The sequence below is a fragment of the Bradyrhizobium sp. Mp27 genome (genome assembly GCF_029953005.1).
Taxonomy (GTDB): Bacteria; Pseudomonadota; Alphaproteobacteria; order Rhizobiales; family Xanthobacteraceae; genus Bradyrhizobium; species Bradyrhizobium barranii.
In genome coordinates this window covers 1-43,998 of record NZ_JASAUS010000072.1, presented here as the reverse complement: position 1 = coordinate 43,998, position 43,998 = coordinate 1, and the positions used below count along the sequence as shown (strand labels likewise).

Genomic DNA, 43,998 nt, shown 5'->3' with positions numbered 1-43,998 from the left:
ACGCCTCAAGCACCTTGCGATCTTTCCTCGAAAGGTGGACTTCTCTTGCTTCGGGTATCATCCCGACCTTGAATCACGACTCACGTTCCAAGAAAAGTGGGTACTAGTTGCTGCCGCCGTCAGCTCCGCCATGGGCTGCGCTCGCCATCTGCATCAGGGTTTCCCACATCAGGCCGGTATATCGCGCGCCGATCGTGAATGGCGGCCCGACGATGTTTGCTCGCGTCGGAGTCATGCGAGCATTGAACCGCCACTACGTCCCGGAGTTTTAACCCCAAAGGAAAAGAACCGCATTGGGGCCCCAGCCGCTATTCAGAGCGCGGTGCCCCACGGGTGGCCAGTCATCGCCCGGCTTGGCCGTGGCGACCCACTCCAGTGGCTTGAGCATCAGGTCGCGGTCGAGAGCGCCGGTGCGGTGCAGCTCCTCGATCACCTCGGCGCGGGTGTGGTCTTGGCTACCGGCGCAATTGCCGATGCCGCCGCCTATCGTGTGGCCCATGTTGTCGTCTACTGTTGCGGTTGGTATCCGTCACGGGTGCGTTGCGGATTCCGTGGCGGATGCGTGATGGATCACATCTCGCCGCGCTCCCACGGATCGTGGTGTCTCATAACGGTAGTGTTGTCAGCAAGGGCGCGAGCGCCCATCCCGGAGCCAGCCCACCCGGGTCACGAGCGACCTTCCGCCCGCGGCGGTGAGCTCGCCTCGATCGCAGCGTGCCCTGTCCATGAGTGGGAGCATCCTCCTCAAGCGTCCGGTTCAGCACGGGAACACGTATGCTCCGATCACTGCGGAGCAACGGTAAATTTGGTAAGCGTCAAATGATTATGCGGTGTTCAGCTCTTCTCAGTGATCCCGAAGGAGGAATATCTTACGTTCAAAGATGAGGTGCATATGCAGGATCTTGAAGAAAAAATCGCTCGTTTGACCCGTTCCGTAGAACAACCTTTCCGTCCCTTGAGCGTCGACCTACCGGCGCTCGCGAAGGCAGTGTCGTACTGTTTAGATTGGTTTGCTGACGCAAGAAAATATAGCAGCGGAGGTCACGAAGCAGCGCGGCGCCGTTTGTACCAAGACGCTCTACCCATCGCGCGCAAACTAACGGTCATGCTAGACAACGAAATACTATGGGATGACCGCCACAAGCCGCTGCCTGCCAAAACATCGAGAGACGTGGCACGGGAGCTCCTCTTGTGCTTACAAAAGGAGCGGGACGCCGCGGCTGGGAGCTATGAAGACCTCTACATAGAGTCATTCAAGGATTGGACGCCATTCGAACGGCTTTTCGGAGGCTACCTACCTGCAGTTTTTGTTGCTGCTGGTTTTTCTGGAGGCGATACGCCTCAGAAGCGCGCCGCAGAACATGGTCCTTATATCAGCTTTGCAATGTCGTTTGCCCGACTTTTTGGCATCGACCAAACTGATAGCAGCACTTACTCCGTAAACTCATTCGTCAAAGCGGCCAAGCGGCCTTTGCTTGATAGGCGCAAACGCCGAAAGCTCTCGCCCCATCGATCGCTCATGCCCGGCTTCTTCGAGTCCTGGCACCAGAGTCGTTGCGATGACCTGCGTCGGCTGTTTGAAACTCCCCCCGAATAGCGGGCAAACGCTATCCCAAAAACTTTTTTTTGCCCACTCGGCGTCTGTTACGGCGAGCGCGTTCCGTGAACAGGAGCGAACGTGAGCGATATGGTTTTCAAGAGCACGACAAAAGCACTGGCTGTTTCGCCGCGCGAGGCAGCTGAAATCCTCGGCTGCGGCAGAACTCGCATTTACCAATTGCTTCAACTGGGTGAGCTGATTTCTTACAGAGAAGGTGCAGCGCGCCGGATACTTACGTCCTCTATTCATCACTACGTGGAGCGTCAGGTCGAGGCTCAAGCCGAGACGCCACGCTGGTCCTGTACGATTAAGGCCACCCAGGCAAGTCTTAGCAAACGCGGGACGAAAGATTCTGACGCATAGGCAATCGGCGGCGCTCAGAACTGCTGGCCATCAACTTTTGCAGTAATCACCAGGTGAGATATGTCGCAACTTCGAAACTCGCGGAGTGTTCGCGCGAAACGGCGAAGTCTGGCCGTTTACGAGTTGAGCGAGAACAGAGGCACAGAAACTCTAAACCAAGCGTTACGCGGGCTCACCAGCGACGCAAAAAGCGAACGCCAGTTCGTGTACTCCTGGAAAGACGCCCTTCTCCAATCGTTCCATCTGACGCCGGCCGAAAAACACGTCGCCTCCGCGATCGCATCATTCATCAACATGGACCCGGATCACCCTGGATACGGAACAGGCTGGGCGTCGCAAAAAACCATCGCCGATCGGCTGAAGCTGACGATTAAGACTGTGAACTCGGCGTTTGGAAGGCTCAGGAGCATTGGCCTCGTTGTAGTTGAAGAAGGCGCCGGCTGGAAATACCCCAACGCGCGGACATCAACCCATCGTTTCGCTCTAAGCTCGCGGGGCCTATTGAACTTTCAAAGGATCGAACGTTTCGAGAGCCAGCTACTCGCAGCTTATGCCCATTGCACCGGCGGGCACAGCTTGGGTCGTAGTGGCACAGTATGGAAAAGATCGACAGCAAGAGGAGTAATCGACGCCGAAGAGATAGGAAATCCACGCCGTGTAGACAGGAAATCTGTTCCCATAAGTAGCTTAAATACACTCAAGGACGGTAAGACCTCACTCACGACCGGGCTCGGCGTGGAGTATCGAGTTTTGTGCATCCTGGTTGGAGCTGATGCTGGCGAGGAGTATGGCAATAACAAGTTGGCGAGACTTCCGTCTGCTCAGCTCGCAAAGTGTCTCGAATGCCTCGCTGAAGGCAACTTCACGCCTCGGTTGTTTTACGAATTAGTTGCTTCCATTGGTCAGCTCGACGGTCAGAGGAGTGGATGACCTCAGAAATCTTATTCGGAGGGAGTTCCGCCGCGTCCCACGTACCAGCGGATACTCCCTCCTCCGGATCGCCTTGATCCAGCTCATCCTTTTGTCGCCGAGCTTGATAGCTACGGTTGAAATCTACGATCGATTAAGCGCATTCGACATCGGCGATCCCTGATGCTCAGGAACGCCGCCCGCAGCAAGGTGATTACGCCACCACTTGCGCACCCTTCGCACGCTCTTCAAGAGCATAGATAGTCGACACAAGGTTGTCGCGTCGCTCCCGAAGATTTAGCGCGAGAAGCGGATAGGTCGGCTGACGCATATCGAACACGCCGGCCTTGGCTTCCTCTTCCAGAATATCGGAATTCATAAGATCGACGCGCCACCATAGATCTGCGATGAGCGCGTTGAGCGGCAGTTCGCCGGTGATACCGGAACGGGACACTTCTTGCATCGCTTGCCTCAACCTGAAACAGCCCCCTATCGGGAGCGACCTTTGGTCTTGACTGAGCAAACGGGGTGCCAGGATAGCCTTAGGGGTAAGGTTCCGGAATTAACTTCCAGCGGTGGGATCAAGCTTGCCTCTCTGGTTCGATTGCCGGGGGCATCGAACACGGTAGCTTAGCATTCATGGGACATCGCCCTTGTCCGGTTTTACCAGAGCGACGTCGGCGCGCTATCATACTCGGCGCGTCGGCTCGTTTTTTACCGCGGATAGCGCGAGCTTCGTTGTGAAGAATGAACCGACCGATGACCCGCTCGATCTGATCGAGATACGACAACAGATCAGGGCATTGCGTTCGAAACACTCGGACAATCTTGCTCTCACGGTGCTATTGAACCGTTTCCTCGTGAAAATTGCATTTCTCTCAGAGCCAAAAGATGCCGGGCATGCGCGACATCTGCGGTCTGAATTCGCTCGGACGCTGCGAACTGTTGAAGAAATCCTCTCGCGGGGGCCATCCGCGAAGCGGTCAGGCGTCGTTAAGCGACCCAAGTCACATTAGCGCAAGAAGGTTCTTACGCTCGCCGCAGCGATGCCGGCTCTGGAAGCAGTTGAAGTCGTTCTGTGCCTTCCCCTCGGTCGGGCGGTTGAACAACGAGTCCACAGTCGCTATTGGGGAAGTCCGGCCAGCGCCGGATGTGAAATAAATATCGCGAAAGTCAGTAAATCGTTCGAGCAAGAGTCACCGATTGGGCGTACCGCGATTGGTGTTGATGTTCTCCTGCCGGACATCTTGTTGGATAACTTGAACCTGAGTGGGCAACTCGGTCTTGTCTCGCGAAACCAAATCGCACTTGATGGGCGAGCATCGGTATTTGTCAACGCCAACAGTCATCTCTGTCTGACCTCCTCCAGCAGTTCTATTGCCCCCAATACGCTTATGGATCTCCACCAGATGCGTATTCGATTGCTGGAAGTTACCGACGACCACCTCAAAGTTTGCAACTACCTTGTTATCAGGATCGCGTACAACGACATTCGTCGCCCTTTCGGCATCAGCCGGTGCACGGCTCTTCTCTTCAGGCGGTAAACCGGTTATCGCAAACCGCCGGTCGCTGACCGTTGTAGCCTCAACCACTGTCGGATTGCCGACGTGAATACTGCCAATTGTTGCGCCACCCGACAGCGTTATCTCCTGTTGGAATCCCGGTCTCAACTGGACGGTTTGCTGCGGTTCTTCGCCTAGAGAAATCGCACCGTTTTGAGCTGGGGCTTTCTGTTGAGCTAGAGCTGTGCTCGCACCAACGGTGGCGACAATAGCGAAAGCCCATTGACGAAGAAATCGAGTGGACATTTTACGCACCCCACGATCCGATCTTTAAACAAACACTGAAAATGCATGACAGCTTGTCACGAGGTGTGAGCGGAGTCAAAAGGGGACGGCTTTCGGCGGGTGGTGCGGCGCCTTAACAACTGGCATTCGGCCGCCAATGTCTGCCGGTGCCGCTTGACTTCGGCAATAAGGGCCGAAACCCTTTCTCGTCGTTTGAAGTCTGGGTCGTGGCAGATCAATCGTGTCGGCATATTCGGTCCCCGCTCGGACATTAAGTAGTCATCGGCGCACGGAGAAGCATACACGAGCCGCTCAGAAAACTCGCAACAGCTTGTGGTCTTGTTGCGATCGGCTTCGCATTACGCGCGAGCTTCGCATTTTGGCTCTGACGCGGACTGCATATCATGGTTGGAGCGAAGCTGAGCCGCAGCCACGCCCGAGGTCATCAGGGAAATCAGTCCAATCGCCAATCAGCGCATCACCAAATTCCCCTCGCCTGGTCTCTCAGTCGCGGAAAATCGCGCCTGCGGAGAGGGCTGCATCATGCCAATCGTCGCGAACAAAGGTTAGATCGGACGCGCCAACCATTGAGAGGTACTCCGACCAGAGGCACTTCTTATCCAGCTATCCGAGATGACGTCAGACTAAACTTAGGCACCTCGCGAGAAGCCAAGGCCGAAAACCAACAGGATAGCAAAAATGACCGTGAGCCCGTTTCGGCGCCGCCGCACCTTTCCGAGCTGGCTCACAATTTTGGGGGCAGTAGCCGTGGCCGCTTTTGCGTTTGCTGCCCTCTCTGCGTTTTTGGTGTGGCAAAGAGCACCCCACGCGGAATCGCATTATGCGCGCGCATCTCAAGCAATTGAAGTGATCGATGGCGACACCGTCACGTTTGACGGCAACACCTACCGCCTCGTCGGCTTCAACACTCCAGAAAAAGGCGATTTAGCTCGCTGCCAGGATGAGCGAAAACGAGCAGATGCAGCAACTATTCGCTTGAAGGCTCTCATTGCAATAGGCGACGCGCGCCTAAACCGCGTCGCTTGCGCTTGCAAGCCCGGCCTAGAGGGCACCAAGCTCTGCAACTATGGGCGCCTATGCGGAGCGCTATCGGTTGGCGGTCGAGACGTGGCGCAGATCATGATCAGCGAGGGGCTTGCTGAACCGTATGTGTGCAGCGCGACGCGCTGTCCGCAGCGCAGATCGTGGTGTGGTTGACCGGCATTATGGCTCCTGTTTGTCAGCTAGCTCTCGCGCAGCCAGGCTAAGCTCCAGTTCTCTGAGCTGTTCGATCAGCAGTTCGACGATCTGATCGTAGTCCGATGGCGTCAGTGAATGCACGCCGCGCAGCGTCAATTGGTTCTGGAGGATCGTCGCCATCATGGCTTTAACGCTCATGGGGCCTCGACTGAAAATCAGATCGTCATCAAATTCAATCTGCAGTAGATGCTAAAGATAGCGACGCACAATGTCCGTAAGATTACGGACAACAGCAGAGTGGCAGATCCGTTCGCGCCGCAAAAATGGGGGGTGTCGCGCTCGCGCTTGTAGCGGTCGGGCTGATCCGCTGGCAGGGAGACCCGGCCTACTTCTTCAACAGTATTGACCCTTAGCAGACTTTCCGACGCTCTCGTGATGGCTTTTGGCTCGAAGCCGACCTTGACGCTCGGTCCGGCGATGAGCGAGCGCAAGTGACCTATCTCGGACATGGCACCAATCTACGGTCTTAAGGTGCGCTTGCACGCCGTAGTGTAGACCGTAGAAGGCGTGAGGTGCGCACGGAAAAGCCGTTAGATATCAATACAGTTGACAAGACACTCTCTCCGCCATTTCTACGCCACAGCTCTCCCCAGTATCCGATTGTTCGAATCTACCGCAAGGCGACCGAAGAATTCCGCGATTTTGCGCTAATTCCTCGCGCAAGCTGTAGTTTTCGCCGTGGGTTCGGAGGAGGGTTCTTCCGCCACTGCACTGTTCTCCTCTGTATCCCATTGTTCGGAGCGACAGCAAAAACAACGAGTAGGGCGATAAGGCGGTCGCGATCAGTTCCGCGATGTTGCCCCTAGGCACCGTGCAAACCGTAGCTTCTGGCCGTGGCTTCGGAGGACGCATTTCGCGAGGGAGAACACATGACCGGCAAACTCAAGCCGCTCGACGTCGAACGCAAAATTCGGTCCGGAAAATTCTGTGCTTCATGGTACCGCTCAGGCACGAATCCATGTCCCTGATCGGACTGGGCTTCGCGGAATGGGCGTTATGGAACGACGGTTCCTGGCGCAGAGCAGCCGTTTGGCAAATCAATTTCTGGTGCAATTTTGTCGTGCGGCTCGGTAAACCGGTAGTGGCGATTCGCCTTTTACTTGCCAACCCGGGGCGGTTCGAGCGTGACCTCCTTCAAGCGATCGCCACTGGCGATGACGACCACGAAGTTTAGTTTGCCATCCTGGTTCATAAGACCTCCGGCAAGAGCGCTTCCCGCTGCAGCTTTCTCGGCGATGCGTACGGCGTCAGACAGCTCTTGCTCAACTGAGCTCAGGGCAATGATGTTGCCCAGATCCTCTCGGTCGAGCTCCGTCAGCGATGACGAAATTTCCTTTTCCGTAACGCCTCCGGTGTTCGCGTCTATGACATTCTCCCAGATCCGCTCATTTGTTACCGTCCGCACTCGATAAACCGGCGGACCGGATATCTCCAAGCTAATGTCGGCAGCCCTTGAACCGTCATGTAGATGCTCGGCGATCGCTACCGCCTCACTGAGTGGTATTTTTACGGTGCGAAGTTGCTCGAGCAAGCGACGGTTCATTGCCTCCTCGCCCTCGCGCTGAGCGGCTACGACCGAATTTGCGGCGTTCAAGATTGTATGGGTGACATCGGCTATCGCGCCCGCAGGAGCAAGCGTGGCGAACCAGATGACAATCGCTAATAATCGCTTCTTAGACATGAGGTAGATCCTGTGACACTTGGTCAAGATTGATCGGTGGCTTTACTGATCGGTGTGATGCGGATCAGATCGTCGCCGCTTCTCGGACCGGGTCTGAGCGAAACTCGGCTGTGATTCCGACGCGAGGCCGAACTGCCTCCTGCGTGAGCCGGCTTGATCGGAAGCTCCCGGAACTAACAGCGCCAACGTGTCACGGACACGGGGCGAGATTGCGGGATTCCCGTCACTCGCATCGGCTTGCTTGGACAATGACGTGGCCGGCTGTCGTACAGCATCGTCCACGTTAGAACTGCGCGGCGGCGAGGGGGCCACGGCAAACTCCTTTTCCTGGGGCATAGACAGGAAGTCGGACTGATTGGTGTTGATGACAACTGCTTCGGGTCGCTTCAGATCGGAGGTGATCCGGATCGGTGGTCTCGTAGAATGCGATTCGATGAGCTTGCTTGGCGGGGGCGCGGGGAGCAGGGAATCGGCCGCAAACAGCAGCACGAGCAACGCCCCGCCAACCCACAGAAAATAATCCCGCAGCGGAATTTGAGAATCGACTGAGCCGCGCGCACGCGTAAACAGAACGGATCTCCTGCTCACAGCGCCTGGCTCCCGCGCTGAAGTCCCTTCGGTGCGGTCCGGGACCGCTTGTTGGCTGTTCGGCCTGATGTGTGTGGCATGTTGCTTCCGTTTCGATTTCAGATCAGCGTCGAGATGGCGGCGCTTTTCCTGCCAATCGCATGGATTGTGGCTCATGGATTTCGGGTCAATCACAAATGCGCCATCAGGCGGGGCGCTATTCGGTCGGGTAAAGCTGCACGCCTCTGCGCACGAGCTCCGACTCAATTGAGTTGAACGCGCATTCAACGGGGACGAGCCAGACATTGACCGAATAGATAATGCAATCGCGAACGAGGATGAGGGCTGGCGTCATGAAGCGGCCCTCTGCCACTGGACTTGCGGCTTGAACGGCAGCGCCTCTCGATCGACGAACGCGTGCAGCCCGGCCAGCAAGGATATCGCAACGCCCAGCAGCAAGCTCAGGCCTACGAGAGCCAGAGCCACGACCAGGTTCAGGGATGCGACCGCAAGCCCTGGCAACGGATTTTCTCTTGCGAGCGATAATAAAAGTGTTGACATTCTTGACCTCATAAATACACTAAACCGTATATTTCATATCTTCCCCGATCGGAGGGGTCAAGAGCGAAGACTCACAAGTGTGTGTTCAGGCTGTTTGAGGGCGGGGGAATCGGAGCGTGACGCTGCGTTTCTCGTTCGAGCCTCAGTAGAAGAAGGAATTCTGTATGTTGAAGTACACGTTAGTCGTCATCCTGGCGGCTTTGTTAGGCAATGGGACCGCCATTGCACAGGAGAACCGCGGCACCGCCGAGCAGAGGGCCGCATGCGCGCCTGACGCCTTCCGGCTGTGCCTTAGCTACATCCCCGACGCCACGAATGTGGAGGCCTGTCTCAGGCAAAGAAAATCAGACCTGAGCGATGCTTGCAGGGCGGTCTTCGATCACGCGGCGAAAGCTGCTTCGGTCAGGACAGTAGGATCGTCACCCTATCGCGGCGCGAGAGATGAGGAATGATCGCATGAACACGATATATGCTCCTGCTTTTGCCGCCTTCGGAGGCTCGGCCTTCGGCGCGATCTCTACGATCGTAACTGGATGGGTGACCCGGCGCCGCAGGCTTCGCGAGCGTCACTATTCCCGGTCGATTTCCAAGCGCGAGCGGCTCTATCGAAGCTTCATCGAGGAAGCCTCCCGAGTCTACGCCGACGCGCTCGTCAGTGACCGATCCGAGATTCCGCAACTGGTTAATCTGTATGCGCTCATCGGGCGGATGCGGATTCTGTCCAGCGATCAAGTGGTACAGGCCGCGGAGCGAGCAGGTCGCCTGATCATCGAAACCTACCTGTCACCTAACCGGGAATTTGGCGATCTTCCTGAATTTCTGGAGGAAATGGATCCTTTGCGTGGCTTCGGAGAAGCCTGCCGACGCGAACTGCATTCGATCCCATCTCACTGAGGTCCCAAGCAATGAAGGAACGCATACCTCAGCCCGGATCGCCGTGCATTCGTCAGAGAATCCTCCAAGCAGCGATCCGATTGTACCGCCAAATCGGGTTCAAAAAGACCACCGTCGCCGATATCGCTCGCGGAGCGTCGATGTCGCCCGCCAACGTTTACCGCTTCTTCGCTTCAAAGCAGGCGATTGAGGAGGCGGTCGTGGCGGATTTGTTCAAACAGGTCTCCGCGGCCGCAACGCTTGCGGCTCTCTTGAGCGGCTCGGCTCTGGAGCGTCTAACGGCCGCATTGAGCGCAATCTCGCAGCTGCACGAACATCGGCTGGAGACCGACCGCAAGCTACACGAATTGGTCGCCGCGGCGGTACGCGGGAATTGGGCAGTCGAGCTGTCTTACACCGACCGGATCCGAGGGCTGGTGCGCACGATCATTGCTGGCGGACAGGCGAGCGGCGAACTGCGACCGGGTAGCCCGATGGCGATGACATGTTGCCTGCTTGAATCAATGGACGGATATCTCAATCCGTCGCGTATCATCGCGACTACCGTTAGTCCCACGTTCGACGAGATGATGGATTTCTGCGCAAGCGCCCTGCATCACGTACCATGGGTTCAGTCGATCGACTTGGGCGCCGACTTAAGTCCCCAAGCCGCGGCCCAAGGATAGCGAGCGGGGTTTTTGATTCACGGCCTCCAGTCTGCCTCGCAAGCCGCAAGAAAGAAATTGACCCGTTCGTGCAGAAATATCGGCAGCTCTTTTCTGAGATCCTTCAGGTCCTCACCCATCAGAGATCTCATCAGCATCGGAAGCAGGATGAGATCCATGAACATCTGCGCGGTCGCTACGCTCCGCTTTGCGCTGAAAGGTCCTTTAGGTGAGCGCGCGACCTTCTGCGTTGCCTCGTTCAAGAGCTGCGATACTGCCCCAGCCGCGCGGTCGCGCGCCGCGTCATGAACATTTCGGCTCAATTCGGGAAATCGCCGCGCCTCGGCGATCGTCGCGCGAGTCAGGTCCAACGTGTCCTCGACGAATCTCTCCACGATCTCGATGCCAAGATTGGTGAGCTTTTCCTGGATGGTACGGCCTGACGGCGTGAATCCCTCAAAATCCGTCAATCCACTGATGGTCCGGGCCACCACAGCTACGAACAGCGCCTCCTTGTCGGAGAAATGGGCATAGATGGTCGGTTTGCTCGCAGGGGCCAACGCGGAGATGTCGTCGATGCTGGCACTCCGAAAGCCCTTCTCGAGAAAGAGCTGCTGGGCTGCATCGAGAATCCTCGCCTGGACATCGCCCGCAAGGTCCTTGGACGGTCTGCCGCGTTTCGGGCTTTTGTTCTTCGCCATCACGATCTCCTAATTGCGAGTTTGCAGATCCCGCTTGACATGCACGGAACGAAAATGCAAGAAAAAGAAAATATACGGTGTAGTGTAATTTGAATAACGCAGACGGCTTTGATCGCTTGGGTCTGCGGCACCTCATCCAGATGACCAGCGGCCGCCACATGCGAGTTCGGCTGCTGCTTATCCGGACAACCAGAGGAGATCACAGTGAGTGTGTACAGCCCGGACTCGCCGATCGTGGAGCAGGGCATTCTGCTGCGTGAATTGAATCACCGGATCAATAATGGGCTCGCCTCGGCGATCAGCCTGGTCTCGGCCGCGGCCGTCCGGGTTGAGGGGGCGGAGGCCAAGCGCGCCTTAAGCGACGTGGTCGAACTGTTGCATGGTCATGCCGATGTGCAGCAGGCGCTCGCCATACCCAAGGGCAAGGCGCTGATCGACGCCGCGACATACGTCCGCATGATGGGCAGCGCCATGCGCCGTTCGCTGCTGGATCGAATGAACATCGGGTTGGTACTCGCCACCGAATCTCTTCCGCTTCAACCAGAGCGATGCCGGCGGCTGGGATTGATCGTTCACGGGCTCGTAACCGACGCCGCGAAGCATGCGTGCTTCGAGACGCGGACCGGAGAAATCAGGATCAAACTGTCACGAATCGGCACGCTGGTGAATTGCGTCATTCTGGACAACGGGTCGCGGTCGGCGCGGGGCGCCGAGGGGCGCGAACACCAGATCAATAATGATCTTGCCAAGGGTCTCGGCGGCCGGGTCGAACACGGCTTTGGCGACGAATTCACGTCAGTCGTTGCGTCGTTTCCACTGACAGAGCGTGAGTGGCAGGCGAACTGGACGATGGTGAAGCGTCGCATCAGACAGTCGCCTCGCCGGTCAAAAGTCATCCCGTCCGATGCCTCGGCGTTTTGCAAGGGAGCAAGCTCCCCCGATCGGAACAGCCGGCCCGTTGCAACCCGACCGGATCCGAGTCCGGCTCGCGGAGCCCAACTGGTCTCTGCCCATCAAGCGGCGGATGTGCTGGGCGAGTTGTCGTCACTTGGTCACCGCATGGACGTGTCATGAAACAGAATACGAACCAAACTGAAGTCGTTGGAACTGCCCCCAAAGGCAAGTTGAGGGGGCCTGGTGGCCTTGCGGTCGTGCTTGTCGCAATCGCGCTGAGTGGCTGCAACGATCACGCCGCGGCTCCGGTCACACGCGCGGCAATCGTGCACACGGAGATCGTGCAGCCGCGCGACCGACAAGCCTCCGTCACCTTGACCGGGGAAATCCAGGCCCGTTTTCGCGCGGATCTCTCGTTCCGCGTCAGCGGACGTGTGCTCGCACGCTATGTCGATGTCGGCGCCCGCGTCCAGGCTGGCGAAGTCCTTGCTCTGCTCGATCCGGCGGAGCAGCAGGCCGACGTCGACGCCGCCACCGCTGCGGTGCTGGCCGCAGAATCCCAGCTGCGCGTGGCCAAGGTAACCTTCGAACGGCAGAAGGCGCTGATCGCCAGCGGTTTCACCACGCGGACGGTCTACGATCAGGCGCAGGAAGGACTGCGAACCGCAGAAGGTGCGCTTGAGGCAGCAAAAGCGGAGCTCGGAACGGCGACAGACGCCCTCGGCCATACCGCGCTGCGCGCCGAAGCGGCAGGCGTGGTCACCGCGCGCAATTTGGAAGTCGGCCAGGTCGTACAGGCCGCGCAGCCGGTTTTCGGCCTGGCGCAGGAAGGGGAACGGGATGCCGTGTTCGACATCTACGAATCCCTCTTGTTTGGCGATCTCGATGACAGCCGCGTATCGCTGGCACTTGTCTCCGACGCAAGCGTGACGGCGAGCGGGCATGTCAGGGAAGTCTCGCCCGTGATTGACGCCAAGAGCGCGACCATCCGCGTCAAGGTTGCCATCCATGATCCATCGGCCGCGATGACGCTTGGAAGCGCCGTTGCAGGAACCGTCAAAGCTAGGGCCCAGCAGCAAATCGCATTGCCCTGGAGTGCATTGGCGGCGGCGGGATCGAAGCCCGCGGTTTGGACCGTTGATCCCGCGACCAAAACGGCCGCGCTCAAGCCGGTGACGATCGGCGGTTATGAAGCCCGTGAAGTGCTGATCAAGGCGGGCCTAGAGCCAGGTGAGCGCGTCGTGATCGATGGCGGCAAGCTGCTGAGCGTTGGCCAGGCCGTGACATTTGAAGGAGACCCATCATGAAGAAGCGAGCCATGATTGCAGCCGGCACATTTGCTTCCGCCCTAGTGCTGGCTGGATGTCAGCAGGAAGCGAAAGCGCCCGACCCTGTACGACCCGTGCTGTCGACGGTCCTGGAGCCGAGCCGCACGGACGGCATGGTCGCCGTGGGCATTGTTGAGCCGCAGTACAAGACCAATCTCGCGTTCCGCGTCTTGGGACGTTTGACCGGGCGTCCCGTCTCGGTTGGCGACCTCGTCAGCGAAGGACAAACTGTAGGTGTCATCGATCCCACGGCTCTCGAGCTTGCGGTACGCTCCGCCAAGGCTGAGCTGACGAAGGCCGAGGCGCAGCTTTCGACCACAACAGCAACGGAAGAGCGGCAGCGAACCCTCATCACAACAGACGCCACCACGAAGCAGACGCTGGACAATGCCGAGCAGGCGCGGGCCGGCGCCGCCGCGTCGGTGGCGCACGCACAGGCCAACCTGGTCAAGGCGATCGAGCAACGGGGCTATGCACAGATCAAGGTCGATTTCGCCGGCGTCGTCACCGCGGTGGGCGCGGAAGTCGGGCAGGTGGTCTCTCCCGGCCAAAATGTCGTGACAGTTGCGAGGCCGGACATCGGGGAGGCGGTAGTCGATATCGGGGAGGATTTCCCGGTGCCGCTTGAAATTGGCTTGCCATTCACAGTTGGCTTGCAGTTGCTCCCCGCGGTTCAGGTCGACGGCAAGGTTCGCGAGATCGCCCCGCAGGCAGATCCCGCGACGCGCCTGCGGCGAGTCCGCATCGCCCTGAACAATCCCCCTGAAAGCTTCCGCCTGGGCACGACCGTTACGGCGAAGCTCGGCAAAGTCCAAAGTCCGACGTTGCGCGTTCCCGCCTCAGCGGTGCTCGCCAAGGATGGTGCGAATTTCGTCTGGGTCGTCGATCAGCCAGCGAGCACTGTGTCGCTGCACAAGGTCGATCTCGCGGGAGACCCCGCAGGTGCCCGCGTCGCCGGCGGGCTTGCCCCCGGTGTGCGCATCGTGACCGCCGGAATCCATAGCCTCAAGCCAGGACAACAAGTCCGTATCGAACAGGATCAGAAGCCATGAAGTCGTTCAACCTCTCCGACTGGGCGCTCCGCCATCGTTCGCTCGTCTGGTATTTTATGATCGCCTTCATGGCGGCAGGCCTGTTTGCCTACCTTCAGCTTGGTCGTCAGGAAGATCCCGACTTCACCATCAAGACCATGGTGATTCAGGCGCAGTGGCCGGGCGCAGCGCCCGAAGAGATGATGCGCCAAGTCACCGACAGGATCGAAAAGAAGCTCGAGGAACTGGAATCGCTCGACTACACCAAAAGCGTGACGGTCGCGGGCCAGACCACCGTATTCGTCTATCTGCGAGACACGACAAAGGCGGCTGACGTCAAGCCGACCTGGGTCCGCGTCCGCAACATGATCGCGGATATCAAGGGCGAATTCCCGCAAGGGGTCATCGGGCCGGGCTTCAACGATCGCTTCGGCGACGTGTTCGGTAACATCTATGCCTTCACCAGCGACGGTTTGACCCAGCGTCAGCTGCACGACGAGGTCGAGGGTATCCGCGCCAAGGTCTTGACCGTGCCTGACGTGGGTAAGGTCGACATTCTGGGAACGCAGGACGAGGTGATCTACCTCGAATTCTCCACCCGGAAAGTCGCTGCCCTTGGCCTCGACGTCCGCTCGATCATGGCCTCCCTGCAGGCACAAAATGCGGTTGCGCCGTCCGGAGTGTTCCAGGAGGGAGCCGAGCGCATCAGCGTGCGGGTGAACGGCCGTTTCACGTCGGAGGCGAGCCTGAACGCGGTCAATCTTCGGATCAACGATCGCTTCTTTCCGCTGACTGACGTCGCGACCATCACGCGCGGTTACGCCGATCCGGCCAAGACCTTGTTCAGGTACAACGGCCAGCCCGCCATCGGGCTTGCCATCGGCATGAAGTCCGGCGCCAACCTGCTTCACTTCGGCGAGGCGCTGAAGGAGCAAATGACGAACGTCATTGCCGACCTGCCGATCGGCGTCGGCGTTCACCTGGTCGCCGATCAGCCTGTTGTCGTCGAGCATGCCGTGTCGGGCTTCACCGAAGCGCTGTTTGAGGCTGTGGTCATCGTTCTCGCCATCAGCTTTCTCAGCTTGGGCATGCGCGCCGGGCTTGTCGTCGCAATTGCGATCCCGCTGGTTCTCGCCATTACCTTCGTGGTGATGAACTATGCCGGCATTTCATTGCAGAGAATTTCGCTGGGTGCACTGATCATCGCGCTCGGCCTTCTGGTCGATGACGCCATGATTGCTGTCGAAATGATGGTGGCCCGGCTGGAAGGCGGCGATCCCCTCGAAAAGGCGGCGACCCACGTCTATACGTCGACCGCCTTTCCCATGTTGACGGGCACGCTGGTCACCGTTGCAGGCTTCATCCCGATTGGGCTGAACAGCAGCAATGCCGGTGAATTTACCTTCACCCTGTTCGTGGTGATCGCGGTCTCCCTGATCGTGTCGTGGATCGTCGCTGTGCTGTTCACCCCGCTGCTCGGCGTCACCATCCTGCCGGCAAGGATGAAGGGGCATCATGGTGAGAAGGGTCGCGTGGCGCAGATGTTCGCCCGCCTGCTGCTCGTCTGCATGCATCACCGCTGGATCACGGTCGGGGTGACGGTTGCAGCCTTCTTCGTCGCGTTGTTCGGCATGACATTCGTGCAGCAGCAGTTCTTTCCCTCGTCGGACCGTGACGAGCTGGTGATCGACTGGAACTTGCCGCAAAATGCCTCGATAGCAGATACCAATGCGCAAATGGCCCGCTTCGAGCGCGAACAGCTGCAGGGCAATGGCTCCGTGGAGCATTGGTCGACGTATGTCGGCACCGGCGCGCCACGGTTCGTGCTGTCGTTCGACGTGCAGACGGCCAATGCATGGTTCGGCCAGCAAGTGGTCGTGACCAAGGGCGGCATAAAGGCGCGCGACCTCGTCAAGGCAAAGTTCGAGGAATATCTGAGGAAGACATTTCCGGGCACCGACACCTACGTCAAGTTGCTCGAGGTCGGCCCGCCTGTGGGACGTCCCGTGCAATACCGCGTAAGCGGGCCCGACATCTCGAAGGTCCGGGATCTCTCGCAGCAACTCGCGGGCATCGTCCGGAGCAATCCTGATCTCGGCAACGTCGTGTTCGACTGGATGGAGCCTGCGCGCGTCGTCAAGGTCGACGTTCTCCAGGACAAGGCCCGCCAGCTCGGCGTGACGTCGGAAGACATCGCCACGGCTGTGAACTCGGTGCTCGAGGGTACCCCGATCACACAGGTTCGCGACAGCATCTATCTCGTCAACGTCACGGGACGGGCGACCGCGGTCGATCGCGGCACGATCGATACGCTCCGGGATCTGCAGTTGAGCGGGCAGGGCGGGCAGTCGGTGCCGCTCGGGGCGGTGGCCAATCTGCGCTATGAGATCGAGCAGCCGACGATCTGGCGTCGCGCCCGGATTCCCACGATCACGCTAAAGGCCGGCATCGTCACCAGCGTCCAGCCGAAGACGATCATGGACCAGTTGGCGCCGAAGGTGGCGGAGTTTAGCAAAGCATTGCCGGCGGGTTATTCGGTGGCGATCGGCGGCGCCGTGGAGGAAAGTGCCAAGAGCCAGTCGCCAATCGTGGCGGTCGTTCCGCTGATGCTGTTCGTCATGGCCACGGTCCTGATGATTCAGCTGCAGAGCTTCCATCGCCTGTTCCTGGTGTTCGCGGTCGCGCCGCTTGCCGTGATCGGCGTCGTCATGGCCATGCTCCCGAGCGGCGCGCCGCTTGGGTTCGTCGCCATCCTCGGCGTGTTGGCACTGATCGGCATCCTGGTCCGAAACTCGGTGATCCTGATCGTGCAGATCGAGGATCTGAGGAAGGAGGGGCGCCCGGTCTGGGATGCCGTGGTCGAAGCGACCGAGCATCGCATGCGCCCGATCCTGCTGACGGCGGCCGCCGCAAGTCTCGCGCTGATTCCGATCGCGCGCGAGATTTTCTGGGGCCCGATGGCCTACGCGATGATGGGCGGCATCATCGTCGGCACGCTGCTGACGTTGCTGTTCCTGCCAGCGCTCTATGTGGCGTGGTTCCGGATCCACCCTGTTCACGACGATAGCCGGCCAACGCAAGAAGCCGTTGACCCGGCGCACGACACCCATTCGTCGAACCCGACGCTCGCGCCAGCCGCGCCGGTGCCGGTCCTTGAAACGCAAATCTAAAATGGAGACTATGATGTCCAGGAAGACACTCTTGACGCTGTCCGTCAGCGTAACGCTCGCAACGATTTCACTGGTGCCAACTGCGGTGTTTGCGCAATTCCCTCCGCCTCCTCCGATGGGGCCCGGGGGTCCTCCGCCGATCGCAGCCGGAGGTCCTCCCGCAATCGCAGGTCCTCCTCCTATGGAGCCTGGCGGTGGGCCTGGTGCCGGCTTTGGTGGTCCGGCTCCCCGGCTGGGCGCCGGCGGTCCTCGCGGCGATCTAAGGGGGCCTGGCGGAGTCCGTGCCGGCGGTCGTGGCGGACCTGCGGTTGCACGCTCGGTCGAGGCTCGCTCCGCATCGGTCGGCTACGGCCATTCCGGTCGCTTCAGCCGTGGCTATGGCGGGCGGCGATACGGATATGGTGCAGCCTATGCCGCAGGAGCCTATGCCGGTTATGCCTATGGCGGCGCGAACGATGGCAACTATTCCGATAGCGACTGCTACTACGCCTATAGTCGCCACCGTCGCGTTTTGGTTTGCAACTAGCCAACACGAATTCGGGCAGGGCGGACCTCACCCGACGAACACGGTGGATATCGTAAGCCCGTTGGCTTAGCTGCTGCTCGTGACAGAGACCGGTTCGCTCACCACAGCTGCGTGACGTCGAAGCGGACTTCGGCGTTGTGTCAGCGTGTCGAACTGGTCGGGTAGTCGACAACAACGTCGGACAAACGTCACTCAATCAGATGCAGCACAAAGTTGTGAACGCGCTTGCTTGACAATTCAAATATCAAACTATACGGTATAGTTTATTAAATTGGATCACGAAGCCCGCTACGACACGTTCTGAACAGAACCAAGGCTTGGGCAATCGTAAACAAGAGCACAGAACCCCATGAACTTTCAGCCTGGACCACACCTCACGACTGCCGACCGGCGTCTGCCATTCGATTGCGTCGCGTTGCTCTTACAAGGCGGCGGCGCTCTAGGGGCTTACCAGGGAGGCGTCTACGAGGCCCTGGCCGAAGCCAACATTCATCCGGATTGGATTGCCGGCATTTCGATTGGAGCGATCAACGCTGCAATTATCGCCGGCAATCCTCCCAGTTCCCGCGTTGACCGGCTTCGCGAGTTCTGGACGCAAGTGACGTTGGACGCGCCGTTCACCGATGTAATGAATACTGATCACACCCGCAATTTTCTCAATCAGGTGAATGCGAGCTTTGCGGCGGTGTTCGGCGCGAACGGATTCTTTTCTACGCGGCCGCTGGCGCCGTGGCTGCAAGCGGGTGGAACGCTTGCCGCCACCAGCATCTACGACACGAGCGCGTTGAAGACGACGCTGGAGCGCCTCGTCGATTTCGACCGCATCAACGCCGGTATGACGCGGTTCAGCGCAGGTGCCGTCAAAGTGCGGACCGGCAATCTGGTCTATTTCGACACAGCCACGCATACGATTCGGCCCGAGCACATCCTGGCGAGTGGGGCGCTGCCGCCGGGCTTTCCGGCCGTCGAGATCGATGGCGAACACTATTGGGACGGCGGCCTCGTATCCAACACGCCGTTGCAGTGGGTGATCGAATGTGGCGCGCGTCAGGACACGCTCGTGTTTCAGGTCGATCTCTGGAGCGCGCGCGGCCAGATTCCGCGCAATATGGCCGACGTCATTACGCGTCAAAAGGAGATTCAATACTCGAGCCGCACGCGCGCGAGCACAGACCAGTTCAAGAGCCTGCACCGGTTGCAGCGGGAGCTGGCAGCTCTCTTGAGCAGGCTGCCCGAAGACCTGCGCGAGCAAGACGACGTCAGGCTGCTCAGGACGGCTGCCTCTCACAATGTGCACAGCCTCGTCCACCTGATCTATCGCGCCCGGGACTACGAAGGCCACTCCAAGGACTACGAGTTTTCCCGCCTCTCGATGCAGGATCATTGGCGCGCCGGTTATCACGATGCGCTGCGCACCCTTCGTCATCCCGAGGTGCTGGCGCGCCCGACCAGTGCGGACGGCGTCTCCACTTTCGATCTTGAGCAGGATGGTCGCGAATAGCCCGCCAGCCGGTTGTTCTCAGTCACAGGAGAATTGAATGCGCGAGAATGAAGTAGTGAAGCGGGCGTTCGCGATGCCGCTCACCAATCCAGCCTATCCGCCGGGGCCGTATCGGTTCGTGAACCGCGAATACCTGATCATCACCTATCGCACCGATCCGGCGAAGCTGCGATCGGTCGTTCCGGCGCCGCTCGAAATTGATGAACGCGAAGCGCTGGTGAAGTACGAATTCATCCGGATGCCGGATTCCAGTGGTTTTGGCGACTACACCGAGAGCGGCCAGGTCATCCCGGTATCGCTCCGCGGTCGCAGGGGCGGCTACACCCACTGCATGTTCCTGAACGATGAAGGTCCGATCGCCGGCGGCCGGGAGCTTTGGGGCTTTCCGAAAAAGCTAGGCCAGCCAGCGTTGCGGACCGAGATCGATACGCTCATCGGCACTCTGGATTACGGTCCGTTGCGGGTAGCGACCGGCACTATGGGATACAAGCATCGCGAAGCCGACCTGGCGCAAGTCAAGGCCGCTCTCGAGGAGCCGAACTTCCTTCTCAAGATCATTCCGCACGTCGACGGCACTCCGCGCATCTGTGAGCTCGTCGAGTATCACCTTGAGCAGATTGTCTTGAAAGGAGCGTGGACCGGACCCGCGGCTCTCGCCTTGACGCCTCACGCTCTGGCCGCCGTGGCCGATTTGCCGGTTCTGGAGATCGTGTCCGCAATTCACATCCGTGCAGACCTTACCCTGGGGCTGGGCAAGGTCGTTCACGACTATCTGCAACAGCCGGTTCGACGCCCGGTCCGGAGCTACGAGAGAAGTTTGGTCACCTGATGGATGACCGCGATCGGCTGCGCGAGCCCGGAAGCATCCCGGCGTCGAGCTGCAAGACCGTCAGATCAACAAGGGAAAGGCGAAATGGATATTCTGAAAGGTAAGGTCGCAGTTGTGACCGGCTCGACCAGCGGCATCGGTCTTGCGTATGCGCGAGCATTCGCGGGTGCTGGCGCCAACATTGTGCTCAACGGGATCGGGGCGCCGGCCGATGTCGAAAAAACGCGGACTGCAATCGAGAACGAGTTCGGGGTGAAGGCTATCTATTCGCCCGCGAATATGGCCGAGCCAGTGGAAATCGCCAACATGATCTCGTTTGCCGAGAGGACGTTTGGCAGCGTGGACGTGCTCGTCAACAATGCAGGCATCCAGCATGTCTCGCCAATCGAGGATTTCCCGGTCGAAAAGTGGGACGCAGTAATCGCGATAAACCTCTCCTCCGCTTTCCATGCGATCCGTGCCGTTACTCCTGGTATGAAGCAACGAGGCTGGGGCCGTATCCTCACCACGGCTTCGGCGCATTCGCAGGTCGCGTCCCCCTTCAAGTCGGCCTACGTCGCGGCCAAGCATGGCATCGTGGGACTAACCAAGACGGTGGCGCTGGAGCTCGCTCGGTCGAAGATCACCTGCAACTGTATCAGCCCCGGCTACGTCTGGACGCCGCTGGTGGAGAAGCAGATTCCGAACACGATGAAGGCCCGCAACATGGATAGGAACCAGGTGATCAACGACGTCCTGCTCGCGGCCCAGCCGACAAAAGAATTCGTCACGGTCGAGCAGGTCGCTTCGCTCGCGCTGTTCCTGTGTGGCGAAGGCGCCGCGCAAATCACCGGCGCCAACCTCTCAATCGACGGCGGCTGGACGGCCGCGTAGGGCCCGCCGCGAGATACCAAGAGATAATAATACCCAACGCCTACGACTGCCGCCTACTGAACATCAACCTATTCCCCTGGAGAGAAGATCATGAACAAGCGTCTGATCGCGAATGTCATTGGCTGCGCCTGCCTTACTCTGGCGACGGCTGCCGAAGCCCGAACCTCTTACGACGGTCCCTGGAATCTCACCTTCGTTACGCAACGCGGAAGCTGCGATCCGACCTACAATTTCTCAGTGAACATAAACGACGGCGTTGTGACGCATCCCAATCTGGTGAAGTTCAGTGGGTATGTCGGAAGGTCAGGAGCGGTTCGCGCGTCGGTGACGGTCCACGACAAATACGCATCCGGGTCGGGAAAGCTAATGCAAGACACCGGCGGCGGGACCTGGAGCGGCCACGCAGCAGGCGGGCGCTGCTCGGGATATTGGACCGCGCAGCGAAACAACTAGGACGCGATCACCCGGAAGCCCCAAGGGCAGGCCCGCCGAACGTGCTGTTCGAGGCTGGGCTGGCGATGGGCCGGCATCCCGCCAAGACGGTGCTGGTCAGGTCTGTGGGCCATATCTCTCGGTCACCGCCGCCGCGACGAATTTTCTGCGTCCGGCGCTGCCGGGGCTTGTGCCATGGGCGGCGCACCAGTCTGGGAATGTGGCGGGGTCGATGTAAACACGCAGCACGACGTGTCCATAGGCCTTGAGTCCCTGCTCCATTTCCTCGGCCATCTTCAGCCATTCTTTCCAGCTCGGTGGCATCTTGTCGCCATCGTCGAAGAGTTGCAGCAACCCGGATAATGTTCCTCCTTGATCCAATAGGCCCCCACTGCGGGAGGCGGATTATCCTCGGAATTCGTCATACGTGTTTTCCCTGCATATGCTGCCTGTCACTGACACGTTCGAGGCGGGTCGCTCGCCTCGAACTGCCGTGAATCAGTGATTCTATCATCGATGAAATTATCTCCGAATCGAAGCGCTTCCCCTTGCAAAGTTGGGACCGCCGAACTTCCGCGGCATTCCCGGGATGCCGATCGCGGCGTAGGCATGACAGTTCCTCCGCCATCCCGCCCTCGGCATCGCTCTATAACGAGCCGAAGACATTACTTCAAAACCGTCTTGACCGTTGATCTCTCCCAAGCGGCCGTTTCTGACCGGCCCCTTATGGCGCGCAGAGCGGGCGTAGAGGCCGCCGTCGGTCGCGAACTTCTGCAGATCAGCCGCGCGATACAGACAGCCCCGCGAGAAGCGGAGCGTACGCGGCAAGCCTGCGGGATACGAACTCCGTGAAGAGCCGCACGCGCTTCGTCTTGCGTGTCTCTCCCTGTGTGAGGAGCCAAACCGTTCCGTACATGTGCAGGTCGGTACCTGGCACTCTCACCAAGAGGGGGTCGGCATCGCCGACGAAGCACGGCAGTGTCGTAATCCCGAGCCCTTGCCGTACCGCAACGATCTGCGACTCGGCGTCGGTGGTCCTGAATGGAACCCCCGTGGTGCGAACCTCACCCTCGCTGGCCCAGTCCGGGATTCCGTGGATGCTTATAACGATCCACCGGATGGGACCAGGCGCGCCCGCACGCCACGCGGCTAGCCGATCGCGGGACATGTAGACGCCGCCGAACAGCTCCGGTCCCTTCATGCCGTGAAGATTGAGCGGCAGGGTTTTGCGGTCGTAGACGACGCGGATCGCGACGTCGGCCTCCCGGTTGGTCAGATTTGCCAGTTCGCCGTACGACAGGATTTCCATCTCGATGTCCGGATGCAGACGCGCGAAATCGGCGAAGTCCGGCATGAGCAGGTGAGTCGCGAGGGGCGGCGCCAGCGTCACCCGCAGAAGCCCGCGGACGCTCTGGTCGCGCCCGAAGACGCGCGTCTCCAGCAGGTGCGACGACGCTTCCATCTGGTCCGCGAACTCGAGGACCTCCTCACCCGCCCCCGTCAGGCGGTAGCCCGAAGGAAGCTTTTCGAACATTTGTACCCCGAGGCGTTCCTCGAGTTGGGCGATGCGTCGCAGCACGGTCGCGTGGTTCACACCGAGGCGCTCGGCGGCGGCCCGCACCGAGCCTCCGCGCGCGACGGCAAGAAAGTAACGAACGTCATCCCAGTCAATCATGGTGCAATCCCGCACCGCGCGGCGCGCCTTCCAACGCTCGTATCTAACGGATCGTATAGCAGTATTGGCGGAAATAATAGCTTGCGGCGACGAGCCCGGCCCCGATTCCGGCCGGAAACCACCGATCATCGCGGCCGGCGTCAATCATCGGCCCGGATCGTTTTCGCACCACCGATGTGCGCTTTTCCGCACTCAACGCCTGACCCCGGCGGACCTATGTCGAGGTTCTCGGGGGTGTCCCCAAACGATCAGAGGCGGAAGCCTGGAAGGAAGCAGTCATGGGAAAGCTTGAAGGTAAGGTTGCAGTCATCACGGGTGGATCGAGCGGCATGGCGCTGGCGAGCGCCCAGCGGTTCGTTGAAGAAGGCGCCTATGTTCTCATCACGGGCCGGAAACAGGAGGGGCTGGACCAGGCCGTCAAGCTGATCGGTCGGAACGTGACCGGCGTGCGCGGCGACGCGGCCAATCTCGACGACCTCGACCGTCTGTTCGACACGGTCAAGCGGGAAAAGGGCAGGATCGACATCCTGTACGCGAGCGCCGGCACGGGTGAAGCCGTCCCACTGGGCGAGATTACCGAGCAGCATTTCGACGCGACCTTCGGCCTGAATACGCGCGGCACGCTGTTTACGGTCCAGAAGGCGTTGCCGCTGTTCAACGACGGCGGATCGATCTTCATGACCGGGTCAGTTGCTTCGATCAAAGGTTTTCCTGGTTACAGCGTGTATGCGGCGAGCAAGGCGGCGCTGCACGCATTCGCACGAGGGTGGCTCAACGAACTCAAGGGCAGGAATATCCGGGTGAACGTGCTGCACCCAGGGCCAATCGCCACACCGATGCAGGACCAGGTTCTCACCGAGGAAGCGAAGCAGATGTTCGAATCCCTGATCCCGCGGGGAAAGATGGGTCGTCCCGAGGAAATTGCGGCAGCCGCGCTGTTTCTTGCTTCAGACGATTCGAGCTTTGTGAACGGGTTGGAATTGTCCGTCGACGGCGGCTTCTCGGCCATCTGAATTCGCGCCGACCGAAAACGGAGAGATACGATGAGTACCGAAGAGAATGTCCAGCTCGTGAAGAATTTCTTTGCGGCCAGCCGCTGCACGCCGGGCTCGACGTCGCGCGTGTAGATCTCGGTCCGCAGGAACGCGATCTCGTCGTCCAAGGCGGTCTCGTCGACGTCTATGAACCAGGACTTTGGTCTCCCGTCGCTGCCGTCGTTCCAGCGATAGCCGCGCCGCTTCAATGAGTCCTTGAGCTCGAAAGCGGTCTGCTCCGCCCAAACCCGCAGGGTCGCCTTGCGGGCGGTCTCCAGCAGGAGCGCCAGCGCCGGCGATCCGGTCGTCGGCAATTCGAAAGCGAGTACCTCCAGCAGAGCGTGGCAGTCGTCGACCGCCCGTTGGGCCTGGTGGAAGAAGCCGGCACCGTTCAGCAGATAGCCGAGTTGCGCCCCCGCGAAGCCGTGTTTGCGCCAGTCGATCTCGCTCATGCTGCAGCCCCAGGCCTCGTGCTCGAAGAGGGGCCAGTAGCGCTCGGCGAACTTTCTGTCGAAGCCGCTGTTGTGAGCTATGACAATGACTGCGTCGCCTACGAAGGCCGTGACGGCCGCATCGTCGAATCTGTGACCGGCCACCATCTCGTCGGTAATGCCCGTGAGGGCCGTAACCTCCGCTGAGATGGGACCGCTAGGCTCGTTGAAGGCGGAGAACGTGTCTCTGACGCCGACGATCCGCCCGTCCGGCGTGTAGTCGAACTTGACCATCCCGAGCTCGATGATTTCGTCTTTGGCGTGGTCGAGGCCGGTCGTCTCGGTGTCGAGCAGGACGCCGGTCCTGACCTCCTGCCCTATGGTCGGGCTGTACGTCGGTCGTGCAACCAGGCGCCGCAAGATCCGGTAGTCTCCCGACCGGCCCAGCGCCTCCGCCATCGCGGCCAGGTCAGTTGCGGCCTGAAACATCACTTCTCGAAAAGGTTGCGGCGGTCCGGACAATCCGGCGTGTCGCACAATACCGGGGACACAGGCCACGAGGTATCGCAAAATGGCGTGATTCGCGGTCTTTTCGGGGGATGTCGGTGTGATTGGGTCGGATTGCGGAGGCCCGATCGGCGTCGTCAGCTTGTCAATAAATGTTGCCGCAGCGGCTGCGAAACCTTCGGCTGCTACACGCGGCTCCGGATCGATACCAGCGGAGCTTTCCCATGCCATCCATCCGACGTACCGAATTCGCAGACTTCGTCGCCGACCTGCTGGACTTCATCGAGGAGAAGATCCGGGACGCGGTCGAAAACGAGACCTCGCGGCCTGCTGCGATCGCGGAAGCCCGCCGGCGCCGTCGCGCCGCTGCGGGACCGCCTGCGCGAGAACGAGGACGTCCAGGCGAGCTTCATACTGCTGCTTGACGCGCAGATGTACGATGCGCATGCCGCGCAATGGTGGGCGGATCTCGCCCGAATGGATCACCCGGAGTTCGAGAAGCTCGCCGCCCAGTCTGTCGACCCGGACGGGGCCTTGCCGGCGCTGCGGATCGTCGCCGCCGAGGCCAACGCGCCGTCGTAGCCTCGCGAACGGCCTAAACGAGCGCCGCTCATGTAGGAACCCCGGGCGGCCGGTGCCGGTTGAACGGCATGACCGGAAGAGTTCTCTGCGAAAGCGCCAACGGTGACATCTGGCGGCTGGTCCGCGATCCGCACTCCGGACGCCCGGCGGTCGAGCATCGGCCGAACGCCAGCTCACGCGGGCGGGCGTCCGTGACCGAGATCGGACAATTCCTTCGGCGGGCGGTCGCGGCCCCGAACACCAGGCTCTGCTCGCGTTGATCGGTACGCTGGTCGACGACTGACGCCTCTCCCGGAGCCCGGCATCATGTTCTTTTTCTTCTCCAACCGCGTGGGCTGCCTGGGCTCGCTGCTGATCTCCGCCATCGTCACGGTGGTCTTGCTATTCGTGTTCGGAATGCTGCGGTTCTGAACCGGCAGTTCAAATCGCCATCGGAACGCGGGTGTCCCGGACGAATTGGTCTAGCGGGCCGTGCGAGATGCCGGCCTGCGTGGCCTCGCCCCCAGCCCCCAAAGTCCCCAAAGGCGGGGCCGCGCTCAGGAGCTGGAGGGGGTAGGAATTCATGGGACGGCTGTGGCGGATCCTGAGGGCGGCAGTATCGGGTTTCTTGGCCAACGATGCCCTGAGCCGCGGCGCGGCCATCGCGTTCTACGCCGCGACCTCATTGGCACCCGTGCTTCTGATCGTGGTGGCAATTGCGGGCTTGGTCTTTGGGCAGGACGCCGCCCGCGGCGCGATCAGCGAGGAGCTCGGCCAGTTCCTGGGTCCGGCCGGCGGCGACTTCATCAAATCCATTCTCGAACGATCGAGCGATCCAGGCTCAGGGACCATCGCGACGATTCTTGGCGTCGTCACCGTTCTGATCACCGCCTCCGGCGTGTTCGGCGAGATGCACACGGCGCTGAATGCGACTTTCAAGTCCAAGCCGATCGATGAGCCTATTTCGGCCTTACTCCGGACCCGGGCGGCCAGCCTGGGCCTGGTCGCAGCGCTCGGCTTCATGCTGGTGGTGTCGCTGGCCGCCAGCACCGCCCTGTCGGCGCTCGGTAACGTCTTCGAGGGGCTGTTCGCCGGCAAGATCCTGCTGGCCGTCCTGAACACCGTAGTGTCGCTGGCGATCTTCACGCTGCTGTTCACCGCGATCTACAAGGTTCTACCCGACACGGCGATACCCTGGCGCGATTTGGTGCGGGGCGCCTTTGTCACGGCCGTGCTGTTCGCCGTCGGAAAGTCGCTGATCGGAATCTATCTCGGCCGTGCGGCGCCCAGTTCGCCCTATGGCGCGGCCGGCGCACTGATCGTCCTCATGTTCTGGACGTACTATTCGGCCCAGATTTTTCTCTTCGGCGCCGAGCTCACCAAGGCCATCGCGGACGAAGGCTCGCCTGTCGATCGCTCGGGTTCGAAACGAACTTAATGGGGATGAGCAAGTCTGAAAATCCGACGTTTTGGAGACCTTCAAATTGCCGCTCTGTAACAAACTCGCGCGCTGCGCATTGGTCGGTGGGACAGAGCATCGAATCAAGACGACGCCATGCCTAGAAACAAGGAGTTCCTGCTGGAGCAGATCGCCCGCGCGAAGCGCTTCGCGTTGGCCATGAACACCGAGGCCGACCGGCAGCGCTTTGAGAAGATGGCGGCCGACCTTCAAAACGAACTGGAAGGCGCCGAAGGGGCGGAGGGTCAATCGTCTAACGCATCGGAAGACGCGGTTCCGACTGATGATGCCGTTTCGAACCAGCCGCAGACCGGGGGCTCGGATGCAGCGACGCCGGCTTCGACGGACAATCAGGAGCCGACCACTGACTAGCCCGCCGGGGCGCTCCTCACATGAAGACGAGAACGACGCCCAGTCCTACAAGGGTGTACAGACTGGTCACGGTGACGCCGAGACAGACGTCCGCCATGACGCCGTCGGCCGGGAGCTTGATCCGCACTTCTCCAAAGCAATTGTCCCGCCCCAATAGATCACCTCGTGCCCGGGAAATCGTTCCGGCCGAATTCGTCGAGTACAGCCCTACCGCAATGCAACGGAGAAGGCTGCCTGCGATTTCCTTGAGTTCACTTTTGTACACAGCCGGGTGCAGCCATCGCCTCGGCGCCATTGCCCAGAGTTGGGGGGAAACGTGTCGGATGTACCTCTTGTCTCGTTGTGGAGGATGAATACCCATTGCAGGGCCTGGTCGAGGAAGCGCTGCGGGAAGGCGGCTTCGAAACGGCCATCCTGTCGTCGGGAGAGGAGGCGCTGACGCTGTTCAGGGGCAGGGTCGCGCCCTATCGCGCGCTCGTCACCGACGTGAACTTGAAGGGCTCGTTGAGCGGCTGGGACGTGGCCAGGCAGATCAGGGAGATGGAGGCGGCATTCCCGGTCATCTACATGACGGGTGCGCGCGCGGACCAATGGACGTCGCACGGCGGTCCCGACAGCATCCTGCTGCGAAAGCCGTTTGCGCCGGCGCAGCTGGTCACCGCGGTCTCGCAGCTTCTCAACGCCGCAGGGCCGACGGCCGAATAGTCCGGCCAGCGGCGTACGTCGGAACATTTTCGCGACGACGTCTTTGACTCGTCGGACCATCGCCCGCCGTTTGAGAGTACGGCGCCTGTAGCGGATAGCCAAAGGCGATAGCCAAAGGCGTAATGCCCGCTGTTCAATAACATGCGCTCGCGCGGATAGCCAAAGGCGGTGGTCCCGTTCCGCGCGGTGAGAGAACCAGCTTGAAGAAGCCGGCGAAAACCCGCGAAGAACTCGAGTCCGCCATCAGGCTGGAGATGGAAGACATCAGCGACTGGCCGACGGGCCTGGCGATCTCGGTCGTGCCGCACGAGGATTCCTGGAAAGTCGAGATCATGAGGGACGGGCCGTCGCAGGACGCGGATCGTTGCGACATGATCGAGGCAATAGCCGACAGGCTGCGCAGCCAGTTCGATCTGAAAGCCTGACCACCGATCCCGGCCTTCATCGACAGCTTTGGGCACCGCCCGCCACTTTCATCAGGCCAAGCCTTGGCTGCTGGATCTGCCGATCCGCGTTTACGAGGTGGCCGCCGCCCGCCCAGCGAGAACAAAGCCACCAGGCTTAAGTCAGGAACGGAGCCATCGTCCTCCCGTTGACTCCTGGAAACAACACCCGGGAGGTCAACATGGCCATGGAAGATCGCGAGACGTTCAGCCTGATCGGGAGCGACAAGGTCGAGGGCACGAACGTGTACGGGGCCGACGGGGAAAAGGTCGGCTACATCGAGCGCGTCATGATCGACAAGCTGAGCGGCAAGGTGTCGTACGCGGTGCTCAGCTTCGGCGGTCTGCTCGGCATCGGCGACGATCACTATCCGCTGCCTTGGCAGGCGCTGAAATACGACACCAACCTCGGCGGCTACGTTACGGGCATTACCCAGGACCAGCTCCGCGGCGCCCCCAAATACGCCGACGAGAGCAGTTGGAATTGGAGCGACCCCGCGACCGCGCGCTCCGTGAACGCCTACTACGGCGTGCCTGTGGCTTGAGGTTTGAAGTGGGTAACGCAGTTCGTGTTTTGGTCGTGGAGGATGAAGCGCTGATCTGCAGCTTCGTCGAGGACGCCTTGTCCGGCGGCGGTTTCGAGGCCTGCTCGGTCCATACGGGAGAGGCGGCCCTGTCGACCTTTCGCGACGGCCGCGAAGGGTGTCGGGCGCTGCTGACGGACGTCAACCTGGGTGATGGCATCAGCGGATGGGAGCTGGCGCGGCAGATCAGGGAAATCGCGCCTGGCTTTCCCGTGGTCTACATGACGAGCGCCAGCGCGCCAGACTGGAAATCGCAGGGCGTCGATGGCAGCCTTCTGATCGAGAAGCCCTTTGCGCCGGCGCAACTGGCTGCCGCCGTCTCGCAGCTACTCGATACCGGGGCCGCGCCGGGTTGACCGATCGTTGAGAGGATCCTTCGGCTCGGATCGGCGGATCGTCAGCGTGGCGGCGATGCCTTGGCCGTGCATGCGGCAGCGGCGCGAGCGGCCGCGGGCGCGATGCCGAGAAAACTGAAGACTTACCAACCTCGCTCGGCTCCTACGACCAGGCGTTAGCTGCGCCCTCGATGAAGGCGGCCTTGGAAGCCTGGGGCTCGAACAGCAATCTACGAGATGGGGCCGACGGCCAAGCGCTGCTGAACCTTATCGGCACGCCGCTCGACGACCAGGGCAGATCAGGCTGACCACTTATCTTCTTCGCGCCGAGCTTCGTCGTCGTTAAGGCGCTCGGCCACGTCGGCAGCGAGATCCGGATCCTCAGTATTCGCGATCGGCTTGCCGTCTTGCTTTTTGACTTTTTTGCCTTCGGCAGTCACCGGAAAATCCGCGGGTTTCAGTGGTTTCTTGGAAGTGGACATGACGTCTTCCTCCTGCCAGCAGGATATCACGCCTTCTCGGAAAACCCGCAGATTTTTAGTAACGGCCCGTTGTTCCGGCAACTTCTCAGGCTGGTTACTCGGCTTCGGTTTTTTCCGTCGTTTGCGGTCCACTTCCACGGTCCCGCCCCGCTGCCTCTCCCCGATTCCGAGGCCGCCGCCACGGAATGCCGAGCACCGTACTGCTACGGTCGCTGCGATTCACTCCGCCTTAACCTAACCGGCGTCCGATTGCGTGCTGAACAGCTTCGAAGCTTGGAGAGCATCGGCATGCTCAAGGACGGCACCTACTCAGCCTGGTTCAAGTCGCCCAGGGGTGAGGGGACGGGCATCGTTCACTTCGAGAACGGCAAGATCTCCGGAGGCGACAGCATCATCACGTACGGCGGCACCTACGAAACCGTTGGAGATCGCTTTACGGCGACCGTGACCACGAAGCGACACACCGCAGGCCATGCGACGGTATTCGGCATCGATGACTTGGAGCTGAAGCTCGATGGCGTCGTGAAGGGCGCGACAGCAAAATGCACCGGCACCGCCGCCGCGGCGCCGGGTCTGACCTTCGAGGCGACGCTCATTCCCTGTCGATCCGAACCTAAGACCCTCCAGCCGGTGCGCCCGCCGACGCAATTCGATCCAAGCAAGCTTCCGAAGCTGACGGAGCGTTCCCGCGCGCGCTGAATCCGGCACCCGTGCCGGAGTTCTCACCGCCGCCCGCGCCCGCCCTCGCATGAGATCATTTGCCGGGGCGCTATTCCCCCTCGAGGAAGTGTCCCAAGGCCTTGAGCGGACGCAACCTGTCACAAACGATCTTCAGGATGGCCAGCATCGGCACGGCTAAGATCGCGCCGAGCACGCCCCACATCCAGAACCAGAACACCAGCGACAGGATGATCAGCACCGGATTCAGCGTGAAGCGCCGCGCAAGCAGCATAGGCGTCAAGGTTTCACCCTCCACTAGGTGAATTCCGAGATAGATGGCCGGCGGCAGCAAGGCCCACCACAGGCTGTCGAAGCTCAGCATTCCGACCAGCACGAAGATGCCAACCCCGAAAAGCGGCCCCAAAATCGGAATGAAGTTGAGCAGGAAGGCCGTGGCACCCCACAACAAGGGGTCGCCCAGGCCGCAAAGATACATCGCGGCCGCCGTCGCGGCGCCCACCGCGGCATTCATGGCTGTGATGGTCAGCAGATAGGCCGATATGTCCTCCTGGACTTGCTGGGAGATATCGACGGCTTGTCGCTTGTTGCTGAACGTCGGCAGGATTTCCACGATTCGCCGAAGGAAGATGTCGCCCGCGACCAAAAGAAAATAGAGCACGAGGATCGTCGTAAACAGGCCGTCGAGCGCCGAGCGCGTCCCCGCGAAAAGTGCGCCCGTTATACCGAGATCGCGGCGTACCGAGACGATCGAACCCCGGCCGGGAGCGTCTGTAGCCTGCTCGGCCTGTTGGATTATCGATTGCAATGCCTGGATTGGCCCTTTCATGACCTCGAGATGTGCTTCGAGGCGCGGTATGCCCTCGGGCAGCCGCTCGGCCCAGTTCGCAGCCGGCACCGATAGGGCAGCCACGAGACCTGCAAGCGCTCCAATGACCAGGAAGACGGTCAGGAGGGCTCCGACAGCGCGAGGTACATGCAAACGTGCCAGAAGACGCACAGCGGGTTGAAGGAGGAGATTCAAGACCAAGGCGAGCACGACGGGTAGGATGATCGAGCTTGCGACGTAGAGCGCCGCCAAAGCACCCAACGCGAATAAACCTCCGAGAAAGAACGTCCGCGCATCGGACGGCAGTGGCATCTCCGTCTCGTCGGCGGCCTCGGTCGCGGCGCCAATTGGCTCCGACGGGTCGTCCGGTACGGGGGTCAATGAGGGACGCTCCGGTGGTCGAGGGGCGGCAACCATTGGGTCATCCTTCCGAACGGGAGCCGGGTATGGAAGCAACGGCCTCGCGCGCGTCGGAGCGGCGGGCTCGCACAACTAGGCGGCCGCAAACGTGGCGTGCGTAACGGAAACCTTCGTTCCCGAAGCTCCGCTCAATGTCACGACTTGCGCGTCAAGCTGTTTTGCCAGCGCTTTCACCACGCCGGTCCCAAGCCCGGTTTTCGGCTGAGCGAACACGCCATCCGGCTTGCTGGAACCATTGTCGGAGACTGTCAGCTGCCAATCCGTTCCCGATACATCGTAGGAAACCGTGATCTCGCCGCCCTTTGTTGTTTTGTCGAACGCGTGCTTGAGCGAATTGATGACGAGCTCGGTGACGATTAGGCCAATGCTCTCGGCGCTGCGGCTGGAGGAAATTCCGCCGTTGCCGCTGACTTTGATCGAAATCGGCCGGTTGTCGCCGATCATCGATTGCGCCAGGGCCGTGCACAGCGTCGAGAGATAAGGACCCATTTCCACGGCCCCTTTGGCGACGGATCTGTGCAAGTGCTTTTGAACCGCCGCAACCGAAATGACCCGGTTGTGAGCGTCCTGCAGATGACGCCGGGTTTCTTCCGACTCCACCGCTCTTGCCTTCAGCATGATGATGCTGGCGATGATTTGCAGGCTGTTGACGACGCGATGTTCCAACTCCTCCAAAAGCATCTCTTTCTGTCGTATCAGCTGATCCTTTTCGTTTTCGAGAATGCGTTTTTCGGTTACGTCCTCAATACCGAGCAGAATTGTGGAGTGTGAACCGGTCTCGTAGAAGACCTTGCGGGCATTCAAGAGCATCGTACGCCGACCGATGTTCGGGAAATCATGGTCGACTTCGTAGTTTTCCATCGCGCCCTGCTCTGGAACGATCTTTCCCAGCAGCAGGCGAAGCTTCGGAATATCCCATTGACCGTCTCCGAGCTCATACAGGTGTTTGCCCTGAGTGTCGTCGGCATTGACTTTGAATGTCAGATAGAAGGATTGGCTGGCAGCAACGACCCGAAGATCCTGATCGAGTACGATGAGAGGTTCTCGAACCGTATCGACGATCTCCTGCGCGAGTGTGCAGGCATCCTGGACCTCGGTGAACTGCTCTCTGAACATGGTGGCGACCCTCGCAGGGCGGGAGAGTCAACCGAACTTGTGGATCGGCGCGGCTTTTGACCCCCGACCGGCGCCCAACATTGACCCCGCCTTATATGCAGTAAGCGCCTGGATCAATTTCGAATTGGAGCAGTGAGCCGGGTCAATGTTGGAAGCCGAAGGGGGTCAATATTCGGAGCCGCGACACACATGATTCGGCCCTTCCGTCTGGTGGCTATGGCTCGGCGCTCAGGCTCAACTGGTCGCTATGCACCCGAAAGCGGACCTATTATGCTCATCTTGAGTTTTGTCGTTCATGACCCTGGCTGTGTAAAAACGGCGGGCTGCTGTTATGATTCTCCTGTGATTCTTTTGGGGGAATCGATGAGGCGCTTCGTTGAAGAGGCGGATCGTGGGCAGCGGACGCTGTTGCCCGAATGCCTCGATGACTTCATTGACGAGAGTAACCCTGTTCGGGTGATCGACGTGTTTGTCGATGCGCTCGGTTTGGCTGAGATGGGCTTTGAGGGTGCGGAGCCTGCGGCCACCGGTCGGCCGTCGTACCATCCCTCGGTGCTCCTTAAGCTTTACATTTACGGCTATCTGAACCGAGTGCAGTCGAGCCGGCGGCTGGAACGAGAGGCCGGGCGCAATATCGAGGTGATGTGGCTGCTGGGTCGGCTCGCTCCCGATCACAAGACGATTGCGGACTTCCGCAAGGACAACGGCCTGGCGCTGCGCAAGGTATGTGCGCGCTTCGTCGAACTTTGCCGCGAGATGGGCCTGCTCGCGACAGCGAGCGTCGCCATCGATGGCAGCAAGTTCAAGGCCGTTAACAACCGGGACAGGAACTTCACGCGCGCGAAGGTGGAGCGGCGACGTGCTCAGTTGGAGGAGAGCGTCGCGCGCTACTTGAGCCAACTTGACACGGCCGACCGACAGGAGCCGAGCGAGGCGCTGGCGGCGAAGGTGACGAGGCTTACCGAGAAGCTGACAAAGCTGAAGGAGGAAATGGGCAAGCTTGCTGCCTCCGAGAAGCAGATGTTTGCTTCGCCGGATCAGCAAATCTCGCTGACCGATCCGGATAGCCGTTCGATGGCAACCAGTGGCCGCGGATCCGGCGTTGTCGGCTACAATGTCCAAGTCGCCGTCGATACCGACCATCACCTGATCATCGCGCATGAGGTGACGAACAGCGGCTCAGATCGGGCACACAACTTGCCAACATGGCCAGGCAGGCGAAGGCTGTTCTGAAGACCGAGACGCTCGAGGCCGTTGCCGATCGTGGCTACTTCAGCAGCCCGGAGATCCTCGCCTGCCACGAGGTCGGCATCACGGTAACTCTGCCCAAGCCGATGACTTCGGGCGCCAAGTCAGACGGACGCTTCGGTAAGCAGGACTTTGTCTATTTGCGGGAGGAAGACGCCTATCGTTGTCCGGCCGAAGAGCGATTGCCGTATCGCTATACAAACGAAGATGCCGACAAGATGCTGCGGCGCTACTGGACCAATGCCTGTAAGAATTGTTCGATCAAGGCCCAGTGCACGCCCGGGTCAGAGCGACGGATCACGCGATGGGAGCACGAGGATCTGCTCGACGCCGTGCAGCAGCGGCTCGATGCGAACCCGCTCGCTATGCGCCTTCGTCGCGAAACTGTCGAGCATCCGTTCGGCACGATGAAGGCACGCATGGGAGCGACGCACTTCCTGACTAAAACCCTTCCAAAGGTCGCCGCTGAGATGGCCCTCTCGGTTTTGGCCTATAATCTGACCCGAGCAATGAACATCCTTGGGATCAGGCCGCTGATCGCCGCGATCGTGGCCTGAGATCGGCTCAGTTTTGGCTTCAAGACTGACGGCCCAGTAAGGCCGTTTTTACACGGCCAAGACCCATTCCAGACATCGACGATAGCTTAAGCGAAGAAGGGGTGAGGGGCGTCTCCTGTTCCTTTCGCCTTCATAATCCCGACGCACTGATCGACTTGCTCATCGGACATATTTAGTCCGAATTCACCGCGCAGCACGTCTCTGAACTCGCTCTCGGTCGCCAGCCAGCGCTTCTCCGCATGCCCGTCTGCGTCCCGGACGGTGACACGCGCGTTGTACATGGTGATCCGGCTCCTGTTCGGCCCCGGTCTCGCCACGATGATATTCCCTTGGTAAGGGGTTTCTGGATGGGTCGCCGTGTACCAATTGGTGATCTCGTATTCGCCATCATAACGCGGATAAGGAATGACCCGGTAAATGTGCTGCCAGCCATGCTTAAGCCGTGCCTGGAGCGTCAGCTCGCCGCCAACATCGATAAAGCGCATGACTTCGTGGGGTGTCTCTTGTTCGATTTGCGGCACGAGCCTGAGCGCGCAGGTCGGCGCAAGGTTGCCGAACCCGACATCCGCGAGATAAGTGCCGTCAGGCAAGTTCACTTTCAACAACATGTGGATGGCTGGGCGCGGTGCGTCGATCTCCAGCCCCCGCACGACACGCCCTTGTAAGCTTGTGATGCTGTAGCCGAGCGACCGAAGTCCAGCTCGGAAGAGCATGTTCTGTTCAAAGCAGTACCCGCCCCGTCTACTGGCAATCATCTTCTGCTGGAGCGTAGGCACGTCGAGCTTGGGCGGACGCCCGAGCATGATATCGAGCGTTTCATAGGGGATTGAGTGCGAGTGGGCGAAGATAAGTTGATTTAGAGTCTCAAGGGTTGGTGTGAGCGGCCCAGTATAGCCGATGCGCGCAAGCCAGGCCTTCTGATCGAGTTGTGCGTCGGACATCGCGCGTACTCCGGGGTGTCTCGGACGCATATTGGCATTTTTTGAGCTGGCGTCCCAAATGGGAAGTACCGACCCGCATCGAGCAATGTCTGAGTTTGGGGGCGAAGCGGAATGAATCTGCTCGCGCGGAGTATTTCGCATCTTGACCCCGAACGGACATTGGGTCGCAGCGTCTCGAGTCGATTGGCTGCTTCGGCCCACCTAGGGGATAAGCGCCGTCGGCATTGGTCCGGTTGGCTGCGGCACAAACTGATGCTGCTGCCCCCGTACCATTGCCAAGAGCGCCAATATGATGCAACGACCGCCAAGAGTCGGACCATCAAATTCAGACCTGCTGAAATTGTGTTCGTACGGACGAGACCTGGACTTTGGACATGTTTGGAAAAGCAATCGTTCAACTCACGGTCAAAACATGCATGCTGAGGAAATCAGCACCGTGAACATGTCGACGTCAAACTCGCGCTCCAAGCCCATTCCGAACCGCCCAAGCCACTTGTCCTGAGCCAAATATGCCAACTTCTCTCGCGCCCTCGGGCATTCGAACCTGAGCTTGGCCAGGTTCTGGAGGTGATGGACCATTTCGTGGACCAGGATCGATTGTTCGGCTGGTGAAGTCCCAGTCCAGTCATCAGGGAGGAGGATCGTTTTTGACGTGTTGTTATAGAGGGCGACGACCTGACGCTGAGCCAGTTCATCGAATGCGTCGTTCTCCGTGAAACTCTCCGAAAGGGCACCATCTCCGAACCGCATCGTCGCGAGTTTCATCTTCGACGCAAATTCGATGGCTGGACGTTCCTTGATGGCCGGCAGATCGAAATTCGAAGCGAGCCAAGTCACAATTTCATCCAACAAGTCTTCCGCGGCTCGCGTTGCGTCGGCACGCGACGGAACCGAAGGCGAACCGGTGGGCGCGGTGGGCTCCGACCCATCACGACAATGGGCTTGAGACGATGCCGACGTTAGAGAGGCTATGACCGCGAGCAAAAGAAGTCGCTTGAACATGAAAACCTCCTCGGAGGTCGTTCGAAACAGAAACCCTTTTGAAACAATCAGTCAGCAATTGAACTTGCTGCAAGCATAGCATTCGCGTCACGACGCCGTTGTGAACCCGTTCACACTCGGAATCGTGGCGCGCCAGGCGCTTAGTAAATCAAGCTATCGGCAGAGGACGAGTATGACTTAATGGTGATCGCGGCGGCTGCAACAAGGAGAGCGACAGCCACAAATCCGGTGATCGCGCGATGCTTCATGATGGGAAACCTCAGGCTCCGAAGCCCACAGAAGTGAGCCCCGCAAATCCCGAAAAGGTTCAACCGGATGACCAACTCGATGAGGGTCACGTGGCTGCACTTCTGGCGCTGGGCTGCAGTGTAGTCCGCAGGTGGCCCGTTGCCGACCTTCGCTTATAGGGCGGCAATGTCTGCCTTCAGGAGACAATGCGGCTTTTTCACGCAGGTCAGCTTGATATCGGCGCCTGCCTGTCCCTTCATCGTTTAGCAGCGCCGTGGTGCAATCGTCAGCCCAACGCAAGATATCGCCGGAATTGATCAGTTTGCAGTGGGGTTGTTGTCTGCCTGATTAGCGATCGTGAAGCAGGCGACCATGACGAAGATTTCCATGTGATCGCCCAAGGCGCTGCCTCGGCTTTTGCCCGTTTCTCTTTGCCGCATATTCGGGCCAAAAGGGCAGAGCGGCAGTGAGCGAGGCCGGGAGGCCGGCCACTAGCTGGTACTACCTCGGAACACCTTCGCAAAAGTTTCAAGTTCATTCACGTTTAGATCTGAAATCGCGACATACGATCGCTCACGGTTTGACCATCTGATCATGTTGAAGCCATTCTCCGCCCGCCAATCGAATGGCACGTCGAGCTGATCACGCCCGGTGATTTCGGTCAGGCTGATCACGTGCTCGCGTCTGCGATATACCAGGGTCGACAACGGTGTCCTGCCGACGACATCGACCCGTCCGCCTACAAGTTCGAAGCCTTGAGCAGCGAGATCAACGACCCGTGGCGATTGGGTGATCCGACCATTGAACCAAGGCTTAACCGTATGCTGGTCCGAGGAAGCGACATCCGTGGGCTGTGCTGCCATCAGCGAGCGGAGGTGGGCGTCAAAGAGTTCGGCTACCACGATCTCCTGCGGCGCGATCCTGCGGAGTGCGATTCCGGTCAAGGTGCTGGACAGGGCAGCCACGACCAAGATCGATGCCGCGATCTTGGCCCAATTGGGCATTCGTCGTGTCGTTTCGAGCGCAAAGGCGGCCTCGATCCGCGATCGCAGTTGTGGCGGAAGCGGTTCCGGCGGGCATTTCTCGGCCAGCACTTTCTTTAAGGTGGCGATTTCATCTGCGAGCTTCCGCAAGTCGGGGTCGGCTGCGATCTTGCGCTCGACTGCGAGCGCGGCCATGACGTCAAGTTCCCCGTCGAGATAGGCGTGAATGAGATGCAGATCATTGTCGTCCGAGAGTGGCACTAGCAACTCTCCTGCTTCATTCGTGCAATCAGCCTGTGGCGGGCTCGCGCTAGTCTCGACATCACCGTTCCGATCGGGCTACCGGTGATGCCCGCGATTTCGCGATATTCGAGTCCCTGGATATCCCGCAAGACCAGTACTTCCCTAAATTCGGCCGGCAGGGCCGCGATGAAGGCCTCAAGTTTCGCCGCATCGGCGGCGGCAATTAGCGCTGCTTCCGGTGATCCTGCCGCATCCCCTTCGTTTCCCCGCTCGACGCTGAATCGATCGGTCTCGCTCAGCTCGTCAAGGCCAACCAAAGCCGCGGCCTTTTTTTCCTTGAGCAAGGTGAAAGCGGTATTCCTCACTATTGTCAGCAGCCAAGCACGTGCATTCGGTCCCGAGAACCGCGGCAATGCTCGAAACGCTCTAATGCACGCCTCCTGCACGACGTCCTCGGCGTCTGCACGGTTGTGCGTGAGCCAGCGCGCAAACGCATGCGCATCGGCCAGATAGGGCGCAACGACAGTCGTGAACTTTTTCCTGTCGTCGTTAGGGTTCAACCTCGTCCCCTGCTTAATGAACTCAAATATGGAACCAAATATTCCCGGCCATCAGAAAAATAGGTGGACGCTTTCTGCAAGCGTCCTCCAAAGGACAAGCAGCCTCGCAACTCGGTGCATCAGTCGCAGCGGCAGCCAACCTTATCCAAATGGACCATTTCGCTGCAATTGAGGCGCCGCGATGAGATCATCGCATCCCACCGCTCAATGGCTCCTGCTGGACAATTTACAGCGCCAATCGGCTTGCCGGGATCGAGGCGTAGCGCGAACGGTTGTCGCTGGAAATCCAACGGCAAAAATAGACTCGAAAACATCGCCGTTTATTCCGACCGTCAAAGGAAAAAGATTTCGAGTAGCCCCCGGGAATTTTTTCGCATTGGGCCAAGTTAACTGAACATCGGTACACTTGGACAATGCGGGCATTCGCTCAAAGGAACGCCAATGGCGGCGGTTAGTGGAATCGCGCGAGCCGAGAGGGACGTGCCGTTGTGGTCCAACCCACAACAGTCTGATCTCGACATCCGTCAGCTCGACATTGGGCAGCTTCCGTCGGTGCAGGCATTTTTGTCCAGGCTCGATACAGAGAGCCGTTGCCGTCGGTTTGGAGCGCCGCTCTCGGATGCGGCGCTCGATCTGCAGGCGATCACCGCGCTCGAAAACGCTGAACTCATGCTCGGAATCTTCTCTGAGCAGAGGCTTCGCGGGCTGCTGGAGCTTTATCGGCAGGGCGGCTCGGGTGTGATGGAGCTTCTGATCGTGGTGGAGGGAGCATCTCGTCGGCGTGGAATGGGTCGGCGCCTGCTGAATGCGTCGATGCTTCAAGCGTTGGATATGGATGCCCGAAGCGTTGATCTTGTCTACACGAGCGACAACTGGCCAATGCGAAGACTCGCGCAAAGGGCGGGAGCCAGGATCGATCTTTCTTTTGGTGCGTTCCGTGCCCGGATCGATCTTGTGCAGAGGCCAATCATCACAAGACATTTGAGAATACCCATTGCCGATGATTTGCCGGGAGTGAACGGGCAGCTGGGAGACAACTTTAGCTCCTTCGCTTCCGGAGCTCTATGAGCTGGTTCACAGAAGAACGAGCCAGGATACTCAGGTATCGGAGTGCAGAAATGACTTTGGCAGATTACTCATTTGGCGCCTTTGCATTTTTGAACACAGCGAGGTTGTTAGGCTATTTTCCCCAGATCGTGCGCGTTCACCGCGACGATAATGGCGCCAAGGCTGTTTCAGTCTTTACCTGGACGCTGTTCTCCGCCGCAAATGTAGCGACTGTAAGCTACGCGATGATCGTCTCGCATGACGCCGCGATGGCGATCATTTTTGCGCTTAACACGCTCGGATGTCTGACCATTGTTGGTTTGACGATGTGGAGGCGAGCAGGGATCCGCAGGACGGGGGCTGATGATGGAGGGGCATATGGTCGAGTATCTGGAGCCTCATCGGAGAAGATACCTGGACGAGCTAAGTCCCGGGGACCGCAAACTGTGGCGCAGATGGCAGATTGGCTGGTCTTTAGCCTACTCCGCCGTTCTGCTCGTTCTCATCGGCGTGGGGTACCTTCTGGCTGGATCCAAGGACACCGAGATCGCGCAGTCTAGCTCGCCAGGACAGCACGCGCAGATCGTGCGATTTGGCGGATCGAAATGAGTTCGCGCGCCAACCCCGAACTAGCGTTCCGTGCGAACCACTTCTCCGCACTGTTGCCGCGTGACCACCGTTATTGTTTTAACAGGGAGTAATTGACATGACGATTACCGATCGAATCCAAAACACTTCCTACGGTCCAACGGCTCGCAATTACGATAGCTTGATCCTCCTCGGATACTCAGCATTCGCTGTGCTTGCGCTCGCCGCGATTTGCCTCGCCGCAGCAGGTCCAGGTGTAGCCGACGGCGATCTTGCGGCGGCAGTAATGCCATGAATTGAACGATCGAGCTCTCGGCTGTGATCCGGGTGCTGATCCACTTTTCGGGAGACAGCTGCTTTAAGAACGCGCGCTCGATCTCGGTTAGATCCACGGTTGCCCCTCTGGAGAAAACGCCAGACGACCTGGCGTCGATCCACCCGGTGTAACCGAGCCAATCAAGAAGGACCGAAAGCGCTTATCAGTCCGATCGCAATGGGGACTAGCCCCACGATGGTCCATAGGGCGGGCGAGCTGGAGCCCAGGCCAGCAACAAAGATGCAGACACCAAAGCCCACAATGAGCGCCGAAATGCCGTAGGCGAGTGCTTTCTCCATTGGCCGATCCACCAGAAACTAAGGATCGATGCGCCTGTAGGACGCGCTTGGGATCAAAACGTTCCTATGCGCCAGGAGCTCCGGGAGGTGATGGAGTTCTCAGCGCAAATTGGCGCACTAAATGTGCCACGGGTGGTACCAACGTGAGACCCGAAAACTGATCTTAGCGAAGCGCCCACTAATGTCGGCTCTTGGCCCGTTTGAGACACGCCGGGGCGGTCTGACGATGTCTTGTTCACAGGGGTAGACCGGAAGAAAACGGCACGCGGCTAAAGGGACGCGATTGGACCCCAAGCAGACGTTTAATTGATCGCACGGCAAGCCGTTAATCTGGTGAGTCGATGGCTTGCATGGCGCCGGTCCCATCGCAAATGGGAGTCACGGAAAAATCTCACAAACAGGCGTCATGGCGCCATTTTGCGTTAAGCAAGTGGTTTTGCGACGTCGCGAATGCAATTGGCGAACACCTGCGCGACCGGGCTCAGCATCCGGCCCTTCAGCGTGAAGATTGCCGTTGGCAAGTGCCAACGCGGCAATGCGACGGGCAGTGCCTTCAGCAAATCGGCTCCGGGGCCGAACTGCAGCGCCGAGCCGGGTACTAGTGTGAGATAGCGTCCGGTGGCGAGCAGGCTGATGCGCAGGTGTAGGGAGTTGCTGAAGATCGTCGCGGTGGGAATCGACAGCTTCGCAGCACGGAATGCTTCGACGAAAGGCGAACCGGATTCCGCTTCCAGCGTCGACAGGATCCACGGCACGTCGACGAGTTCTGATAGGGTAAGTTTGCGGCGGCGCGACCAGGAGCTCTGCGGGCCGGCGACGACGACGAGCGACTCGTAGAACAGCGGTTGCATTTCGATGTCGGAGTCAGGTGTCTCCGTCAGCAGTCGCGAAATAACGATTTCGCATTGACGTTGCCGGAGCAGGTTGAACTGATGCGACGCCGTGCCTTGTTCCAGCCTAACGCGCAGACGCGGCAGTCGTTTTGAGAGCCGCTCGATCGCTGCCGGCACGAGGCCGGCTGCCCACACCTCGGTGCATGCTATGCGCAGCTCGCCCGCTTGAGGATCGGCGAGAAACGCTCCTCGACGCTCTGCCGAAGTTCGTCGAACACTGCAGTGCCGCGTTTGAGCAACGCCTCGCCGAACATCGTCGGCTCGACTCCGCGCGCGGTGCGGTCCAGCCAGCAGCGTCACTCCGAGCACGTGCTCGAGATTGGCGTGGTGCGCGAGATGACTGGCCGTGAGATGGCCAGGCGCTCGGCGGCCTTGGCCATGCTGTTCTCCTCGACCACCGTCATGAAGACGTGGAGGTCGCGGGGCTTGAGAAATCGTCCGACTCTGTCCCAGCGCATGTCGACGTACCTAAACGGCTACCGGCCTGTCGAATATTCGACCTTGTGGATACTCCTGTTTTGGAGCCGACTCCAGCTCCGGGCCTGAACTTTCGGCCTGAACAGGTTCGAAGCAGGAGATGGCGATGAGGGCGATTGGCGTTGTAGCTGCAATTCTGGCCGTTGTGGTGCGCGCCACCCCCGCCGGGGCCGCCGAAATCACCGTTTTGAGCACGCCCTCCATGCAAGGCGTGCTCAATGATCTTGCGCCGGCATTTACACGCGCAACCGGCCATACGCTGGGGCTCACCTTTGAAGGCGTCCCGGCGCTCAAGCGGCGGATCGAAGCGGGCGATACGTTTGATGCCGCGGTCTTGTTGCCGGCAGCGGTCGATGATCTCACCAAATCGGGCAAGATCGCCGTCGGCTCGCGTTCAGACATTGCCCGCACTGCCGCCGGCGTTGCGGTCCGGGCAGGGGTGCCGAAGCCTCTGGTGGGTACCGGCGAGGACCTCAAGCGAACGCTGCTCGCGGCAAGAGCAATCTCCTATTCGCCCGACAGCGCGAGCGGAAGCTATTTCCTTCATCTGCTTGATCGCCTCGGCATCGAGACAGAGGTGAAGCCGAGGCTCCTGGCGGTGACAGGGCGGAGCCCCGTCGAGGCCGTCGCGCGCGGCGAAGCAGAGCTGACCGTGATCACCGTGCCCAACATCGTCGGCGTCGAGAGCGTTGCCCTCGCAGGGTTACTTCCGGAAGAGTTGCAGAACTACACCACCTTCAGCATCGCCGTCAGTGCCAACGCCAAGGAGCCTAAAGCCGCCGAGCAATTGATCGCATTCTTGCGCTCGCCCGCCGCCGCGGTCGCGATCCGGAGCAAAGGATTGGCGCCCATTGTCCCCTGAAGCCTTGTGGGAGAACGATCGTTGGTTGGCCCGGTCTTGCCTTTTGACCTTTTTCATGAACTCTTTTCGGAATTTTGTAATATGTTCGTCACCGTTGTTGCGGTGCTTTGCCATTTTTCAGCTCACGACTGCACCGAGGTGGTCGTAGCAAATTCGAACTTGGACGCCGGTATCACTTTTCAGGGCTGCTTAACTGGCGGCCAAGCAGGTCTAGCCCATTGGAAGAGCGCGCACCCGATCTACCGGTCTGATGACTGGCATATCGAGCGGTGCAAATGCGTCGCCGGGCTTTACGTGGCGAAGGCCAAGATCTGACTCGAAGATTGTCCAAGACACGCTCGACGGGACATGTCTCCTCTTGGCCCGTGTGAGACATGCCGGGGCGCTCTGACGATGTCCGTTCACAGGTGTAGACCGGAAGAGAACGGCACGCAGCCAAAGTGACGCGATTGACCCAGGCTGTGTGTTTCGGCATGGAATAAGGACCCCGTTTTCGGGGTGATCGGCATCCAATCGGGACCCCGGGATAAGGGTCCACAGTGGCTTCCATCGAGTCATGGAAGCCGAGGTTG

The 43,998-nt window shown here is 59.8% G+C and carries 50 protein-coding genes and 3 pseudogenes; 31 read left to right on the top strand and 22 right to left on the bottom strand.

Annotated elements, in window-relative coordinates; all coding sequences use genetic code 11:
• Positions 1 to 103: 103 nt before the first annotated feature.
• Together QJT78_RS29685 and QJT78_RS29680 are read right to left on the bottom strand one after the other, a co-directional pair.
• Positions 104 to 235 carry a hypothetical protein gene (locus QJT78_RS29685; protein WP_281460380.1) on the bottom strand — a complete coding sequence of 44 codons (132 nt, stop codon included), beginning with the start codon at positions 233 to 235 and terminating at the stop codon, positions 104 to 106.
• A 33-nt stretch (positions 236 to 268) separates the two neighbouring features.
• Positions 269 to 499: a hypothetical protein gene (locus QJT78_RS29680; RefSeq protein ID WP_038952129.1), complete on the bottom strand. Its 231-nt coding sequence runs from the start codon at positions 497 to 499 to the stop codon at positions 269 to 271.
• A gap of 393 nt (positions 500 to 892) precedes the next feature.
• Between QJT78_RS29680 and QJT78_RS29675 the strand changes: the two genes are divergently transcribed.
• The 3 genes from QJT78_RS29675 to QJT78_RS29665 all read left to right on the top strand — a co-directional run bounded on the left by QJT78_RS29675 (position 893) and on the right by QJT78_RS29665 (position 2,893).
• Positions 893 to 1,597: a hypothetical protein gene (locus QJT78_RS29675; protein ID WP_157790052.1), complete on the top strand. Its 705-nt coding sequence runs from the start codon at positions 893 to 895 to the stop codon at positions 1,595 to 1,597.
• Between the two features lie 90 nt (positions 1,598 to 1,687).
• A complete protein-coding gene (locus QJT78_RS29670; RefSeq protein WP_080587014.1) occupies positions 1,688 to 1,963 on the top strand; it encodes a helix-turn-helix domain-containing protein in 276 nt (91 codons plus the stop codon).
• Between the two features lie 123 nt (positions 1,964 to 2,086).
• Complete coding sequence (locus QJT78_RS29665; protein ID WP_038952127.1) at positions 2,087 to 2,893, top strand: hypothetical protein; 807 nt, start codon at positions 2,087 to 2,089, stop codon at positions 2,891 to 2,893.
• Between the two features lie 193 nt (positions 2,894 to 3,086).
• Here QJT78_RS29665 and QJT78_RS29660 read toward each other — a convergent pair whose 3' ends face one another.
• Positions 3,087 to 3,335, bottom strand: coding sequence for a hypothetical protein (locus QJT78_RS29660; RefSeq protein WP_038943665.1), 249 nt, complete (start codon positions 3,333 to 3,335; stop codon positions 3,087 to 3,089).
• Between the two features lie 733 nt (positions 3,336 to 4,068).
• On the bottom strand, positions 4,069 to 4,680 hold the full coding sequence (locus tag QJT78_RS29655) for a pilus assembly protein N-terminal domain-containing protein (protein ID WP_080586622.1): 612 nt from the start codon (positions 4,678 to 4,680) through the stop codon (positions 4,069 to 4,071).
• Positions 4,681 to 5,358: 678 nt separating this feature from the next.
• Here QJT78_RS29655 and QJT78_RS29650 point away from each other — a divergent pair.
• Positions 5,359 to 5,877, top strand: a complete 519-nt coding sequence (locus QJT78_RS29650; protein ID WP_157790475.1) for a thermonuclease family protein — start codon at positions 5,359 to 5,361, stop codon at positions 5,875 to 5,877.
• A gap of 6 nt (positions 5,878 to 5,883) precedes the next feature.
• Here the strand turns inward: QJT78_RS29650 and QJT78_RS29645 are convergent, their stop codons facing one another.
• From QJT78_RS29645 to QJT78_RS29625, 5 genes are all read right to left on the bottom strand, one after another.
• The gene (locus tag QJT78_RS29645) at positions 5,884 to 6,057 is read right to left on the bottom strand and encodes a hypothetical protein (protein WP_193375951.1); all 174 of its coding nucleotides are present in this window, start codon (positions 6,055 to 6,057) and stop codon (positions 5,884 to 5,886) included.
• Between the two features lie 17 nt (positions 6,058 to 6,074).
• A complete protein-coding gene (locus QJT78_RS29640; protein ID WP_281460379.1) occupies positions 6,075 to 6,350 on the bottom strand; it encodes a hypothetical protein in 276 nt (91 codons plus the stop codon).
• Positions 6,351 to 7,015: 665 nt separating this feature from the next.
• A complete protein-coding gene (locus QJT78_RS29635; RefSeq protein ID WP_028149273.1) occupies positions 7,016 to 7,600 on the bottom strand; it encodes a PepSY domain-containing protein in 585 nt (194 codons plus the stop codon).
• Between the two features lie 42 nt (positions 7,601 to 7,642).
• Positions 7,643 to 8,362: a hypothetical protein gene (locus QJT78_RS29630; protein ID WP_157790050.1), complete on the bottom strand. Its 720-nt coding sequence runs from the start codon at positions 8,360 to 8,362 to the stop codon at positions 7,643 to 7,645.
• Positions 8,363 to 8,518: 156 nt separating this feature from the next.
• Positions 8,519 to 8,728 carry a hypothetical protein gene (locus QJT78_RS29625; protein WP_049807690.1) on the bottom strand — a complete coding sequence of 70 codons (210 nt, stop codon included), beginning with the start codon at positions 8,726 to 8,728 and terminating at the stop codon, positions 8,519 to 8,521.
• Between the two features lie 164 nt (positions 8,729 to 8,892).
• Here QJT78_RS29625 and QJT78_RS29620 point away from each other — a divergent pair, with 164 nt between their 5' ends.
• The 3 genes from QJT78_RS29620 to QJT78_RS29610 are packed head-to-tail and all read left to right on the top strand — an operon-like array spanning position 8,893 to position 10,287.
• Positions 8,893 to 9,180: a hypothetical protein gene (locus QJT78_RS29620; RefSeq protein WP_028149272.1), complete on the top strand. Its 288-nt coding sequence runs from the start codon at positions 8,893 to 8,895 to the stop codon at positions 9,178 to 9,180.
• A gap of 4 nt (positions 9,181 to 9,184) precedes the next feature.
• Positions 9,185 to 9,622: a hypothetical protein gene (locus tag QJT78_RS29615; protein WP_028149271.1), complete on the top strand. Its 438-nt coding sequence runs from the start codon at positions 9,185 to 9,187 to the stop codon at positions 9,620 to 9,622.
• Positions 9,623 to 9,633: 11 nt separating this feature from the next.
• The gene (locus QJT78_RS29610; RefSeq protein WP_038943668.1) at positions 9,634 to 10,287 is read left to right on the top strand and encodes a TetR/AcrR family transcriptional regulator; all 654 of its coding nucleotides are present in this window, start codon (positions 9,634 to 9,636) and stop codon (positions 10,285 to 10,287) included.
• 17 nt (positions 10,288 to 10,304) lie between these two features.
• Here the strand turns inward: QJT78_RS29610 and QJT78_RS29605 are convergent, their stop codons facing one another.
• A complete protein-coding gene (locus QJT78_RS29605) occupies positions 10,305 to 10,967 on the bottom strand; it encodes a TetR/AcrR family transcriptional regulator (RefSeq protein ID WP_028149270.1) in 663 nt (220 codons plus the stop codon).
• Between the two features lie 204 nt (positions 10,968 to 11,171).
• On the opposite strand from QJT78_RS29605, the gene QJT78_RS29600 reads away from it, so the two are divergent.
• The 8 genes from QJT78_RS29600 (at position 11,172) to QJT78_RS29565 (ending at position 21,572) form a co-directional block, all read left to right on the top strand.
• Positions 11,172 to 12,041: a sensor histidine kinase gene (locus tag QJT78_RS29600; protein WP_049807691.1), complete on the top strand. Its 870-nt coding sequence runs from the start codon at positions 11,172 to 11,174 to the stop codon at positions 12,039 to 12,041.
• Complete coding sequence (locus QJT78_RS29595; protein ID WP_080586623.1) at positions 12,038 to 13,168, top strand: efflux RND transporter periplasmic adaptor subunit; 1,131 nt, start codon at positions 12,038 to 12,040, stop codon at positions 13,166 to 13,168. Before QJT78_RS29600 ends, QJT78_RS29595 begins: the two co-directional genes overlap by 4 nt.
• Positions 13,165 to 14,241, top strand: a complete 1,077-nt coding sequence (locus QJT78_RS29590; RefSeq protein WP_038943671.1) for an efflux RND transporter periplasmic adaptor subunit — start codon at positions 13,165 to 13,167, stop codon at positions 14,239 to 14,241. Before QJT78_RS29595 ends, QJT78_RS29590 begins: the two co-directional genes overlap by 4 nt.
• On the top strand, positions 14,238 to 17,390 hold the full coding sequence (locus QJT78_RS29585; RefSeq protein WP_038943672.1) for an efflux RND transporter permease subunit: 3,153 nt from the start codon (positions 14,238 to 14,240) through the stop codon (positions 17,388 to 17,390). The genes QJT78_RS29590 and QJT78_RS29585 overlap by 4 nt, the downstream gene beginning before the upstream one ends.
• A gap of 875 nt (positions 17,391 to 18,265) precedes the next feature.
• Entirely contained in the window at positions 18,266 to 19,417 is a 1,152-nt protein-coding gene (locus QJT78_RS29580; protein WP_028152733.1) for a DUF3734 domain-containing protein, read from the top strand.
• A gap of 37 nt (positions 19,418 to 19,454) precedes the next feature.
• A complete protein-coding gene (locus tag QJT78_RS29575; RefSeq protein ID WP_028152734.1) occupies positions 19,455 to 20,246 on the top strand; it encodes an acetoacetate decarboxylase in 792 nt (263 codons plus the stop codon).
• Between the two features lie 84 nt (positions 20,247 to 20,330).
• Positions 20,331 to 21,119 (top strand): 3-hydroxybutyrate dehydrogenase, encoded by a 789-nt coding sequence (locus QJT78_RS29570; protein ID WP_038943673.1) that lies wholly within the window; start codon positions 20,331 to 20,333, stop codon positions 21,117 to 21,119.
• Between the two features lie 90 nt (positions 21,120 to 21,209).
• Positions 21,210 to 21,572 carry a hypothetical protein gene (locus QJT78_RS29565; RefSeq protein ID WP_038943674.1) on the top strand — a complete coding sequence of 121 codons (363 nt, stop codon included), beginning with the start codon at positions 21,210 to 21,212 and terminating at the stop codon, positions 21,570 to 21,572.
• A 96-nt stretch (positions 21,573 to 21,668) separates the two neighbouring features.
• Here the strand turns inward: QJT78_RS29565 and QJT78_RS29560 are convergent, their stop codons facing one another.
• Together QJT78_RS29560 and QJT78_RS29555 are read right to left on the bottom strand one after the other, a co-directional pair.
• A complete protein-coding gene (locus tag QJT78_RS29560) occupies positions 21,669 to 21,905 on the bottom strand; it encodes a hypothetical protein (RefSeq protein ID WP_049807693.1) in 237 nt (78 codons plus the stop codon).
• A gap of 424 nt (positions 21,906 to 22,329) precedes the next feature.
• The gene (locus tag QJT78_RS29555; RefSeq protein WP_028152736.1) at positions 22,330 to 23,226 is read right to left on the bottom strand and encodes a LysR family transcriptional regulator; all 897 of its coding nucleotides are present in this window, start codon (positions 23,224 to 23,226) and stop codon (positions 22,330 to 22,332) included.
• A 278-nt stretch (positions 23,227 to 23,504) separates the two neighbouring features.
• Between QJT78_RS29555 and QJT78_RS29550 the strand changes: the two genes are divergently transcribed.
• Complete coding sequence (locus QJT78_RS29550; RefSeq protein ID WP_080586624.1) at positions 23,505 to 24,239, top strand: SDR family oxidoreductase; 735 nt, start codon at positions 23,505 to 23,507, stop codon at positions 24,237 to 24,239.
• 53 nt (positions 24,240 to 24,292) lie between these two features.
• Here the strand turns inward: QJT78_RS29550 and QJT78_RS29545 are convergent.
• Positions 24,293 to 25,180, bottom strand: a pseudogene (locus QJT78_RS29545) (3'-5' exonuclease); the annotation flags it as partial.
• Between the two features lie 242 nt (positions 25,181 to 25,422).
• On the opposite strand from QJT78_RS29545, the gene QJT78_RS29540 reads away from it, so the two are divergent.
• The 9 genes and pseudogenes from QJT78_RS29540 to QJT78_RS29500 all read left to right on the top strand — a co-directional run.
• Complete coding sequence (locus tag QJT78_RS29540) at positions 25,423 to 25,623, top strand: hypothetical protein (RefSeq protein ID WP_155258040.1); 201 nt, start codon at positions 25,423 to 25,425, stop codon at positions 25,621 to 25,623.
• A gap of 7 nt (positions 25,624 to 25,630) precedes the next feature.
• Positions 25,631 to 25,780, top strand: coding sequence for a hypothetical protein (locus QJT78_RS29535; protein ID WP_155258041.1), 150 nt, complete (start codon positions 25,631 to 25,633; stop codon positions 25,778 to 25,780).
• A 607-nt stretch (positions 25,781 to 26,387) separates the two neighbouring features.
• Positions 26,388 to 27,197: a YihY/virulence factor BrkB family protein gene (locus tag QJT78_RS29530; RefSeq protein ID WP_240537622.1), complete on the top strand. Its 810-nt coding sequence runs from the start codon at positions 26,388 to 26,390 to the stop codon at positions 27,195 to 27,197.
• A 117-nt stretch (positions 27,198 to 27,314) separates the two neighbouring features.
• A complete protein-coding gene (locus QJT78_RS29525) occupies positions 27,315 to 27,590 on the top strand; it encodes a hypothetical protein (protein WP_028152740.1) in 276 nt (91 codons plus the stop codon).
• A 294-nt stretch (positions 27,591 to 27,884) separates the two neighbouring features.
• Positions 27,885 to 28,295, top strand: a complete 411-nt coding sequence (locus tag QJT78_RS29520; RefSeq protein ID WP_049807694.1) for a response regulator — start codon at positions 27,885 to 27,887, stop codon at positions 28,293 to 28,295.
• Between the two features lie 200 nt (positions 28,296 to 28,495).
• Positions 28,496 to 28,720 carry a hypothetical protein gene (locus QJT78_RS29515; RefSeq protein ID WP_028152742.1) on the top strand — a complete coding sequence of 75 codons (225 nt, stop codon included), beginning with the start codon at positions 28,496 to 28,498 and terminating at the stop codon, positions 28,718 to 28,720.
• 200 nt (positions 28,721 to 28,920) lie between these two features.
• Positions 28,921 to 29,283, top strand: a complete 363-nt coding sequence (locus QJT78_RS29510; RefSeq protein WP_028152743.1) for a PRC-barrel domain-containing protein — start codon at positions 28,921 to 28,923, stop codon at positions 29,281 to 29,283.
• A gap of 8 nt (positions 29,284 to 29,291) precedes the next feature.
• On the top strand, positions 29,292 to 29,678 hold the full coding sequence (locus QJT78_RS29505) for a response regulator (protein WP_028152744.1): 387 nt from the start codon (positions 29,292 to 29,294) through the stop codon (positions 29,676 to 29,678).
• 102 nt (positions 29,679 to 29,780) lie between these two features.
• Positions 29,781 to 29,890, top strand: a pseudogene (locus QJT78_RS29500) (cell envelope biogenesis protein TolA); the annotation flags it as partial.
• A gap of 66 nt (positions 29,891 to 29,956) precedes the next feature.
• Here the strand turns inward: QJT78_RS29500 and QJT78_RS53205 are convergent.
• Positions 29,957 to 30,277, bottom strand: a complete 321-nt coding sequence (locus tag QJT78_RS53205; RefSeq protein ID WP_309249059.1) for a hypothetical protein — start codon at positions 30,275 to 30,277, stop codon at positions 29,957 to 29,959.
• Between the two features lie 150 nt (positions 30,278 to 30,427).
• Between QJT78_RS53205 and QJT78_RS29490 the strand changes: the two genes are divergently transcribed.
• On the top strand, positions 30,428 to 30,838 hold the full coding sequence (locus QJT78_RS29490) for a hypothetical protein (RefSeq protein ID WP_028152746.1): 411 nt from the start codon (positions 30,428 to 30,430) through the stop codon (positions 30,836 to 30,838).
• Between the two features lie 70 nt (positions 30,839 to 30,908).
• Here the strand turns inward: QJT78_RS29490 and QJT78_RS29485 are convergent, their stop codons facing one another.
• On the bottom strand, positions 30,909 to 31,958 hold the full coding sequence (locus tag QJT78_RS29485; protein WP_240537626.1) for an AI-2E family transporter: 1,050 nt from the start codon (positions 31,956 to 31,958) through the stop codon (positions 30,909 to 30,911).
• A gap of 180 nt (positions 31,959 to 32,138) precedes the next feature.
• Positions 32,139 to 33,182: a histidine kinase dimerization/phosphoacceptor domain -containing protein gene (locus QJT78_RS29480; protein WP_028152748.1), complete on the bottom strand. Its 1,044-nt coding sequence runs from the start codon at positions 33,180 to 33,182 to the stop codon at positions 32,139 to 32,141.
• Between the two features lie 363 nt (positions 33,183 to 33,545).
• On the opposite strand from QJT78_RS29480, the pseudogene QJT78_RS29475 reads away from it, so the two are divergent.
• Positions 33,546 to 34,987: pseudogene (locus QJT78_RS29475) on the top strand (IS1182 family transposase).
• Positions 34,988 to 35,073: 86 nt separating this feature from the next.
• Here QJT78_RS29475 and QJT78_RS29470 read toward each other — a convergent pair.
• The 4 genes from QJT78_RS29470 to QJT78_RS29455 form a co-directional block, all read right to left on the bottom strand.
• Positions 35,074 to 35,928 (bottom strand): arylamine N-acetyltransferase, encoded by an 855-nt coding sequence (locus QJT78_RS29470; protein ID WP_049807696.1) that lies wholly within the window; start codon positions 35,926 to 35,928, stop codon positions 35,074 to 35,076.
• Positions 35,929 to 36,333: 405 nt separating this feature from the next.
• Positions 36,334 to 36,930 (bottom strand): DUF6647 family protein, encoded by a 597-nt coding sequence (locus QJT78_RS29465; protein WP_038943681.1) that lies wholly within the window; start codon positions 36,928 to 36,930, stop codon positions 36,334 to 36,336.
• Between the two features lie 719 nt (positions 36,931 to 37,649).
• The gene (locus tag QJT78_RS29460) at positions 37,650 to 38,402 is read right to left on the bottom strand and encodes an anti-sigma factor (RefSeq protein ID WP_038943683.1); all 753 of its coding nucleotides are present in this window, start codon (positions 38,400 to 38,402) and stop codon (positions 37,650 to 37,652) included.
• Positions 38,402 to 38,944 (bottom strand): sigma-70 family RNA polymerase sigma factor, encoded by a 543-nt coding sequence (locus QJT78_RS29455; protein WP_038943684.1) that lies wholly within the window; start codon positions 38,942 to 38,944, stop codon positions 38,402 to 38,404. The genes QJT78_RS29460 and QJT78_RS29455 overlap by 1 nt, the downstream gene beginning before the upstream one ends.
• Before the next feature lie 441 nt (positions 38,945 to 39,385).
• Here QJT78_RS29455 and QJT78_RS29450 point away from each other — a divergent pair, with 441 nt between their 5' ends.
• Entirely contained in the window at positions 39,386 to 40,012 is a 627-nt protein-coding gene (locus QJT78_RS29450) for a GNAT family N-acetyltransferase (RefSeq protein WP_038943685.1), read from the top strand.
• Between the two features lie 50 nt (positions 40,013 to 40,062).
• The gene (locus QJT78_RS29445) at positions 40,063 to 40,551 is read left to right on the top strand and encodes a hypothetical protein (RefSeq protein ID WP_157790049.1); all 489 of its coding nucleotides are present in this window, start codon (positions 40,063 to 40,065) and stop codon (positions 40,549 to 40,551) included.
• A 1,065-nt stretch (positions 40,552 to 41,616) separates the two neighbouring features.
• Here the strand turns inward: QJT78_RS29445 and QJT78_RS29440 are convergent.
• Both QJT78_RS29440 and QJT78_RS29435 read right to left on the bottom strand, forming a co-directional pair.
• Positions 41,617 to 42,204, bottom strand: a complete 588-nt coding sequence (locus QJT78_RS29440; protein WP_162136521.1) for a substrate-binding domain-containing protein — start codon at positions 42,202 to 42,204, stop codon at positions 41,617 to 41,619.
• Between the two features lie 179 nt (positions 42,205 to 42,383).
• Positions 42,384 to 42,545 (bottom strand): LysR family transcriptional regulator, encoded by a 162-nt coding sequence (locus QJT78_RS29435; RefSeq protein ID WP_202801346.1) that lies wholly within the window; start codon positions 42,543 to 42,545, stop codon positions 42,384 to 42,386.
• Between the two features lie 125 nt (positions 42,546 to 42,670).
• Between QJT78_RS29435 and QJT78_RS29430 the strand changes: the two genes are divergently transcribed.
• Positions 42,671 to 43,426, top strand: a complete 756-nt coding sequence (locus QJT78_RS29430) for a substrate-binding domain-containing protein (RefSeq protein ID WP_157790047.1) — start codon at positions 42,671 to 42,673, stop codon at positions 43,424 to 43,426.
• 21 nt (positions 43,427 to 43,447) lie between these two features.
• Positions 43,448 to 43,741, top strand: coding sequence for a hypothetical protein (locus tag QJT78_RS29425; protein WP_240537624.1), 294 nt, complete (start codon positions 43,448 to 43,450; stop codon positions 43,739 to 43,741).
• Positions 43,742 to 43,998: the final 257 nt, after the last annotated feature.

Excerpts from the sequence above, each read along its gene's own strand:
- QJT78_RS29685 (WP_281460380.1), bottom strand. The coding sequence starts at position 235 with ATGACTCCGACGCGAGCAAACATCGTCGGGCCGCCATTCACGATCGGC.
- QJT78_RS29680 (WP_038952129.1), bottom strand. The coding sequence starts at position 499 with ATGGGCCACACGATAGGCGGCGGCATCGGCAATTGCGCCGGTAGCCAA.
- QJT78_RS29675 (WP_157790052.1), top strand. The coding sequence starts at position 893 with ATGCAGGATCTTGAAGAAAAAATCGCTCGTTTGACCCGTTCCGTAGAA.
- QJT78_RS29670 (WP_080587014.1), top strand. The coding sequence starts at position 1,688 with ATGGTTTTCAAGAGCACGACAAAAGCACTGGCTGTTTCGCCGCGCGAG.
- QJT78_RS29660 (WP_038943665.1), bottom strand. The coding sequence starts at position 3,335 with ATGCAAGAAGTGTCCCGTTCCGGTATCACCGGCGAACTGCCGCTCAAC.
- QJT78_RS29655 (WP_080586622.1), bottom strand. The coding sequence starts at position 4,680 with ATGTCCACTCGATTTCTTCGTCAATGGGCTTTCGCTATTGTCGCCACC.
- QJT78_RS29650 (WP_157790475.1), top strand. The coding sequence starts at position 5,359 with ATGACCGTGAGCCCGTTTCGGCGCCGCCGCACCTTTCCGAGCTGGCTC.
- QJT78_RS29645 (WP_193375951.1), bottom strand. The coding sequence starts at position 6,057 with ATGAGCGTTAAAGCCATGATGGCGACGATCCTCCAGAACCAATTGACG.
- QJT78_RS29635 (WP_028149273.1), bottom strand. The coding sequence starts at position 7,600 with ATGTCTAAGAAGCGATTATTAGCGATTGTCATCTGGTTCGCCACGCTT.
- QJT78_RS29625 (WP_049807690.1), bottom strand. The coding sequence starts at position 8,728 with ATGTCAACACTTTTATTATCGCTCGCAAGAGAAAATCCGTTGCCAGGG.
- QJT78_RS29620 (WP_028149272.1), top strand. The coding sequence starts at position 8,893 with ATGTTGAAGTACACGTTAGTCGTCATCCTGGCGGCTTTGTTAGGCAAT.
- QJT78_RS29615 (WP_028149271.1), top strand. The coding sequence starts at position 9,185 with ATGAACACGATATATGCTCCTGCTTTTGCCGCCTTCGGAGGCTCGGCC.
- QJT78_RS29610 (WP_038943668.1), top strand. The coding sequence starts at position 9,634 with ATGAAGGAACGCATACCTCAGCCCGGATCGCCGTGCATTCGTCAGAGA.
- QJT78_RS29605 (WP_028149270.1), bottom strand. The coding sequence starts at position 10,967 with ATGGCGAAGAACAAAAGCCCGAAACGCGGCAGACCGTCCAAGGACCTT.
- QJT78_RS29595 (WP_080586623.1), top strand. The coding sequence starts at position 12,038 with ATGAAACAGAATACGAACCAAACTGAAGTCGTTGGAACTGCCCCCAAA.
- QJT78_RS29590 (WP_038943671.1), top strand. The coding sequence starts at position 13,165 with ATGAAGAAGCGAGCCATGATTGCAGCCGGCACATTTGCTTCCGCCCTA.
- QJT78_RS29585 (WP_038943672.1), top strand. The coding sequence starts at position 14,238 with ATGAAGTCGTTCAACCTCTCCGACTGGGCGCTCCGCCATCGTTCGCTC.
- QJT78_RS29580 (WP_028152733.1), top strand. The coding sequence starts at position 18,266 with ATGAACTTTCAGCCTGGACCACACCTCACGACTGCCGACCGGCGTCTG.
- QJT78_RS29575 (WP_028152734.1), top strand. The coding sequence starts at position 19,455 with ATGCGCGAGAATGAAGTAGTGAAGCGGGCGTTCGCGATGCCGCTCACC.
- QJT78_RS29570 (WP_038943673.1), top strand. The coding sequence starts at position 20,331 with ATGGATATTCTGAAAGGTAAGGTCGCAGTTGTGACCGGCTCGACCAGC.
- QJT78_RS29565 (WP_038943674.1), top strand. The coding sequence starts at position 21,210 with ATGAACAAGCGTCTGATCGCGAATGTCATTGGCTGCGCCTGCCTTACT.
- QJT78_RS29555 (WP_028152736.1), bottom strand. The coding sequence starts at position 23,226 with ATGATTGACTGGGATGACGTTCGTTACTTTCTTGCCGTCGCGCGCGGA.
- QJT78_RS29550 (WP_080586624.1), top strand. The coding sequence starts at position 23,505 with ATGGGAAAGCTTGAAGGTAAGGTTGCAGTCATCACGGGTGGATCGAGC.
- QJT78_RS29540 (WP_155258040.1), top strand. The coding sequence starts at position 25,423 with ATGCCATCCATCCGACGTACCGAATTCGCAGACTTCGTCGCCGACCTG.
- QJT78_RS29535 (WP_155258041.1), top strand. The coding sequence starts at position 25,631 with ATGTACGATGCGCATGCCGCGCAATGGTGGGCGGATCTCGCCCGAATG.
- QJT78_RS29525 (WP_028152740.1), top strand. The coding sequence starts at position 27,315 with ATGCCTAGAAACAAGGAGTTCCTGCTGGAGCAGATCGCCCGCGCGAAG.
- QJT78_RS29510 (WP_028152743.1), top strand. The coding sequence starts at position 28,921 with ATGGCCATGGAAGATCGCGAGACGTTCAGCCTGATCGGGAGCGACAAG.
- QJT78_RS29490 (WP_028152746.1), top strand. The coding sequence starts at position 30,428 with ATGCTCAAGGACGGCACCTACTCAGCCTGGTTCAAGTCGCCCAGGGGT.
- QJT78_RS29485 (WP_240537626.1), bottom strand. The coding sequence starts at position 31,958 with ATGCCACTGCCGTCCGATGCGCGGACGTTCTTTCTCGGAGGTTTATTC.
- QJT78_RS29480 (WP_028152748.1), bottom strand. The coding sequence starts at position 33,182 with ATGTTCAGAGAGCAGTTCACCGAGGTCCAGGATGCCTGCACACTCGCG.
- QJT78_RS29470 (WP_049807696.1), bottom strand. The coding sequence starts at position 35,928 with ATGTCCGACGCACAACTCGATCAGAAGGCCTGGCTTGCGCGCATCGGC.
- QJT78_RS29465 (WP_038943681.1), bottom strand. The coding sequence starts at position 36,930 with ATGTTCAAGCGACTTCTTTTGCTCGCGGTCATAGCCTCTCTAACGTCG.
- QJT78_RS29450 (WP_038943685.1), top strand. The coding sequence starts at position 39,386 with ATGGCGGCGGTTAGTGGAATCGCGCGAGCCGAGAGGGACGTGCCGTTG.
- QJT78_RS29445 (WP_157790049.1), top strand. The coding sequence starts at position 40,063 with ATGACTTTGGCAGATTACTCATTTGGCGCCTTTGCATTTTTGAACACA.
- QJT78_RS29435 (WP_202801346.1), bottom strand. The coding sequence starts at position 42,545 with ATGCGCTGGGACAGAGTCGGACGATTTCTCAAGCCCCGCGACCTCCAC.
- QJT78_RS29430 (WP_157790047.1), top strand. The coding sequence starts at position 42,671 with ATGAGGGCGATTGGCGTTGTAGCTGCAATTCTGGCCGTTGTGGTGCGC.